Origin of the sequence: Pseudomonas sp. NPDC089392 (assembly GCF_044749595.1) — a bacterium.
Classification (GTDB): domain Bacteria; phylum Pseudomonadota; class Gammaproteobacteria; order Pseudomonadales; family Pseudomonadaceae; genus Aquipseudomonas.
Map to the genome: position 1 here is coordinate 1 of NZ_JBIVIF010000041.1, position 55,937 is coordinate 55,937.

Genomic DNA, 55,937 nt, shown 5'->3' on the forward strand with positions numbered 1-55,937 from the left:
ATCGAGCGCCGCCCGCGCGGCGCTTCGCGGCACAAGGCCGCTCCCACATCTGTTTCGGGCCAGTTACTCCTGCCACCTGCGCACTCGCTCCCTGGTGCATGGCTGGAGATTGATGAAGAGCAGCGGCGCAGCCGATATCGAAGGGAACAAACAAGGCGGACAGCGGTGACCTCACAGAAGTGACTGGCCCGAAACAAACAGTGGGAGCGGCCTTGTGCCGCGAAGCGCCGCGCGGGCGGCGCTCGATCTCACAGGCAACCAAAATCCAAAGGCAAGCACCCGTCAGCCCCTACCGCATAACTGACTGGCATTAGGGCCTGCGGGCCAGTATCCCTGGCCGTTCACCGTTGCCGCCACCACCGCATTCGCGGGTGAACCCGCTCCTACATTGATCGATGACGCATACACGTCGGTGGTCTGATACAGGCCGGTGTGCACACACATCGGTGGTTCGGCACAGGCCGTTGTAGGAGCGGGTTTACCCGCGAAGGGGCCGGGCCTGCGGGCCAATATCCCAGGCCATTCACCGTCGCAGCCACCACCGTATTCGCGGGTGAACCCGCTCCTACATTGATCGGGGGTGCATACACATCGGTGGTCCGATACAGGCCGGTGGTGCACACACATCGGTGGTTCGGCACAGGCCGTTGTAGGAGCGGGTTCACCCGCGAAAGGGCCGGGCCTGCGGGCCAGTATCCCTGGCCGTTCACCGTTGCCGCCACCACCGCATTCGCGGGTGAACCCGCTCCTACATTGATCGGGGGTGCACACACATCAGTGGTCCGATGCAGGCCGGGGGTGCACACATCGGTGGTTCGGCACAGCCCGTTGTAGGAGCGGGTTTACCCGCGAAGAGGCCGGGCCTGCCGTAATGCCGGTCAGTCAAGAAATGGCAAGATGTTCTCCATGCCTTTAGCAGCGCCTATTCGATCGAGCGCCGCCCGCGCGGCGCTTCGCGGCACAAGGCCGCTCCCACATCTGTTTCGGGCCAGTTACTCCTGCCTCCTGCGCACTCGCACCCTGGGTGCATGGCTGGAGATTGAGAACAGCAGCGGCGCAGCCGATAACGAGGGGAACAAACAAGGCGGACAGCGGTGACCTCACAGAAGTGACTGGCCCGAAACAAACAGTGGGAGCGGCCTTGTGCCGCGAAGCGCCGCGCGGGCGGCGCTCGATCTCACAGGCAACCAAAATCCAAAGGCAAGCCCCCGTCAGCCCCTACCGCTTAACTGACTCAGGCCGCTCAATGCTCCAGACGCCGCTGCTGGTAGATCCAGTCGACAATCTCCCCCTCCGGCGCATACCCGATAACCGTTTCGCGCAACAACTGACGCACCCGCACGAAGTCATCGGCTGCAGCCGCGCTCAGCAATTGGCTCAATGCGTCTTTCAATGCATCCCAAGCCAGGAAATCTTCATCCGCACTCATGATCATCGGATGGCGCGTGGCGATCACATTGTCCCCGATCAGCAGCTCCTCATAGAGTTTCTCGCCCGGACGCAAGCCGGTGAACTCGATGGCGATATCCCCCTTGGGGTTACGCTCCGAACGCACACTGAACCCCGACAGATGGATCATCTTTTCTGCCAACTCGACAATCCGTACCGGCTCCCCCATGTCGAGCACGAACACATCACCGCCCTTCCCCATGGACCCCGCCTGGATAACCAACTGCGCAGCTTCCGGAATGGTCATGAAGTAACGGGTGATCTTGGGGTGCGTCACCGTCAGCGGGCCACCGGCCTTGATCTGCTTATGGAACAGCGGAATCACCGACCCCGAGGAGCCCAGCACATTGCCAAAGCGCACCATGGTGAACCGGGTCTTGTTAACCCGCGAAACATTACCGGCATCACCAAACATCACGGGGGCCAATTCGCGGCTCAAGGCTTGCAAGGTCATTTCGGCCAGGCGCTTGGTACTGCCCATGACATTGGTCGGGCGCACCGCCTTGTCGGTGGAAATCAGCACAAAGTTGGCAACACCGGCCTGCAATGCAGCCTGGGCGGTGTGCAAGGTACCGATAACGTTGTTGCTCAGGCCTTCGGCAATGTTGTGCTCGACCATGGGCACATGCTTGTAGGCCGCAGCGTGATATACGGTATCAACCCGCCAGGTCTTCATGATGTCGAGCATCTGCGGCTGGTTGCGTACCGAGCCAAGAATCGGGATCAGGCTGGTCGATAACGACTCACGGGCAATACGCTGCTCCAGCTCCGAGAGGATGCTGTAGAGGTTGAACTCGCTATGATCGAACAACAGCAAGGTCCTGGGGGATTGCCCGAGGATCTGACGGCAAAGTTCGGAACCGATCGAACCACCTGCGCCGGTAACCAGTACCGCCTGGTCGACAATGCAACGCTCCAGCAGATCACTTTGCGCAGGCACCGCATCACGGCCCAGCAAATCGGCAATGTCGACTTCCTGGATGTCATCCACCTTGACCTTGCCGCTGGCCAGGTCCATGAAGCCGGGCACACTGCGCACGTGCAGCGGGAAGCCTTCGAGGAAAGTCAGAATCTCCCGTCTGCGGGTGCGGCTGGCCGACGGAATCGCCAGCAGGATCTCCTGGGCACCGGTCACGTCGATCAGCTGTTGCAACTGGTCAGGGTGGTACACCTGCAGGCCGGCAATTACCCGGTCCGTGATACTGGCATCGTCATCGATGAAGGCCACGGGGCGCATGGCCTTGTCCATGCGCAGGGCGGCAACCAGTTGGTTGCCTGCGGCACCTGCGCCGTAGATGGCTACTTTCGGCAGGCCGTTTTCACGGCTGGCAAAGGGTACATGCTGGACCGCAGCAGAGAACCAGTCCCCCAGAAAATACTGACGCATGGCCAAGCGCAGCCCGCCAACCATGATCAGGCTCAGCCACCAGTAGTTGAACGTGATCGAGCGGGGCACGACAGCCTGGCGGTCGCCCATCCAATAGATGATGACACCCAGAATCAACGCCGAGAGGGTAACCGCCTTGATGATTGCGATCAGGGCGTCATTGCCGAAGTACCTCATTACGGCCCGATAAAGCCCAAAACGTATGAACAACGGGATGGCCACAATCGGTGCACACAAGAACAGCCACGCATGCTCGAGCAACGGGTTGATCAGGTCATCTATCCCTAGCCTTACCACGAATGCCAACCACAAAGCGCACCAAACCAGGCCAATATCAGCTATCACCTGCAACAAGCGCTTATGCCCGCGCGGCAGCTTCTGCAACCGTTCTCGAATGCCGTTGTCGACCCAGTTTCCCATAGCGCCCCCATATACCACTTTATAGTTATAACTTTAGACGCGGTATTCAGCGCTGATTTACCGGATCGTCTACGCGCGTAAAGCGCTGCGTCCGTTTTACCTCATGCAGCAGCCATTGCAGTGGTATGTCAGGGCTCCAGACGACGTTGAATATGCATGAAATCGACAATTTCGCCCTGAGGGGTATAGCCAGCCACGGTTTCGCGCAAGATCTGCCGGAGCGTCACGTAGTCATCCTTTTCAATCGCTGCGAGTAACGCCGTCAGCTTTTGCTTCATGATGTCCCAAGGCAAACAATCTTCTTGCGCGCTCATGATCATCGGGTGCCGGGTGGCGATCACGTTGTCACCAATCAGCAACTCCTCATACAGTTTCTCACCCGGCCGCAAGCCGCTGAACTCGATGGTGATATCGCCATGCGGGTTACGTTCGGAACGCACACTCAAGCCCGATAGATGAATCATCTTCTCGGCAAGTTCGACAATTTTGACCGGCTCGCCCATGTCCAGTACGAATACGTCGCCGCCCTGCCCCATCGAGCCGGCCTGGATCACCAGCTGAGCGGCCTCGGGAATGGTCATGAAGTAGCGCGTGATCTTCGGGTGCGTGACCGTAACCGGGCCACCGGCCTGGATCTGCTTGTGGAACAGCGGGATTACGGAACCTGAAGAGCCCAACACGTTGCCGAACCGCACCATGGTAAAGCGTGTGCGGTTGACCTGAGACACATTGCCCTCTTCGCCAAAAAGCACAGGCGCCGCTTCGAGGCTCAACGCCTGCAACGCGAGTTCGGCCAGGCGCTTGGTGCTGCCCATTACGTTTGTCGGGCGTACGGCCTTGTCTGTCGAGATAAGCACAAAATTGGCAACGCCTGCCTGCAATGCAGCCTGCGCCGTATTGAGGGTGCCGATGGCGTTGTTCAGCACACCCTCGGCGACATTGTGCTCGACCATCGGTACATGCTTGTAAGCTGCAGCGTGGTAAACCGTATCAACCTTCCAGCTGTGCAGCACATCCAACAGTAACCTGGGATTACGCACCGAACCGAGTATTGGCAATAACCGCGTGGCCAAGCCCTCGCGAGTTATGCGCTGCTCAAGCTCCGACTGGATGCTGTACAGGTTGAACTCACTGTGCTCGAACATCAGCAAGGTCGTTGGCGCCAGGCTCAGGATCTGCCTGCACAGCTCGGACCCTATCGAACCGCCTGCTCCGGTGACCAGCACCGTCTGCCCTGTGATGCAGCGTTCCAGCAAATCTTCCTGCGCGGGCACAGCATCTCGACCCAGCAGATCGGCAATATCAACCTCCTGGATGTCATCCACCTTGACCCGGCCACTGGCCAAGTCCATGAACCCCGGGATACTGCGCACATGCAGCGGAAACTGCTCAAGTCGGGTCAGAATTTCCCGACGACGGACCCTGCTGGCAGAAGGGATGGCCAGCAGAATCTCCTGCGCCCCGGTCATATCCAGCATTTTCTCGATATGCTCAGGCTTGTAGACCTGCAAGCCCGAAATCACCCTGTCGGCAATGCTGTCGTCATCGTCAATGAATGCCACTGGGCGCATCGCCTTGCCAATCCGCAGCGCCGCAACGAGCTGGTTGCCGGCGGCACCGGCGCCGTAGATTGCAACCCGGGGCAGGCCATCGTGCCGGCTGGCGAATGGTACATGTTGCGCCGCAGTGAACCAGTCACCGAGAAAGTATTGGCGCATCGCCAGGCGTAGCCCGCCCACCATGATCAGGCTGAGCCACCAGTAGTTGAAAATGACCGACCTGGGCACCAGGTGCTCATGGTTGCTGTACCAATACACCACAAGGCCCAGGATCAACGCAGACAGGCTGACCGCTTTGATGATAGCGATCAGCGCTTCATTGCCAAAGTAACGCATGACCGCTCGGTACATGCCAAAACGAACGAACATCGGGATGGAAACGGCGGGCGCCGCGATAAACAGCCATGCATGTTCCAGAACCGGGTTGGCCAGTTCATCGATACCCAGCCGGACCAGGAAGGCCAGCCACAGGGCTGCCCACACCAGCAGAATGTCTGTTACTACCTGGACAAGGCGCTTGTGGCGCCTTGGCAAGGCCAGCAACCAGCCGCGCAGTCTGTTAATCATGCTTGCACTTCCATGCCATTCTCCACAAAAGCTCCGTACAGTTGCGGAGTGTCACGCCGCTGCCAACGCCATCACATCTTTCAGTGCCTGGCAGGTTTTTTCGATTTCCGCAGCGCTCAAGGTCGGGTGCACCAGGAACATCAGGCTGGTTTCCCCCAGCTCCCTGGCAATGCTCAGATGCGGCTCAGGGCGCCAGTTGGTGCCATCAAATGCTTTTTCCAGGTACACCTCCGAGCAGGAGCCGGAGAAACAGGGCACACCGCGCTCGGTGATCGCCCCCAGAATACGGTCACGCGTCCATTCGGGGCGTAGCGCATCAGGCTCGACGAAAACGTAACACTTGTAGGCTGCGTGGCCGATGTCCTGCCCTGGAACAGGTACGCGCAGGCCCTTGAGCCCCTTCGCACAGTCCCAGATGGTGGTGGCATTGGCCATGCGTGCCTTGTTCCACTCTGGCATGCGGCGCAGCTGAATACGGCCGATTACCCCTTGCATCTCCATCATGCGCCAGTTGGTGCCAAAGCTCTCGTGCAACCAACGGAATCCGGGGGCATGCTCGCGCTGATAAACCGCTTCCCAGCTTTTGCCATGGTCCTTGAACGCCCACATCTTTGCCCAAAGCTCGCGGTCGTTGGTAGTGACCATGCCGCCTTCCCCGCCGGTAGTCATGATCTTGTCCTGACAGAACGACCAGGCTCCGACGTGACCAATGGAACCAACAGGACGCCCCTTGTAGCTTGCACCGTGCGCCTGCGCACAATCCTCGATCACCTTCAGGTCATGCTGGGCTGCCAATGCCATGATAGGGTCCATATCGCATGGCCAACCGGCAAGGTGCACACAGATCACGGCCCGGGTACGCGGCGTCAATACAGCGCGGATGGTTTCGGCAGTGATATTTTGCGTATCCCTGTCGACTTCAGCGAAAACCGGCACCGCCCCGGCGTTGACGATACTGGACACCGAGGCGAGGAACGTGCGCGGCGTGACGACCACTTCATCACCCTTGCCAATACCCAGCGCATTCAACGCCAGGTCCAACGCGACGGTACCGTTGGCCAGCGCTACCGCATGAGCGGTACCGGCCCAGGCAGCGAACTCCTGCTCGAACTGGCGGCATTCCTGGCCTGTCCAGTAATTGACCTTGTTGGACAGCACAACATCGCGAACTGCATTGGCCTCTTCATCGGTGAATGATGGCCAGGGGGCAAAAGAAGTATTCAACACAGTGATCTACTCGCTATCCAGAATTTTCGTCGATACTGGCGACACGTTGCGCCAGCCATAAATGCTTGGTTCTATAACGTTGACCGCGATCATTTGCCGACTGCTCGTGCTGGAACCCCAACAACAGTCAGGTCATCAGCAACTGCCGAAACTACCACCGCCCCAGCGCCGACGGTGACATGCGCGCCGATGCTGGTCAGCTGACGCACGCAGGCACCAATGCCGACCCAGCTTTCGTCACCTACCTGCACCTGGCCTGCCAGACGCGCACCAGGGCTGACATGAACAAACGCCCCAAGGCTGCAATCGTGATCGACACTGCAGCCGGTGTTGAGGATGGCACCGTCACCGATATCGCAAAACGGGTTAACCACAGCGGTGGCAAACACTACGCTGCCAGCGCCCAGATGCGAGTGCTTACTGACTACGGCGGCAGGATGGATGATGGTTGCCATCGCAGCGCCCGCCTGCACGAGCAGCTGCTGTTTGGCGCGGCGGATGGCGTTGTTGCCAATCGCCACGACCACGCCTTCATAAGTATCAACTGCAGCAAGCAGCTGCGCACTGCCCCCGACAATCGACCACACGCCACACACTGTGCGCTCAGGCCAGGCATCGTCAAAAAAGTCGATGTGTTCCCAGCCGCACAACGCTGCGGCATCGGCCACTACCTTGCCGTGGCCGCTGGCCCCCAGAATCGCCAGCCGGTTCATTTTCGCGAACCGGTAAATTTGGACATGGTGACCTCACCCTGCGCACTGATACCGTCACGTACGATGACTTTTTTTACCGTGAGGAAGATGACTTTGAGGTCCAGCCAGAACGAGCGGTTGTCCACATACCAGACGTCCAGCTTGAACTTCTCTTCCCAGCTCAATGCGTTACGACCGTTGATCTGCGCCCAGCCGGTGACACCAGGGCGCACAGCATGACGACGCCGCTGCTCGGCGTCGTACAACGGCAGGTATTCCATCAACAACGGCCGCGGTCCGACCAGGCTCATATCGCCTTTTACGACATTCCACAGCTCGGGCAACTCATCGAGGCTGCTCGAACGCAAGAAGCTACCGAACCGGGTCATGCGCTGGTCGTCGGGTAGCGGGTTGCCCCGGCTATCGACCGCATCACGCATCGTCCGGAACTTGACCATCTCGAAAGGCTTGCCATGCATACCGGGGCGTACCTGACGGAACAATACCGGTGAGCCTAGCTTGCGCCGGATCATCATCGCCACGATGACGATGACTGGCGACAGCACTATCAGGCCTGCCGTTGCTGCAACCACATCGAACAATCGTTTCAACATCTCAATACCCAACCAAATTCAACGGCCCGACCATGCTTTGCACCATTACTTGCCCAAGCGCCTGAAATGTTCGCCAAAGCGCTGTACACCTACTTTCAAAGAAAGCTTCTGACGATAGAACTCCGCGCCTTTCTGGCCCATCTGAGCCCGCTGCTGTTCAGTCAGCAAGCTGAGCTCGATGCAGGCATCCGCCAGCGCTTGAGGGTTCTGCGGCTCGGCTATCACTCCGCAGCCGGCATCCTGCACCAACTGCGCCGCATCGCCTTCCACCGCCATGATCAACGGCTTCCCGGCTGCCATGTAAGCTTGAGTCTTCGACGGTATGGTAATGGTGAATAGCGGGTCTTTCTTCAGGTGTACCAGCAACGCATCAGCACTCGCCAGGTACGCTCCAACCTCTGCCATGGGCACGCCAGGCAAGAAAACCACATTGTCGAGCAGCCGTTCCTGCACAACAGCCTGCAGGCGCGAAACCTCAACGCCGCCGCCCAGAAAGACCAGCGATACATTGGCTGCCCTTTGCTTGAGAATCACTGCCGCGTCAATCACCGCATCAAGCGCTTGCGCTTTGCCCATGTTGCCGGCGAACAACACCCGGAAGGTGGCGCTATTCGGGAAATTGCCGGGCTTGTCTGCCTCCGCGGCACACACCATGTCCTCGGCGCACCAGTTGTAAATCACATCGATCTTTGTCGCCGGGACACCACGTTCGATGAGCAACCGCCTGAACCCAGGCGATAGCACCACGATCTGGTCAACACGCCGGTACACCCAGTCGCATACACGGCCGACCAGGCGTAATGCCTTCTCGTTGGAGAACATGCCAGTAGCCTTCAAGGTATCCGGCCACATGTCCTGAATGTCATACACCACAGGAACCCTACGAAACATCCGTATGAGCGCTGCCGACATGCCGACTGTCAGCGGCGGGTGATAGGCATAGATCACATGCGGTTTACGCGCACCGAACAACCCATAGAACAGGCTGGTCGCAGCAAAACTTGCATAGTTGAGTACACGCCCGATACCGCTCTGCCCATGGCTGGGGTAGAGCGGAACGCGCGTCACGTTAACGCCATCGATCACTTCACGCTGTATGAGCTTGACCTTGTACCCCGAGTACAACTTACCGCCAGGGTAATTGGGAAAGCCGGTAATAACTTCCACTTCAAAACCCTGAGCTACCAGTTCTCGGGCAAACACCAGCCCTTTGAAAGTCGGCTCGGGGTCAAACCATTGAGTAAGCAGTAGAATGCGCGTGGCCATGACAGATCAGTACCTTCTCCAGACGGTACGCATCACATAGTCACGGTAGCTGTGGATAATCCGCACCACCTTTTCCGACACATTTGGCATGCTGTAGTCTTCCACCAGGCGCAGGCCACGGTTCTCGCCACGTGGCTGGGTTTCCAGCAGCGCCAGCCCCTGCAACACGCGCGTCACCTCCAGCCCGGTCATCATGACCGCAGCCTCCTCCATACCCTCGGGGCGCTCATGTGCCTCGCGCAAGTTCAGTGCCGGGAAATTAAGGATCGACGACTCTTCGTTGATGGTGCCGCTGTCTGACAAGACAGCCTTGGAGGCCAACTGCAGCTTGTTGTAGTCGGTGAAGCCCAGGGGTTTGAGCAGGCGTACGTTAGCGTGAAACTTCACACCCAGCGCATCGACACGCTTCTGCGTGCGCGGGTGGGTAGAAACAATCACCGGCAAGTTGAACTCGGCGGCCACGGTATTGAGCACGTCCACCAGCTTGAGGAAGTTCGTGTCGGCCTCGATGTTCTCTTCGCGGTGTGCGCTGACGACAAAAAACTGCCCCGCTTCCAGCCCCAGGCGCTCCAATACATCAGAAGCCTCGATCGACGGGCGATAATGGTTGAGCACCTCGAACATCGGGCTACCGGTCTTGATCACCATGTCTGGCGGCAGACCCTCGCGCAGCAGGTAGTCACGTGCAATGGTGCTGTAGGTGAGGTTGATGTCAGCCGTGTGATCGACGATGCGTCGGTTGATTTCTTCAGGGACACGCATGTCGAAGCAACGATTGCCTGCTTCCATGTGGAAGGTCGGGATCTTGCGACGCTTGGCTGGAATCACCGCCATGCAGCTGTTGGTATCCCCCAGCACCAGCAGCGCCTCAGGCTGCACCTCGGCCAGCACGCGGTCCACCGCAATGATTACATTGCCAATGGTCTCTGCGCCGGAGGCTCCGGCCGCATTGAGGAAATGGTCGGGTTTGCGGATGCCCAGGTCCTGAAAGAAGATTTCGTTCAGCTCATAGTCATAGTTCTGGCCGGTATGCACCAGTACCTGATCACAATGCTGATCAAGTGCACTCATGACCCGCGACAGGCGAATGATTTCCGGACGGGTTCCAACAACAGTGACAATTTTCAGCTTTTTCATACTGTCCTCATTTCATGCATCAACCGGGTCAAGGGCAAACCGGCAACGCATAAGTGTCCGGGTGTTCGCGATCGAAAATCTCATTGGCCCACAGCATGACGATCATTTCGTCATCACCGATATTGGTGATGTCATGGGTCCAACCCGGCACTGTCTCGACAATGGTCGGGGACTCGCCGCTGGTCTGAAGTTCATAGAACTCCTCTGTGACAACATGGCGGAAACGGAAGTTTGCCGTGCCTTTGATCACCAGGAATTTTTCGGTCTTGGAATGGTGATAGTGCCCACCACGCGTGATCCCAGGGTGCGCCGTGAAGTACGAGAACTGACCGGCATCAGGGGTTTTCAGCATTTCGACGAAAACGCCGCGCGGGTCGCCGTACTTGGGCACCTCATAAGTGAACGCTGCCGGTGGCAGGTAGCTGAGGTAGGTGGAATACAGCGCACGCACAAGGCCGACACCTACATTCTCGGTGATCAAGGTCGAGCGGCTTTCGCGGAAACTGCGCAACTGCTCAGCCAATGCACCCACCGTGGTGCTGTAGACTGGCTCTACTTCGACCCTGCCGCTGCCCACGTTCTCGCCATCCATGATGGCCAGGAACTTGCTGACCACGTCATCGACATAGACCAGGCTCAGTGCCGCAGAGGCATCATGAATCTGGATAGGCAGGTCATGCGCAATGTTGTGGCAGAAGGTCGCTACCGCCGAGTTGTAATTGGGGCGCGCCCATTTACCAAACACGTTAGGCAAACGGAAGATATAAACGTCATTGCCATGCGCTTGGGCAAGCGCAGTCAATGCCTGTTCGGCTGCCAGTTTGCTGAGCCCGTAAGGGTTGTCGCGCTCCGCCTGGATCGACGAGGTATAGAGTACCGGGATGTTTCGCCCGGAAGCGTTCACAGCCTCGCACAACTGCTGGGTCAACTCGCTGTTGCCGCTGCCAAATTCCGCCGGATCCTGAGGGCGATTGACGCCCGCCAGGTGGAAGACGAAGTCGGCTTGCGCGACCTTGGCTTGCAGCGCTTGCAGCTCGTCGCCACGCGCGTAAAGGCTGACTTCGACGTCCTTGCGTTCGCGCAAATGAACCAGCAGGTTGCGGGCGATGAAGCCATTGCTTCCAGTGACCAGAACTTTCATGGGTCACTCCTCCGGTGTGGCGTGCTCGCCACGCTGGATGGCCTTGATGAAGTCGAGCTTCAATAGCAAAGCCTGCATTTCAGCCACGTCGAGTCGGTGAGTGTTATGCGAGTTGTAATCTTCCGTATGGGAGATTTTTTCTTCGCCCTGCTCGACGAACTTGCTGTAGTTCAGATCACGCAGGTCTGGCGGCACACGGTAGTAATCGCCCATGTCTTCGGCACACGCCATCTCTTCTCGGCTAAGCAGCGCTTCGTAGAGCTTTTCACCGTGACGGGTACCGATGACTTGAATGGGGTGCTCTGGCTGGCCAAGCAGCGCAGTCAATGCCGTTGCCAGGGTTTGCACCGTGGCCGCTGGCGCCTTCTGCACGAACAGGTCGCCGTTGTTGCCGTGTTCGAAGGCATACAGCACCAGGTCAACCGCATCTGCCAGGGTCATCATGAAGCGGGTCATGTTCGGGTCGGTGATGGACAACGGTTTGCCGGCACGAACCTGATCGATGAACAACGGGATCACCGAACCACGCGATGCCATCACGTTACCGTAGCGGGTGCCGCATATCACCGTCTTGGCTTCATCCAGGTTGCGCGACTTGGCAACCATGACCTTTTCCATCATGGCCTTGGAAATACCCATGGCGTTGATCGGGTAAACCGCCTTGTCGGTGCTCAGGCACACAACGCGCCGCACTTCGTTCTGAATGGCCGCTTCAAGTACGTTCTCGGTACCGATGACGTTGGTCTTGACGGCTTCCATCGGGTGAAACTCGCAGGACGGCACCTGTTTCAACGCGGCGGCATGGTAGATGAAGTCAACACCACGGGTAGCGTTGAGCACGCTCTGGTAGTCCCGAACATCGCCAATGTAGAACTTGAGCTTGGCGCTGTCGTAGCGCTTGCGCATGTCGTCCTGCTTTTTCTCGTCGCGGCTGAAAATGCGCACTTCCGCAATGTCGCTATCGAGAAACCGCTTGAGGACCGCGTTGCCGAAGGATCCGGTGCCGCCGGTGATAAGAAGCTTTTTACCCTTGAACATATGATCTGACCCTTGCGACGCGCTGGAGGTTAACGAGCGCGTAGAGCTGAATAAATGATGTCGTCTTTCTGTTGGGCACTTGGATAACTGATCAGCACCGCTCGATAGGTACCCTTGAACACGAAGAAGCTGCCCGCCGCCACGCCAACCACACCGCATGCCTTGACCACACTGGCCATATCCTCGAGCGAGCCACCGCCGCCCAGGATGGTGATCGGGATGTGCACCGCGGCGCGAAGCTTGGTCGCCAGGTCCAGGTCGTAGCCCTTCATCTTTCCATCATTTTCGATCGAGTTGAGGACGATCTCCCCTGCACCGAGCTTTTCCAGTTCCTGGGCCACTTCCAGCACGTTGCGCTTGGTGTTGCGCGTGCCATTGTGTGTCCAGACTTCCTGATGCTTGCTCAGCAAACGCGACTTGTGGTCCAGCACCACGACCACGCTCTGGCTGCCAATTTCTTCAGCGATTTGCGTGACGAGCTGGGGGTTTTCCAGGGCAGCCGAGCTGATGGCGACCTTTTCCACCCCCAGCTGGATGATCTTCTTTGCTTGCGCCGCAGTGCGTATGCCACCGCCATAGCACAGCGGCATACGGCATTCGGCGGCGAGTTTGGCAATCTGCGTATAGTTGGGCTCGACACCATGCGCCGTGGCATCAATGTCGATCACGATCAGCTCGTCGGCTTCCTTTTCGTTGAAGATCTTCACCGCATTGATGGGATCTCCGACGTATTTCGGATCCTTGAATTTGACCGTCTTGACCAGCCCACCATCTTGAATGAGCAGGCATGGAATGATCCGGGGTCTCAGCATTGTCAGTTTCCGCTCACAGTTCCGCGAAGTTTTTCAGCAGCCCGACACCAAAATGGTGGCTCTTCTCAGGGTGGAACTGAACGCCATAGACGTTCCCAGCCTGAACAGCGCAACTGAACTCAAGCCCGTAGGAAGACATCGCCGCACGGTGCTGTTCCTGCTCGCAGTCAAAGAAGAACGAGTGCAAGAAGTAGAACCGCGCCTCTTCTTCGAAACCTTTGAACAAGGGGTTGTCGTTGAGGGCTGCCACGTCATTCCAGCCCATGTGAGGCAACGGCAGGTCTGTAAGGTTGGGGACGGACTTGAAGGAGCGAACGCACCCTGGCACCCAGCCCAGGCCTGCCAGACGCCCTTCTTCACTGCTGCTGGCGAGAATTTGCATGCCCACGCAGATACCGAGCACGGGTACCTTGTGCTGCTGCACCAGCTCTTCGAGGGTAGGACGCATGCCCGACGCATCCAGCCGCTCGATCGCATGGTCGAAGGCGCCGACGCCGGGAAGGATCAGTTTGGTTGCGCCATCCAGTTGCGCTGCGGTTTGCGCAACTGCCACCGGAATGTGCAAGCGTCGATAGACGTTAACGAAGGCCTGGATGTTGCCCAAGCCATAATCAATGATGGTGATCATCTGAACAGCCTTCTTTCCAATCCGATTGCACTGAGCACTCTTGCGCCAATGCCGATCACGAAACGTTTGTTTTTGTAGTCACGGAAGGTCTTGTTCTTGCCTTCGAAAATGCCTTGAAGCTCAGGCACAGTCAAGTCCAGCTTGTGCGCAACGTATTCGAACTCGGATTTCAGGAAATTTTCGTCCATCTCCGGTCGGGCAATGCGCTCAAGCGCCGCCTCGCGCGTCAACTGGCCGGTCATGATCAGGCTGGAGAAATGCGCGCGGCGCTTTTCGTAGCCAAACTTGCGCGGCATCCAGTAGTCTTCGTAAAAACGCGTGAAGCGCGACTCGTGGTGTTTATGCTTGAACCGCTTCCAGCCGAACAGGCGCTCCAGCGTGGCCTCGGCGTCCGCCTTGACGTAGGGCACGAGGTTCAGCGGTTTGACAATCTGCATGCCGAGGATGCGCTGGTAATAAACCTTGTAGGTCAGAATATCGACGAGCGGGAAGCTCTTCAGAGACCGCTTGCCAAATTGGCCATGAATGTCATTGAACAAGGTTTTGTCAATCCCAGGGTAGCCGCCCCACTCTTCGGGCTCACGGCAGCACTCCGTCGAGTAATTGGCGCCGGTCAAGACATATTTGATCTTGTGCTTGTGTGCAAATTTATAGAGCGAAGAGAAGAAGGCCGCATCCTGTGGTAAATCCTGGTCGGAAATTTGCGAACGCAAGAAGGCCACTTGAAGGTCCTTCATTTCTTCCCAGTTGATAACATCGGTGTACAGGTCCAGGCCGAGCCCGTCGACCAGGCGCTCGATGTTGCCAACCGCCTGGTCAGTGTTCCAGCCCGCGTCCACGTGGAACAGCAACGGCCTCAGGCCCATGACGTTCTTGGCTACGTAGGCAGCGTACGAGCTATCCAGGCCGCCACTCAAACCGATAATGCAGTCAAAATCCTTGCCTTTACCGTGTTGCTTGATTTTTTCTGCCAGCGCCATCAGTTCGGATTCGCCTTGCGCGCCAGTGTGCCAATTGGGCTTGATCTCACTGTCGAAGTTGGCGCAGTACTCGCAAACGCCATGCTGGTCAAAGCGAATGTTCGGGTCGCTGGTGTCCATGATGCAACGCGTACAAATTTTGTAGTTTTTCATATTAGCTTCCAGCAATTAGGTCAACAGGCGCTTTGCCATGCGGCGATAGTCCAAAAGACTCGAAGCGATTTCGTAAGACCGCCTCGAGTAAGTATCCAGTATTCCAGGGTCTGCCTCAATCTTGGCAAAGGCGCGAAGCAATTCGTTTTCATCGCGAACGGCCCATCCATTCCCCTGCACAAACGGAACATGGCTGCGCACGTCGGCAACGATAACAGGCCGGCGGGCGCACAGGCTCATCTGCATTGTCGCTGACTGGCTGCCTGGTTGGACATACACATCAGCCGCACACAACAAGCCATATAATTCGTCGGCAGATTTCCAGCCCAGGAAAGTGATGCGCGAATCCTTGGCAATCAGCGCACGCGCCTCCTCAGCAATAGCGTCATGCAACTGCCCAACAATCAAGAAGCGGAAATGTTCAGACTTTAATTGCGAGAACGCCCGAAGGCTTTGCACCAGCTTCTTTTTCGCATCGAATTTTCCGGACTGAATAAACACTGTTTGACCAGAGTCAAGCCCCAGCAACGCGCGTGTTTCAGCGCGAATTTTTGTGTAGCTTGTATCATCGGCGATCTTTCCGCCCAGCGGGAAAAACTCCATCGCCGCATCATCGATGCCGTATCGTTCGCGGCAAAAATCGAGCGTTTCCTGAGAAATGCAAAGCACTTTATCTATAGCGGGTAGCGCCGCCCTGATGATGGGACGGTAGTAAAAATTGTGCAGCAGTTTTGACAACGTGCTCACTGCGCTATTATTTGCATCCTCATGGCTATCGACATAAAGCTTAACTTCCGGGTGCTTACGCTTGTAGCGTGCGGCGGTGCGCAATTCCCAGCCACACAACCCATGAAACATGATCACATCGGGAGCAAACGTCTCAAGAATTCGCTCCAGGCCCTTATGCATCCGAAGTTTCTTTTTCAAAAAGAACGGGCCGACCCCACCGTAAGGTAACCGTATAACCCGCGCGCCATCCGTGCCCATGTAGTCCCCTGGCGTGGTATAGCCAAGGGTCAAGTTATCCAAATAGGTTTCCGTGGACGCCACCACCAATACATCGTGACCAGTATCTACGTGCTCGCGCACCAACTCATTTTCCTGATACCGATAACCATCGATATAGAAACATGACACACACAGATGAATAATCTTCATAGCAAATTCTGACTTTTCAAAAAAGCTTCTGGGTCGGTGAAATGCGCAGCAGCCGCACTCAATTGCTCGTCCGATAGTTCCCACCAACGGCTTTTCAGAAGCCCCTCGATGATGGGTTCGCTAAATCTGTAACGTATCAAGCGCGCGGGGTTGCCGCCATAGATAGCATACGGAGGGACGTCCTTGGTGACCACGCTGCCCATGCCTATCACGGCCCCGGTTCCGATCGTAACCCCGCCCTTGATCAAAACGCCCTCGCCGATCCAGACATCGTGCCCTATGGTCGTGGTGGGCTCCCAGCGGTAGTCATGCCGGGAGAACTTTTTCTTGATACTCTCTTTATGCGCCAGAAATACCGGGCTGGTCGAGACATACTCGATGGGGTGCCGCGCGCCCCCTACCACAACATTATTGGCAACTGAGCAAAATGAGCCCACAGTCGTTCTTATGAACGTGCAATCGTAGCCGCAGAAGCTGTGCTCGCCAAAACGCGTAGAAAACAACGTACTGCCCGACTCCACTTTCGAACTACGAGGAATATGCGAGTCGATCAGCGCAGAGCCTCGTGATTTTTTAAGTACTCGCGAGATAATATATCCAATCACAGCCGATGCCCCCATAGCTTTATTCTGAATTTGTCAAACCATAGCATGGCAATCCACAGCCCCCCGCCAAAGGACGCCAACATGGTTGAAAAAGGACCATTGGTGCTGATGAATGCGAGAGGGAAAAGCGCCGTCAGCAGCAGCACCTTGTTCCACCCTTGGGACACCCAATCCAGTGCAATCAACCAGGCTGTGTAAAGCATGAAGATGACCAGCACACCGGGGCCGCCAGCAGCGGCGACGCCATCGGTGGCCACAAAACTGGCATTAGACTGACTTTGCACGCCGAGCACCCGCTCAGCCAGAATTTTACCCAGGGCCGGCCATTTCTCATCAGTTGCAAACGCTGCGGGGACATCCGCCAGCCGACCGATACCAGACACATGAGCCCAGTACGTAAAACCTTGCGTACCGAAGAGATCATAATACTGGGTAACGAACAAGCCAGGGCAGGCAATTAAACGCGTATAAAAATAGAAGCCCAACTCCCTGAAAATACCCACCTGATCGTACAGCTCTGCAATCAGGAATATCATCACCCCACCGCCCGCAAACAAATACGCTGGGCTATCAGGATTGCTGCCACGCCCTTTGAAAATTAACGCGATCATGAACATTGCGAAAGGCATCAGCAGCACGGTTCGCTCAGCCGTGATCATGAACACAAAAATAAAGCCTGCAAAACCAAGCAGCGCAATCAGGACGCGCTTTGACATCAAGCCGGTAGCAAAAAGCACCGGTGAGAAAAAGTAAGCCAAGTAAACCTGGCAGTAGCCTATGAACAAAGAGGTTGCCGCCCCCTTTTCCCGTTGCGCGTAAATATCATCCATGCCCGAAAATGAAAGAACATCCCGATACGTCAGGAACAAGACCAGGAAGCACGTTAGCGAGCCCAGCACGCACGTCAGCAACAATGGCCTTGAAAACGACCTGGAATCATCACTCTGCAGAGGAACACAGCGAACAGCCAAGCAACACCCTACAAGACCGATGCAAAAGCAAAAGAACACCCAGAAGTACCGGTCAATGGAATCTTCATGGTTAAGCATTCCGGTGACGACCGCTGGCAGGTAGACGCAAAACACCAAGGCATAGATAAATAGAGAGGACGGCCTTGTCAGATACAATGGCATGACAAAAACAGGAACCACCGCCAATATGAGGATAAGCAGCATATTGCTCAGGTTAAAATGAGGCGCATTGAACCCCCAAAAAGCCTGCACTAGAGAAAGATATTTATCATGGCCATAAACGAGAGCGAAAACATAAAATACCACCGCTACCAAAAGTTTTAGGCGCGCCACATTTACCAGTGCCAGAGAGCTTGGCAACACTGAAGTGCCCTGCTCCGTATAGCGACCCGCAACTTCATTGTCCATTATGATCTATCTCTCTCGGTTAGCCGGCGCATCGGAATTCCACTCGATACCATTTACTTGCCAATCATGCCAAGGGCTCTCGCTGGGTCAATCACCCCATCAAACCCCTTCCATTGCCGTCGCGCCCTTCCTGACCGCATGCCCGATCAAGAAATGAGCGAATAAAAGATCTAGAAGATAGACAGCCGACACCTGCACGACATAAAAAATCAAGAACGTTTTGAAATCCAGGCCGAGATGAGTGGCGAGCGCGAGCAGCACGCCTGTAGCCGTCAACCTGAAAACATGTAATGCGGGCAAATACCAGTTGTAGCGAAGCACCAATGAGACGCGATCCAAGGGCGTGCTGACGAACGCACTGAGCGCGGCCACCATCAGAACTTGCGCATACAGCCCCGCATCATGCCACTGGCCTCCCAAGACAAACGGATAAAGCCAGGGGGACAAAATACCGGCGCACAAATAGATTGGAACTCCGAATAGCACCAGCTTTCGTATAGTCATGCTCCAAAGCCCTCTAAGGACAAGCGGTTCCTCCGCGTGCAACGCTGCACGCTGGTAGAAAACCTGGCCAATGGCTGCGCCAATTAGTCCAGAAGGAAGAAAGATGGTTGCCATGACCATCGAAAACTGGCCAAGTATTTCCGTACCGTACACGGCCGATATGTAGAAAATAGGTGCCGCACTGCTGACGGTGACCAGGATGTGCGACATCACCAGGGCGTTGGCACCGCTGGCATGCTTTTTTAAAGGGCTCACAGCATCAGGCACATGCGCACGCGTGCCAAAGACAAGGTTTTTAGAGTAAGGCAGAAGGGCGCCAATCTTGCCCAACGCACTAAACAACGTGGTAAAAATCAGGCCGCTCGCGGTAACCGCCGCCAACAGCGCACCCGAGGCAACATAGGCTGATTTGCCAAATACCTCCGACAGTGCGGAAACTTTGTAGGCACCTGAGCGCTGGGCATTATGTTGAAAGGCCAACGCCAGGGACACAAGAAATGCGCTAAGCGGTGCAATGACCAACACATGAGCGCCTTGCTCAACCGACAACAAATGCGCAATCTCCGCCGAGAATGCGTACAGTGCAACGGTCAGCACAACACCCGATACAACGCCAAGCTTTATTATCCCAGAGAACAGCCAACGCGCCTGCTGGTCGTCTTTAAGCATCTGGAAAAAATATTCATATCGCCAGGTCATGATTCCCGCAAAAAACATTACAAGCTGCAGAAAAATATTCTGCACGGCGAATTCCTGAGGCGCATACAGCCTCGACAACAGCGGAATACCCAATACCCCGACAACCTGGGCAATCGTATTGCCTGAAGCTTGCAAAAAAATGTCTCGCCAATACGACGAGACATATTTCAAAACTTTCATTTACGCGTACCGCACGCGGTAATCAGAGCGTCCACTACCAATTTGATCTCGGCCTCGCTCAAGTAAGGGTGCATCGGCAAGCTCAAGACTTTAGTCGCCAGCGCGTCCCCGACCGGGAGATAAGCGTCAGAAGCGACTGCGGTTTGCTTGTTAAGAGGGATTGGGTAGTGAACCACGCTTGGCACACCACTCGCCTTCAACTCAGCCTGGACTTTCTCTCGATCCTCGACCTGGACAGTAAATTGGGCATAAACCGAGGCATTACCCTCTGCAATGTGAGGGAGCTTGATTGAGTCCTGCCCACTCAACAGCTCAGCGTAGCGCTTCGCCACTTGCTGACGAAGTACTATTTCACTATCAAAAATATCGAGCTTGGCCAGAAGTACTGCGGCCTGCAGAGTATCGAGCCGGCTGTTGACGCCTACCCTTACGTGGTGATAGCGCTTTTCCTGGCCGTGCCGGGCAATTTGGCGAATAACCAGAGCAAGTGCTGGGTCATTCGTGAAGATCGCGCCACCATCACCATAACCGCCAAGTGGTTTGCTTGGGAAAAAACTGGTGCATGCCACTGTAGTCAACCCACAGGAGCGTTGCCCCTTGTAAGTAGCCCCGAAGCTCTGCGCAGCATCCTCAATAACCGGTATGTTATATTTTTTTGCAACCTGGTTGATCGCATCAAAATCAGCGCACTGCCCATACAGCGACACGGGCACTATCGCTTTCGTACGGGGGGTAATGGCAGCCTCCAGCTTTGCAACATCCAGGTTGCATGTGCGCTCATCAACATCCACGTACACAGGCTTGGCGCCGAGCAATGCAACAGTTTCAGCCGTGGCAATATAGGTGAAACCAGGCGTGATCACCTCGTCACCAGGCCCGATACCGAGTGCCATTTGAACAATTTGCAAGGCGTCAGTACCGTTGGCACAGGTGATGCAGTGAGCCACCCCCACATAAGCCGCCAGCCGCTCCTCCAACTCGGCTACTTCAGGGCCCAGGATGTACTGGCCATGACTCAATACGCGCTGGATACCGGCGTCGATAGTCGCCTTGATGCGTGCTTGTTGCTGTTTCAGGTCAATGAACTCAATCATGGTCAAACATCCAGTTTTTCAAGGAAATTGCCGCGCACTACATACGTTGCCCCGGTGTGTGAGCAAATGGCCTGGCCATCTGCGCCTACATCCAGTTGCTCGCCAAACTCACTCATCCAGCCGATCTGCTTGGCCGGCACGCCGACCATCAACGCATAAGCTGGTACATCCTTGTTGACCACTGCGCCTGCACCTACAAAAGCAAATTCGCCAATGGTGACACCGCAAACAATCGTGCAGTTTGCCCCCAGCGTCGCGCCCTTCTTCACAAGCGTGTCGCGATACTGGTCCTTGCGCTCAATGAGCGAGCGCGGGTTGTAGACGTTGGTAAAGACCATGCTTGGCCCGCAGAACACCCCTTCCTCCAGCGTGACATTGTCGTAGACCGACACGTTGTTCTGAATTTTGCAGCCGTCACCAATCACAACCTTGTTGCCGACAAAGACGTTTTGCCCAAGGGACACGCCTGCGCCAATCCGGGCGCCGCCACATACATGCACGAAATGCCATACGCGCGAGTCTTTGCCAATCTGCGCGCCTTCATCGACGATTGCACTGGGGTGCTGATAATGATTCATTGCTTGAGACTCACGCTGGATGGAGTTGGGTCGAACAGCTGTTGTAGCTGCCCACCGGCAAAATGCCCGTAGCGACGCGCCCCGATCTCATTGAGATGATGGTTATCCTGGTAGATAAGATCACCGTCCTGGTAGGGTGCGTCAGCGAAAAAGCTTGAATCGGAAAAATCCACATAATGCACGCCCGGGATGCCCGCAGTGAGCGCCGCGACCTGCTGGTTCGCTACTATCCATTCGCTGTTGAACATCAGGGTAGCTGGCAACCCGAGCTCCCTGAAGCGCCGAACCCTCTGCACATCCGAACGGAACATTGGCACCTGCCCCAGGACCACAACCTGCTTGTGGGCGGCTGCCGCATCATTCAGAAATGCCTGCAAGGCGTTGACGAATGCCGGGCTCGGCATCTGGTATTGCCACATACCTGCAATGATCACTTTATCCATTGTCAGCAATGCCTGTTTCACTGCGATGATTTGTGACCGGCAAGGCTGCTGGGCGTAATCAGGCAGGCGCTCAACGTCGAAACCAGGGATGGGCACGCAACTGCTGGCAGTGAGCACGCGATACGCTACGCCCTGTTCGCTACCCGCCTGATCCAGAAAGTAATTGAGCTGAGCGGCATGACTGTCGCCAATCACCAGAACCGAGGGTATGGCGCTGGCCAGGCCGCGCTTGCATTCACCTACCTGTTGCCCATGGCAAATCAGCTCTGGCGCCGCATAACGAGCTTGCTCCAGAGGCACCGGCGAAACAATCAGCGGGTTCAACCTGGCACTCAGCAAGACAATCGAGGCAATCCCGGCCGCAGCCAGCGCAAAACTGGGAGCCAAACGTCGAGCACCCGACAACTTGCGAGCCGGTTGCTCGACAAATCGATAGGAAAGCCACGCCAGGGCGAACGAGGCGACCAATGCAACGAACAGCCATCCCACGTTCAACTCGTACCGCCCTACGTAATAGCGAATGAACGCCAAAACCGGCCAGTGCCACAGGTACAGGGAATAGGAAATACCGCCAACCCACACCAGCACAGGAGTGGACAGCAACCTGTTGACCGGGCCGCGTCGCGCAGCGATCACCAGCGCAGCCCCGACGCAGGGCAAGACCGACCAATAACCGGGGAACTGCGCTTTATCAATCAGGACGAAGCTGACAGCAAGCAAGGCTGCGCCAAGCAGGCCGAACATCACCGAAAGCTGTGCAGGTATCTCTCGATGCCGAAGGCCAAGCGCGACCACCCCGCCAAGCAGGAACTCAGGCATACGGGCAAGCAGCGAAAAATACGCGCGAGCGGCTTCACCGCCCGAGACCCTGATGCCGCTCCATATGAACAGACCCGCTGCGAACAGCGACAGGGCCGGTAAACGCCAGGAACGCGGCAGGCACAGCAGCAACAGGGGGAAGAACAGATAGAACTGCATCTCGATCGCGAGCGACCAGGTATGCAGCAGGGGCAGCTCCTCTGCGCGAGGGGCAAAATAACTGCCGAAATCCGCAAAGTACTGGTTACTGGTAAAAAGGGCTGCCGACTTCACGCTCTGGCGAAAAAACTCGAAATCAGCGCTTAGAAACAGGATGGCCGACACCACGCTGACAATCGCCAGCATGATGGCGTACGCCGGAATAATTCGCTTGATGCGGTTTACGTAGAACGACGGCAGATGGATCTTGCGCCCCGGCTCCGTTAGCAAAGCCGTGATGATGAAACCCGAAATGACGAAAAAGACATCTACGCCAACATACCCCGACAGGAGCCATGAGCTATTCATGTGGTATGCAAGCACGGCAAGGACTGCTACCGCTCGCAGCCCTTGAACATCCAGGCGGATATCCTTGCTCGGTGATGGCGAGCTCGATGTCTTCAGCGATATTTCGTTATTGTTAAACACGCTACCCAAGACCTTGAAAACATTTGCCCAGCGAGGAAACGGGCGACCTCACGGCCGCCGGTATCACGAGATTTCAGCGCGCCAGACTTAGCACAAACGGATGCGCCTCGTTGTCTTTGGCCTGAACCATAGGTGCGCTGCGAATAACGTTTACGGTCTCCACGCAGTGGCGTGCGTCTTCGATGCCGTAACCCCGCCCGGCGAGGATTTCTTCATAGCTGGTGGTGTGCAGGTCGGTAAAGCCTTCGGAAAACTCCATTTCTTCGCCATCCACCGTGATTGACCGGTAGGTTGGCTTTTTACCTTTGACGGACTCGGGCAGATCATTCGCATCGACGGAGAGGAACCAACGCACGCGCGCTTTTTCGTATTCGAGGTAACCGGCAGCCTTGTGCTCCGACGAGTAATGCACGACGTTGCGCTGCAGCTTTCCGAAGATGAAATGCAACATGTCGTAGAAGTGCACACCGATGTTGGTTGCCACCCCAAAAGACTTGCGCGGGTCACCTTTCCAGCTCTTCAGGTACCACTTGCCGCGCGAAGTGATGTAGGTGAGGTCGACTTCGTACTTGTGGTCACGGTTCTCGGCCGCCACCTTGTCCTTCAGGTTGATGATCGCCTGGTGATGGCGCAACTGCAGGATGTTGTACAGGCGCTTGCCGGTTTCCTGCTCGATGAGCGAAAGCTGATCGAGCATTTCCGGGGTTGGCACCAGTGGCTTTTCGCAGATGACATCACAACCCAGGCGCAGGCCAGCTGCGATGTGCGGGTAGTGCAAGTAGTTTGGCGAGCAAATGGAAACGTAATCCAGCGCAGTCGCCGCGTCACGCTTCAGGGTATGGGCGTGCTCGAGGAAAAATTCGAACTCGGTGAAAAACTCACTTTGAGGCGAGATGCTGTCGATGATCCCGACCGAGTCATTGATGTCGTAGGCGGAAACCAGGCGGTTGCCGGTGTCCTTGATGGCGCGCATGTGTCGAGGGGCAATGTAACCAGCTGCGCCGATCAGAGCGAAATTCTTCATGGTGCTTCCTTCGAAAACAGTGAAACCGCCCGGCAGCTGGCCGGGCGGAGCGTCAGGGCTCTCCGCGGGCTCAAGCCTTGATGATATGAGCCGCCGGAGTGCGGTACTTGCCACGGCTATCGACGATCAGTTTCGCCCGCGCCTCGATCAATGCGTAGTCGAACCTGTCGTGATCCGTGGCAAGTACCACGGCATCAAAGCTGGCAAGGTTGTCTGCGGTCAGCGGCTCGCTGCTGAGATCGAAATGGTGCTCGCGCATCCGGGGGAAGACAGGTACATGGGGGTCGCTGTAGGCCACGACACCACCCTTCGCCTGGATCAACTCCATGATCTCCACCGAAGGCGATTCGCGCATATCGTCGACGTTCTTCTTGTACGCGATGCCCAGTACAAGGATCCGGCTGCCTTTCAAGGCTTTGCCAGCATTGTTCAACCCGTCCATCAGTTTGCTCAGGACATACTCTGGCATGGCCTGGTTGACTTCACCGGACAGCTCGATGAAACGGGTATTCACGCCGTATTCACGGGCTTTCCAGGTCAGGTAGAACGGATCGATCGGAATGCAGTGCCCGCCAAGGCCCGGGCCTGGGTAATAGGCAGTGAAACCGAAGGGCTTGGTCGCTGCCGCGTCCACCACTTCGAAGATGTCGATGCCCATTCGATCAGCGACAATTTTCATTTCGTTGACCAAGCCGATATTCACCGCACGGTGTATGTTCTCAAGCAGCTTGGTCATTTCGGCCGCTTTGGTCGAACTGACCGGAACGACGTGGTCGATCGCCTGATCGTAGAGGGCAATACCGACCTCCAGGCAGCTTGGTGTATGGCCGCCAATGACCTTTGGGATCGTGCGCGTCTCAAAGTTCACGTTCCCCGGGTCTTCACGCTCTGGCGAATAGACCAGGAAGATATTTTCGCCTACCGTCAAGCCGCCTTCCTGCACACGAGGCAGCAGCTCCTCTTCGGTTGTGCCGGGGTAGGTGGTACTTTCCAGCGAGACGACTTGCCCCGCACGCAGGTACGGTTTGATTGCATCCGTCGTGTTGATGACGAAGCTCATGTCCGGTTCGCGGTACTTGTTAAGCGGTGTGGGTACACAAAGAATGAGCGCATCACACTCGGCCGCGCGACTGAAATCTGTAGTTGCTTCAAACCCGGTCTGGCGGGCGTCGGAAATTTTTTCAGCGGAGATATGTTCGATATAACTTTGACCCGCATTGAGCCGATCAACTTTTACTTCATCAATATCAATACCCAACACCCTGAAGCCAATAGCGTTGTAACGCAGCATCAGGGGCAGGCCAACATAGCCGAGCCCGACAATACCGACCAAGGCCGTTTTGCTCTTGAACTTCTCAACCGCCTGTTTCTTGATATCAGTCATATCGCGCAACTCACCCTTTTATATTACCCGCCTGCGCGCACGGCAGGAGACGGGGTGCTAAAAATGTCCGTGTCACCCAATGGCTGGATAAACTCCAGCCCAGTACAGTACGACGTCCGGCGCTCAACGCGCCGTGTTCCGTCGCAGACAGCTACTAAAACAGGGAGCTCGCAAAACACCCGCGAGCTCATGCCCCGCAACAGTACACCGTCTCGGTAATCTGAGCTACCGGCGCCTGCATCCGCGCAGCGATGGAGGACGCGGGGCAAAAAACAATACTAAGCTTGCTAATTAACGCACCGACGCTCCGCGCCTGCTCCACAAATCCTTGGCGACTGCAACCACGAACCCAGCACCAAGCCCCAAAACCAAACTAAGCAATACAATAAGTGACTTTTTCGGCTTGATCGGCTGATCAGGCACTTCGACTGCACCGTCCTGTTCGAACACCTGAATTACCGACGGGTCAAGCTTGAGTTCACGATAAAAAGTTACTTTTTCTTGCCTTGGACGCAACCCTTCGATAAACGGCTCATCAGATGCGCGGGCTTCGAGCGTAGCAATTTCAGCCTCAAGTGCTTTACTACCGCGCATGTAGGTCAAAGACCCACCCATTGCTGCAGAAACCTGGGCTGACAGCGGCTCCGCAATCAGCGGTGGCTTCTCAAGCCCAACAGACTTTGCAACAGCCAAGGCCTCTTTCAACTGGGTGATACGGTCCTCTCTCTCCTTACGCGCGCTACGTTGAGCACCGTCGATCTGGTTTTGCAGGTTATCTGCCTTGATCAACATGTCACTGCGGTTACTTTCCAGCATCTCGCGCTTTGCGCTTTCTGCAGCAAGCTCGTTAAAAGCCACCACCCACTTCGCCGCCTGCTGAGGGTCGGATACCGCTACAGTAACTGCATAACGAGTGGATGACCCCTTGCCTGCCGGGGCTACCGTAAGCACTTTGTTAAAGTCGCTGTACAAACCATTGCGCGAACCATTACGGCGCTCTTCGCTCACGCTCGGAAAATACACATCACGGAAAAATTTGTTACGTACAGATTCCGACTGCAAAGCCTGCAGGTGTGTCTCGTAAACCTCTTTCACAGTAATAGGCGCTAGGCCGGAGTCTCCCCCACGACCGAAATTCAGCTGCGCGATGTCGTTTTGTGTCGGCGGCTCGACAAATAATTTCGCCTCATAGACCGGCGTAGCCAGCAACGCGTATGCAACACCCGCCGCCACAATGGGAGCAGCGACAAGTCCAACCCATAGCTTCTGGCGCCAGACACCTTGGATCAAGTCAAAAAGTTCAATTTCATCGTTACGCTGAGGGCGTTGAGGTTCACTAAGCATTTATTCTGATTATCCTGAGATCCGTCTAACATCATTGAAGCTTTGACTGCCACACGCGCCGTACCGACTCCCTGAAGCGTTGCGTCATTCTGCTATCTGTACACGATTGCTCTCGCGCAGGCAAACGTGGCTGATTCGAAAAACGTAGGAGGGGTTAGAACGATAATGATGCCAGATGTTCCTCAGTTTCATCTCAAGCCCAATATGAGGCGCTGAACGGTCAGGAAGGCATGAGTACTGAGGGGACTCTACCTTGGCGCGCAAACGCTTGCTCAAGGACGTTTCTCAGCATTTTCTTCGCTTTTGCCTCACCGTGAACAAGGATCACCTTGGCAGGTTTGCTTGCTGTAGCGAAGGCAACCAGCCCCTCCTGATCCGCATGTGCCGAGTACCCACCCAGGCTCATCACTTTGGCATGGATACCATACATCTGCCCATCCAGGTCGACCTGCACAAAACCCTGCACACCTTCACAGGCCTGGATAACCGCCCCTGGCGTGCCCTTGGCCTGATACCCCACGAACAGCACCTCATGGCGCGAATCACCGAGCATGGCCTTGAGGTAATTGACGATGCGCCCACCCGAACACATGCCATTGCCAGCGATGACGATTGCCGGGCGCCCGGTGCTCTTGAGGTAATTGACCACTTGCTGGTGCTTGGCATGGCTATCAACGCAGATCAGCTGGTTGAACCCGAGCGGGTCACGCCCTTCAGCAAGCCGCGCCCTCGCCTCTTCGTTCCAGAACGCATGCAATTCCCGGTATACGCCAGTGATACGCTGGGCCAATGGCGAGTCCAGAATAATGGGCAATTGGGACCATTCGAAGGGATCACCTCCGGTCGATTGGGCTGAATCACCCAACAATGCCTTGCGATGCAGAATATCTTCCAGCTCGTACAGCAGTTCCTGCGTACGCCCCAGGCTGAATGCCGGGATGAGAATGGCGCCCTTGTCTGCCAGGGCACGATCGATTGCGGCCTCCAACTGTTGCTGACGATCGCCAGCCACTGGGTGCAAGCGGTCACCGTAGGTGCTTTCCAGCACGAGCACATCGGCCCGCTCCGGGGGCTGGAGCGGACGCAGCAAAGGGTTGACGGAACGGCCCAGGTCACCTGAAAACACGTAGCGGGTGTTTGCCTGCCCAAGCAGCAGGTCGCACTCGACATAAGCCGAACCCAGCAGGTGCCCTGCACGCTGAAGGCGAATACGGCATTCCAGACCCGGCTCAAGGACAACGTCATGCCACTGCTCGAACGGCAAGGGCACAATCAACCCTTCAACAAACTCAAGATACCGCGCCACATGAGCAGGCTCCGGACTGATGCTTAGCTTGTAGGCGTCTTCCAGCACCAGCGGAAGCAGCCTGGCAGAAGGCTCGCTGCAGAATATCGGGCCCCGGTAGCCCGCCGCCAGCAAAGCGGGTATGCGGCCGACGTGGTCGAGGTGCACATGGGTAATGATCAGCGCCCGGGTGCCCTGGATATCAAAACCAAGAGCGGCGGACTCTGAACCGGGCAGCGCATCGGCGCCCTGTTCCACACCGCAGTCGACCAGCAAGCTGGTGGACGGGTCCAGGTGCAACTGGTGACAGGACCCGGTGACGCCCCGGGTACCGCCGTGATGGGAAAGACAGGGATATTCCATGCTACGCACACTCACCAGGGCTGAAAATGAAGTGGGCTATTACTCCACGACAGTCAGCCGGCGTATAGGCGAGCCTTTCCTAGAGAGACGTAGGAATTTTCTTTAGTTACCGCTCAGTGCCGCCTGGCGGGCAGAAGCCTTGATCTTGCGCTTGCTGCGCTGCACACCGTAGGCACCCAGCAACGGCCCGACTGCCAGGCCAATGACCAGGGCGGCCAGCACCACTACGGCAACCGGCATGGCCGGTGCTGCCCAGCCGAACAGGACCAACGACACGGTTTGCTGGTTCTCCAGCACGAAGAACAGCACCACAGCCGCCAACAGCAGCACGAATACCGCCGCCAGGGCGCGCTTGAGGTTACGCATCAGATTGCTCCTTGTGGAATCAGGTGTGGGCCTCTTCATGCTCGTCTTCATTGACCCGGTCGCGCAACTCTTTGCCGGGCTTGAAGTGCGGCACGAACTTGCCTTCAAGGCTGACCGACTGGCCAGTCTTCGGGTTACGGCCCACACGCGGTGCGCGATAGTGCAGCGAGAAGCTGCCAAAACCGCGGATCTCGATGCGATCGCCGGTGGCAAGGCATTGTGACATCTGCTCAAGCATGGTCTTGATGGCCAGCTCCACGTCCTTGGACGAGAGCAGCCCCTGATGGGTGACAATACGTTCGATCAGCTCCGACTTCGTCATATTTTTCCCTTCGTTATCAAGCAGCTAGATCATTGCTTAACCAGTTTGTAGCACGCTGGGAGGGATTTGAACAGAGTGGTTCTTGACTTAATAAAAAAATTCAAGATTGAAGTTTTACAAGAATGGTCTAGCCGGCGGGCGTTGGCAGGGCCGGCGAACACCGGCGCAGCCGGTGCCATGCACCGCGCTGGATTCTTCGCGGCTAAAGCCGCTCCCACAGGTACAGCGTCAACTTGAAGCCAGCGCAATCCCTGTGGGAGCGGGCGTGCCCGCGAAGCAGGCGACACGGTGGATGGCACCGCTTTGCCGGTGTTCGCGGCTGAAGCCGCTCCTACGCCGGCACAGCGTAAGCCTGAAACCTGCGCAGTATCTGTGGGAGCGGGTTCACCCGCGAAGCAGGCGATGTGGTGGGTGGCACCGGCTTTGCCGGTGTTCGCGGCTGAAGCCGCTCCTACGCCGGCACAGCGTAAGCCTGAAACCTGCTGTGGGAGCGGGTTCACCCGCGAAACAGGCGACACGGTGGGTGGCACCGGCTTTGCCGGTGTTCGCGGCTGAAGCCGCTCCTACAAGGACAGCGCATGGCTTGAATTGGCGACTAAGCCAATTGCCGCCGAGAGCTCGCCGGGGAAAAGCGCTTTTTCATGGCCAGGGCAGGTTTCTCGACCAGCTCCCACGACACATACCCGGCAAAACATGACGCCGGCACGGCAGCCAGCATCAACCAGTAAGGCCCGGCCGAGGGCATCGCCATTGCCAACACCTGCTGAATCGGGAATGCATACAGGTAGATACCGTACGAGTAATCCTGCACAAACGCAGGCAGCTTCAACGGCGGGCAATACGCAACGTACAACGTGCCGTACAACGTCAGCAGGGCAAACGCAAACACCTCAAAGCGCCCACCCTTGGCCACCAAGAACAACGCAACACAGGCAAACAACAGCCACCGGCTATACGGGATCACCGCTCGCCACGCATAGAACGTCGCCCCCGCCAGGAAACACACCACCAGCTTGAACGGGTACTCCGCAAAGGCTGGATGCAAGGTGTACAACCCCAGCGCAATCGCCAGCGCCGCAAGCGTGAGCCCCGCCAGCGGCCAGCGGCAAACCTTGGCCACCAGCACCAGCACCCACAGCACCACGTACATGCGCATTTCCAACGGAATGGTCCACAAGCTGCCATTCACCGAGGCCCCATAGAAGCGCGGGGTAAAGCCCACACCAGGCAACAGGAACTGGGCATCCTTGAAAACCAGCAGCGGACTGTAGACGTACCTGTAAACCTGGCGCTGGGAAAAATACTCAGAAAGCGGCAGCGAGGTAACGATAGGCCCCAGCACAAAGGCCATGAGCAACAGGCAGACCAGCAAGCCTGGCAAGATCCGTAATGCACGGGCCAGGTAGAAGTCTTTGGCGCTGTTCTTTTCGCCACTGGCAGCGATCAAAAACCCGCTGACCATGAAGAACACCTCCACGCCCAGGCTATGAACGGGCACCGGCATCCCCAGCTGCAGGCCCGGGTCGGTGCAACTCAGGCACTCCAGGTAGGAGAGCGCAAAGGAATGCCCCACCACCACGGCGATTGCCGCTAGCAGCCTGATAATCAGGAAATTGTTATCGCGCCCCCGACCTTCCATGACATCGCCGAAAATCAGCATCACACGATCCCTCGACATGGCCTTCTTTCAGCATAAAAAAAAAGCGACCCGAGGGTCGCTTTTTTTTTACCGATCAAACAGAACTTAGTTCTGCTTGGCCATTGCTTCGCGCAGCAGCGCAGCCATGGTGGTGTCGGCAGCCGCTTCCGGAGCGTTTTTCAGGCTCTGGATGGCTTCACGCTCTTCAGCGTCGTCTTTCGATTTGATCGACAGGCTGATAACGCGGGATTTGCGGTCAACGCTGATGATCTTGGCTTCGATCTCTTCGCCTTCCTTCAGAACGTTACGCGCGTCTTCAACGCGGTCACGGCTGATTTCGGAAGCTTTCAGAGTAGCTTCGATGTCGTCGGCCAGGGTGACGATGGCGCCTTTGGCGTCAACTTCTTTCACGATGCCCTTGACGATAGCGCCCTTGTCATTGACAGCAACGAAGTTGGAGAACGGATCGTCTTCCAGCTGCTTGATGCCCAGGGAGATGCGCTCGCGCTCTGGGTCGACCGACAGGATGACGGTTTCCAGCTCGTCGCCCTTCTTGAAACGACGTACGGCTTCTTCGCCGGTTTCGTTCCAGGAGATGTCGGACAGGTGAACCAGGCCGTCGATGCCGCCGTCCAGACCAATGAAGATACCGAAGTCGGTGATCGACTTGATGGTACCGGTGATCTTGTCACCCTTGTTGAACTGGCCGGAGAAGTCTTCCCATGGGTTGGACTTGCACTGCTTGATGCCCAGGGAGATACGACGACGCTCTTCGTCGATGTCCAGAACCATGACTTCCACTTCGTCGCCAACCTGAACGACTTTCGACGGGTGGATGTTCTTGTTGGTCCAGTCCATTTCGGAAACGTGTACCAGACCTTCAACGCCTTCTTCCAGCTCAGCGAAGCAGCCGTAGTCGGTCAGGTTGGTAACGCGAGCTTGTACGCGAGTACCTTCTGGGTAACGGGCAGTGATAGCTACCCACGGATCTTCGCCCATCTGCTTCAGACCCAGCGAAACGCGGTTGCGCTCACGGTCGAACTTCAGAACGCGTACGTCGACTTCGTCGCCAACGTTAACGATTTCCGATGGGTGCTTGATGCGCTTCCAAGCCATGTCGGTGATGTGCAGCAGGCCGTCGATACCGCCCAGGTCCACGAATGCGCCGTAGTCGGTGAGGTTCTTGACGATACCTTTGACTTGCTGGCCTTCCTGCAGGGTTTCCAGCAGGGCTTCGCGCTCGGCGGAGTTCTCGGCTTCCAGCACGCTGCGACGGGAAACGACAACGTTGTTGCGCTTCTGGTCCAGCTTGATGACCTTGAATTCCAGCTCTTTGCCTTCCAGGTGGGTGGTGTCGCGCACTGGGCGGACATCAACCAGGGAGCCCGGCAGGAACGCACGGATGCCGTTAACGTCGACAGTGAAGCCGCCTTTAACCTTACCGTTGATAACGCCCTTGACCACTTCTTCGGCGGCGAAAGCTGCTTCCAGAACAATCCAGCACTCGGCGCGCTTGGCTTTTTCACGGGACAGTTTGGTTTCGCCAAAGCCGTCTTCGACCGCGTCCAGCGCAACGTGAACTTCGTCACCGACCTTGATGGTCAGTTCGCCAGCTTCGTTGTAGAACTGCTCGAGCGGGATGACACCCTCGGACTTCAGGCCAGCGTGTACGGTAACCCAGTCGCCGTCGATGTCGACAACGATACCGGTGATGATCGCACCCGGCTGAAGATTGAGGGTTTTCAGGCTTTCTTCAAAGAGTTCTGCAAAGCTTTCGCTCATTTTAATTCCTGTAGATTCGGGCGAAACAAACGCCCCTCGCCACATTCCAGACAATGTGGGTCTGTTTTAAGTAAAGGAAAGCCGGCAAGACGTTGACTGGTGAACCTGCCTGCTCTCCTGGCTATCAGAGAAGGTCGCGCTGGGCGATCTCGCTCCTGATACGTTCCAACACCTGCTCGATGGACAACTCGGTAGAGTCCAACTGAATGGCATCGGCCGCTGGTTTCAGCGGGGCCACTGCACGCTGGGTGTCGCGCTCATCACGCGCACGAATCTCATCCAGCAGACTCGACAGACTAACATCTTCGCCCTTGCCCTTCAACTGCAGGTAGCGGCGACGTGCCCGCTCCTCTGCGCTGGCAGTGAGGAAAACCTTCAACGGCGCGTCCGGGAACACCACGGTACCCATGTCGCGACCGTCAGCAATCAGGCCCGGTGCCTCGCGGAACTCGCGCTGACGCACCAGCAGCGCATCACGCACGGCTGGCAGCGAGGCAACCATCGACGCACCGGCGCCGACGGTTTCGGTGCGGATGACGTTACTGACGTCCTCACCCTCAAGGATGATCTGTTGCAGCTTACCGGGCTCGGCAGCGATGAACTGCACATCCAGATGGGCGGCAAGCTTGGTCAGCAGCTCTTCGTTGGTCAGGTCGACGCCGTGGTTGCTGGCGTTGAACGCCAGCAAGCGGTACAGCGCGCCGGAGTCCAGCAGCTTCCAACCCAGCTCGCGGGCCAGCAAGCCGGCGACTGTACCCTTGCCCGAGCCGCTTGGCCCGTCGATAGTGATAACCGGTGCCAGCGAACTCACGACTTGCCCTCTTCTGCCACGCGGATGCCGACTTCGGCGCACAGCGCCAGGAAGTTGGGGAACGAGGTGGCGACGTTGGCGCAGTCATGGATGCGGATCGGCGCGCTGGCGCGCAGCGAGGCGACGCTGAAGGCCATGGCAATGCGGTGGTCACCGTGACCATGCACTTCACCACCACCCAGCTGGCCGCCGTCGATGATGATGCCGTCCGGGGTCGGCTCGCACTTGATACCCAGGGTGATCAGGCCGTCGGCCATGACCTGGATACGGTCGGACTCCTTCACCCGCAGCTCTTCGGCGCCACGCAGCACGGTACGCCCTTCGGCGCAGGCGGCGGCAACGAACAGTACCGGGAACTCGTCGATGGCCAGCGGCACCAGCGCTTCAGGGATGTCGATACCTTTCAGCTTGGCACCGCGCACGCGCAGGTCAGCCACCGGCTCGCCGCCGACTTCACGCTGGTTTTCCAGGGTGATGTCACCGCCCATCAGGCGCAGGATGTCGATTACACCGGTACGGGTCGGGTTGATGCCGACATGTTCCAGCACCAGCTCTGAGCCTTCGGCGATGGACGCAGCCACCAGGAAGAACGCTGCCGAGGAAATGTCGGCCGGCACTTCGATACGGGTGGCGGTCAGCTTGCCACCGGACTGCAACGAAGCCACCGGGCCATTGCTTTCGACCGAGTAGCCAAAGCCGCGCAGCATGCGTTCGGTGTGGTCACGGGTAGGTGCAGGCTCGGTGACGGTGGTCTTGCCTTCGGCGTACAGGCCAGCCAGCAGCAGGCAGGATTTGACCTGGGCGCTGGCCATTGGCAGCGTGTAGGTCAGCCCCTTGAGCTTGTGGCCACCGCGGATGGTCAGCGGCGGGCGGCCTTCCGGGCCGGTCTCGACCACGGCACCCATTTCACGCAGCGGGTTGGCCACACGGTTCATCGGGCGCTTGGACAGCGAGGCGTCGCCGGTCATGGTCACGTCGAACGACTGGCCGGCCAACAGGCCCGACAGCAGGCGCATCGAGGTACCGGAGTTACCCACGTACAGCGGCCCGGGTGGCGGCTTGAGGCCGTGCAGGCCAACGCCGTGAATGGTCACGCGACCGTGGTTGGGGCCTTCGATGACCACACCCATGTCACGGAATGCCTGCAGGGTCGCCAGCGCGTCTTCACCTTCGAGGAAGCCTTCGACCTCGGTGGTGCCCTCGGCCAGCGAGCCGAGCATGATCGAGCGGTGGGAAATCGACTTGTCGCCCGGTACACGGATCCGCCCGTTCAGGCGGCCACCCGGTTGGGCCAGGAAAATCAGATCGTTGGCGTTCATAGCGTCCACATAGGCCCGGCGGGCCAGGATTTTACTGAAATGCTCGCGGGCCACCCGAGCGCGGGTGAATACACCCAGCAGCTGGTGCCCGTCCCCTTCAGCGATCGCGTCGCGCAAGGCGTCGAGATCACTGCGATATGTATCAAGTGTGCGCAGGACAGCATCGCGGTTGGCGAGGAAGATGTCGTGCCACATGGTCGGGTCGCTGCCGGCGATTCTTGTAAAATCGCGGAAGCCACCCGCAGCGTACCGGAAGATCTCAAGGTTTTCATTGCGCTTGGCCAGCGAATCGACCAGGCCAAAGGCCAGCAAGTGCGGCAGGTGGCTGGTGGCGGCCAGCACTTCGTCATGGCGCTCGACCGGCATGTGCTCGACATCGGCATCCAAAGCGCGCCACAGGCGGTCGACCAGGGCCAGCGCGGCCGGGTCGGTTTCTGCCAGCGGCGTAAGGATGACCTTGTGCCGGCGGAACAGGGTGGCGTTGGAGGCCTCTACCCCGCTCTGCTCGGAACCGGCGATGGGGTGGCCGGGAACGAAGCGCGGCAGGCGCTCACCGAAGACGGCTCGCGCCTCACGCACGACGTTGCCCTTGGCGCTGCCGACGTCGGTGATGATTGCATCGCCCAGGTCGAGTTGGGCCAGGCGTGCCAGGACTTTTTCCATGGCCAGGATCGGCACGGCCAGCTGGATGACATCAGCGCCGACGCAGGCTGCGGCGAGGTCTTCTTCGCAGCGGTCGACCACGCCCAGGGCCACGGCCTGCTTGCGCGAGGGGGCGTCCAGATCGACACCGACCACTTCGCGGCACAGGCCGCTTTCACGCAGGCCCTTGGCGAACGAGCCACCGATCAGGCCGAGGCCGACCACGACCAGGCGGTTGATGATTGGTGCGGGTTTGGTTTTTGCTGCTTTTACCACTGGTGCGAACCCTGTTCAGAAATCTAGACAGCCTGTGAGGGCCATTGGGGCTGCTTTGCAGCCCATCGCGACACAAGGCCGCTCCTACAGGGACCGTGCGAACCTGTAGATTGCCCTTGCGCAGGTACCACACAATGGCAACGCTTGCGCGGTATCTGTAGGAGCGGCCTTGTGTCGCGATGGGGCGCGAAGCGACCCCAACCCTCTCAAATCAAAGCACCGCCTTTGGATAAGAGCCCAGCACCTTCAGCGCCACAGCTTCCTGGCTGATCTGCTCAAGCACCGCTTTGATCAGCGGGTCGCGGTGGTGGCCAACGAAGTCGATGAAGAACACGTAGGTCCACTTGCCGCTGCGCGACGGGCGGGTCTCGATGCGGGTCAGGTCGATGCCGTTCTCATGGAACGGTACCAGCAGCTCATGCAGCGCACCCGGCTTGTTGCTCATCGAAACGATGATGGAAGTCTTGTCGTCGCCAGTCGGCGGCACTTCCTGGTTACCGATCATCAGGAAGCGCGTGGAGTTGTCCGGGCGGTCTTCGATCTTTTCGGCCAGGCGGGTCAACCCGTACAGGTTGGCTGCCATATCGCCGGCGATCGCCGCCGAATTCCACTCACCCTTGACCCGTTTGGCCGCCTCGGCATTGCTCGAAACCGCCACGCGCTCCACGTTCGGGTAGTGCGCGTCCAGCCACTTGCGGCACTGGGCCAGGGACTGGGCGTGGGAGTAGATGCGGGTGATGCTGTCGGTCTTGGTGCTCTCGCCCACCAGCAGGTGGTGGTGGATACGCAGCTCGACTTCGCCGCAAATCACCATGTCGTGCTCAAGGAAGCTGTCCAGCGTGTGGCTGACCGCACCTTCGGTGGAGTTTTCCACCGGCACCACACCGAAGTTGACGGCACCGGCCGCCACTTCACGGAACACTTCGTCGATGGCCGCCATCGGCCGGCTGATTACCGCATGGCCGAAGTGCTTCATGGCCGCAGCCTGGGTGAAGGTACCTTCTGGGCCGAGGTAGGCGATTTTCAGCGGCTCTTCCAGGGCCAGGCACGACGACATGATTTCGCGGAACAGCCGCGCCATTTCTTCGTTGCCCAATGGACCCTTGTTGCGCTCCATCACGCGCTTGAGCACGGCTGCTTCACGCTCGGGGCGGTAGAACACCGGCTTCTCGCCTTCTTTCAGCGAGGCGGTCTTGACCCGGGCAACTTCTTCGGCGCAACGGGCGCGGTCGCTGATCAGCTCGAGGATTTTCTCGTCGAGGCTGTCGATGCGTACGCGCAGCGCCTTGAGCTCCTGTTCGGACATCAGCCGTGCTCCTTCTCGAATTCAGCCATGTAGCCCACCAGCGCTTCTACCGCCTCCAGGCCCAGGGCGTTGTAGATGGAAGCGCGCATGCCGCCTACCGAGCGATGGCCCTTGAGGTTGAGCAGGCCGCGCGCGTCGGCACCGGCGAGGAAGGCCTTGTCCAGGCGCTCGTCAGCCAGGCGGAATGGCACGTTCATCCACGAACGGGCGTTGACGCTGATCGGGTTGGTGTAGAACTCGCTGTTGTCGATGAAGCCGTACAGGCGGTCTTTCTTGGCGCGGTTGCGCTGCTCCATGGCGTCGACGCCACCCTGCTCTTTCAGCCACTCGAACACCAGGCCCGAGAGGTACCAGGAGTAGGTGGCCGGGGTGTTGTACATCGAGCCGTTGTCGGCCGAGACCTTGTAGTCGAGCATGGTCGGGCAGCTGCTGCGGGCGTGGCCCAGCAGGTCTTCACGCACGATCACCACCACCAGGCCGCTTGGGCCGATGTTCTTCTGCGCACCGGCGTAGATCAGGCCGTACTGCGACACGTCGATCGGGCGCGAGAGGATGTCAGACGACATGTCGACCACCAGCGGCACGTCACCGGTCTCGGGCACCCAGTCAAACTGCAAGCCACCGATGGTCTCGTTGGACGCATAGTGCACGTAGGCAGCGTTCTTGGTCAGCTTCCACTCGTTCTGACCCGGAATGGCCAGGTAGTCGTAGGGCTTGGCACTGGCGGCGACGTTGATGTTGCCGAAGCGACGCGCTTCCTCGATGGCCTTTTTCGACCAGATACCGGTCTCGACGTAGTCGGCGGTGCCGCTCTCCGGCAGCAGGTTCAGCGGGATTTCGGCGAACTGCTGGCTGGCGCCGCCCTGCAGGAACAGCACCTTGTAGTTGGAGGGGACGGACAGCAGGTCACGCAGGTCCTGCTCGGCCTTTTCGGCGATGGCCACGTAGTCGTCGCTGCGATGGCTCATTTCCATCACCGACAAGCCCTTGCCACGCCAGTCCAGCATTTCGGCCTGGGCGCGCTGCAAGACAGCGTCAGGAAGCGCGGCAGGGCCTGCGCAGAAGTTAAAGGCTCGTTTGCTCACATCCACTCTCGCTCTGCCAAATGGTACAAATTCGTTGTTGCATGCCACGCACTGCTCTTTGTAGGAGCAGCCTTGTGCTGCGAATGGGCCGCACAGCGGCCCCGGCAAATCCACGCATTGACGCTGAAATCCTGGGGCCGCTTCGCGCCCCATTCGCAGCACAAGGCTGCTCCTACAAAGAGCAGCCCGCCTCTTCCGGGCCAGGCGTTGCCTGCAGTTATCAGTCAAACGGGGCGACCTTGGTCGCCCCGTTCGGGTTTTACGCTTGCTTACTCCTGCGGGGCCTCTTCGGCGCCTGCAGCTTCATCGTTGTCTGGCACTTCGGCCTCGACGCCCTCCTCGTCCGCCTCGATCACATCATCGAGTTCGTCCTCGGACGGCTCCTGGATCCGCTCCAGGCCCACCAATGTTTCGTCAGCGGCCAGCTTGATCAGGGTAACGCCCTGGGTGTTACGGCTCAGACTGGACACTTCGCCAACCCGGGTGCGCACCAGCGTGCCCTGGTCGGAGATCAGCATGATCTCTTCGCCTTCCTGCACCTGGATAGCGCCGATCAGCAAGCCATTACGCCCTTTGGTGCCCATGGCGATCACGCCCTGGCCACCACGGCCGCGACGTGGGAACTTGGACAGCGGGGTGCGCTTGCCAAAGCCACGCTCGGAAGCGGTGAGGATCTGCGAGCCGGATTCCGGGATCAGCATCGAAATGATCTGCTGGCCCTTGCCCAGCTTCATGCCGCGCACGCCACGGGCGGTACGGCCCATTTCACGCACTACGCTCTCGGCAAAGCGAATGACCTTGCCGGCGTCGGAGAACATCATGACTTCCTTGGCGCCGTCGGTGATGGCCGCTGCAATCAGCGTGTCGCCTTCTTTCAGCTTCAGGGCGATCAGGCCGTTGGAGCGTGGACGGGCGAACTGCACCAACGGGGTCTTCTTGACGGTACCCGAGGCAGTGGCCATGAAGATATACGCGCCAGTCGGCTCTGCCACCCACTCCGGGGTGTCGCCGTCTTCTTCGTCGACTTCTTCAGCCTCTACCAGCTCACCTTCGAGCACGGTGTCATCCGCGTCTTCCAGCTCTTCGTCGAGGTCGGCGTTCTGCTGCAGCGCTTCGAGGTCGATCTGCAGCATGGCGGTGATGCGCTCACCCTCCTCCAGCGGCAGCAGGTTGACCAGCGGGCGACCACGGGCAGCGCGGGACGCTTCAGGGATTTCGTAGGTCTTCTTCCAGTACACCTTGCCCTTGCTGGAGAACAACAGCAGCGTGGCGTGGCTGTTGGCGACCAACAGGTGCTCGATGTAGTCCTCGTCCTTCACGCCGGTCGCCGACTTGCCTTTGCCGCCACGGCGCTGGGCCTGGTAAGCGGACAATGGCTGGGTCTTGGCATAACCACCGTGGGAGATGGTTACCACGCGCTCTTCTTCCGGGATCATGTCGCCGTAGTTGAGGTCGTGGCTGGCATTGAGGATTTCGGTGCGACGGGCATCGCCGTACTCGGCGCGGATGGCTTCCAGCTCTTCGCGGATCACTTCCATCAGGCGCTCGGCGCTGCTGAGGATGCGGATCAGCTCGCCGATCTGCTCGAGGATTTCCTGGTACTCGGCCAGCAGCTTCTCGTGCTCCAGGCCGGTCAGGCGGTGCAGGCGCAGGTCGAGAATGGCCTGGGCCTGCTCCGGCGACAGGAAGTACTTGCCGTCGTGCAGGCCGTACTGCTCCGGCAGGTCTTCAGGGCGGCAGGAGTCGGCGCCTGCGCGCTCGACCATGACCTGCACGGCACTGGATTCCCACGGTGTGGACACCAGGGCTTCCTTGGCTTCGGACGGGGTCGGCGAGGCCTTGATCAGGGCGATGACCGGGTCGATGTTGGACAGCGCAACCGCCTGGCCTTCAAGGATGTGGCCGCGCTCGCGGGCCTTGCGCAGCTCGAATACGGTACGGCGGGTCACCACTTCACGGCGGTGACGGACGAACGCTTCGAGCAGGTCCTTGAGGTTGAGCAGGCGCGGGCGACCGTCGACCAGGGCAACCACGTTGATACCGAACACGCTCTGCAGCTGGGTTTGCTGGTAGAGGTTGTTGAGCACCACCTCGGGCACCTCGCCGCGACGCAGCTCGATGACGATGCGCATGCCGTCCTTGTCGGACTCGTCACGCAGCTCGGTGATGCCTTCGATTTTCTTCTCTTTGACCAGCTCGGCGATCTTCTCGATCAAGCGCGCCTTGTTCAGCTGGTACGGCAGCTCGGTGACGACGATCTGCTGGCGGCCGCCAACCTTGTCGATGTCTTCGATTTCGGAGCGGGCACGCATGTAGATGCGGCCACGGCCGGTGCGATAGGCCTCGATGATGCCCTGGCGGCCGTTGATGATGCCGGCAGTCGGGAAGTCTGGCCCCGGGATGAACTGCATCAGCTCATCGATGGTGACTTCCGGGTTGTCGATCAGCGCCAGGCAGCCGTCGATGACTTCACCGAGGTTGTGTGGCGGAATGTTGGTGGCCATGCCCACGGCGATACCGCTGGAGCCGTTGACCAGCAGGTTCGGGATACGGGTCGGCATGACCGCCGGAATCTGCTCGGTGCCGTCGTAGTTGGGCACCCAGTCGACGGTTTCCTTGTGCAGGTCGGCCAGCAGCTCGTGGGCCAGCTTGGTCATGCGCACTTCGGTGTATCGCATGGCTGCGGCGTTGTCGCCGTCCACCGAGCCGAAGTTGCCCTGGCCGTCGACCAGCAGGTAGCGCAGCGAGAACGGCTGGGCCATACGCACGATGGTGTCGTAGACCGCAGTGTCGCCGTGCGGGTGGTACTTACCGATCACGCCACCGACCACACGGGCGGATTTCTTGTACGGTTTGTTCCAGTCGTTGCCCAGTTCGCTCATCGCATAGAGAACGCGACGATGCACGGGCTTCAAGCCGTCACGCGCATCGGGCAGCGCTCGCCCGACAATCACGCTCATCGCGTAGTCGAGGTAAGACTGTCTCAGTTCGTCTTCGATATTGACCGGGAGGATTTCTTTGGCCAGTTCGCCCATGAGAAGCCTGATTCCTTTTTCTGGTGAAACTTCGCAGCTCCATCAAGGGCCGAACGAAGCTCGCCGCCGCAGCGCATAAGGGTGCGACGACTTACGACAAATCAATGAGTTGTGCCATGGATCTGCGCAATGAAGGCCGCCGTGATGGGCGGTCTTGGAAACTGCCGGATGTTATCACAAAGGCGGGGGCGGTGGGGAGATGTGGCGGGTGGCCTGAAGTGGGTTTGAATCTTGAATTTTTGTTGCCTGTGCCGGCCTCTTCGCGGGTGAACCCGCTCCTACAGGGATATCACATGCCCTGAAGGCAGTGATGCCCCTGTAGGAGCGGGTTCACCCGCGAAGAAGCCGGCACAGACGCTACAAATATCAGTGCAGGCGCTTACGGCACATCAACTGCGCCAATTTGGCGGTATCCGGCCGCTCGACAATGCCACGTTCGGTCACAATCACGTCGATCAGGTCAGCCGGGGTCACATCGAACACCGGGTTGAACACTTCGACATCCGGTGCCACCCGGGTACCGCCGATGTCCAGCAGCTCATCGGCAGCGCGTTCTTCCAGCGGGATGTCCTCGCCGGTGGCCAGGTTCAGGTCGATACTGGTGCTGGGCGCCACCACCATGAAGCGCACGCCATGGTGCATGGCACTGACTGCCAGTTGGTAGGTGCCGATCTTGCTGGCCATGTCGCCGTTCGCGGCGATGCAGTCCGCGCCCACCACCACCCAGGTAATGCCCTTGGTCTTCATCAGGTGGGCCAGCGCCGAGTCGGCGCACAGGGTCACCGGGATGCCTTCGTTGGCCAGCTCCCAGGCCGTCACCCGCGAGCCATGCAGCCAAGGCCGGGTTTCGCCGGCATACACCCGCTCGACCATGCCGTCCAGGTAGCCCGCGCGGATCACCCCCAGCGCGGTGCCGAAGCCACCACTGGCCAAGGCACCGGCACTGCCGTAGGTGAGCAGGGCCTGGGCGTTGCCCTGGTGGCGGCGGATCAGCTCGATGCCGTACTCGGCCATGGTCAGGTTGGCTTCACGGTCGCTTTCGTGGATGGCCACCGCTTCGGCCGCCAACGCCGCCAGCACGTCTTCGTCTGCGCGCAGGCGCTGCAGGCGCTCGCGCATGCGGTTCAGCGCCCAGAACAGATTGGCGGCAGTAGGGCGCGCTTCGGCCAGGCTGAGGAAGTCTTCTTCCAGGTCTATTTCCCAGTCGCCACCTTCGGCCAACCGCTCTTCCAGGGCCAGCACCAGGCCGTAGGCTGCGGCAATGCCGATGGCCGAGGCGCCGCGCACGGCCATGTCGCGGATCGCCGCTGCCACCTGCGCGACATTGTCGCAGGCCAGCCAGCGCTCCTCAGACGGCAGCAGGCGCTGGTCGAGCAGGTGCAAGATGCCGCCGTGCCAGCGGATCCCGGTCACCTTCTCCGCCGCCAAAAGTCGCTCGCGCATCGCCTCTCCCCGTCGTTCGGATATCAAAAGCCGGCGATTATAGCGACCCTCGGGGCCAAGCGCTCGGGTATACTCCGGCGCAATTTTGCGAAGTTTCAGAGGACTGTTCAATGAGCAACGTCGACCGCGCCGAAATCGCCAAGTTCGAAGCGCTGGCCCACCGCTGGTGGGACCGCGAAAGCGAGTTCAAGCCGCTGCACGAAATCAACCCGCTGCGCGTCAACTGGATCGACGAGCGCGCCAGCCTGGCCGGCAAGAAGGTGCTGGACGTGGGTTGCGGTGGCGGCATCCTCAGCGAAGCCATGGCCCTGCGCGGCGCCACGGTTACCGGTATCGACATGGGCGAGGCGCCATTGGCCGTTGCCCAGCTGCACCAGCTGGAGTCGGGCGTACAGGTAGAGTACCGGCAGATCACTGCCGAGGCCCTGGCCGAGGAAATGCCCGAACAGTTCGACGTGGTCACCTGCCTGGAAATGCTTGAGCACGTGCCCGACCCATCCTCGGTCATCCGCGCCTGCTACCGCATGGTCAAGCCGGGCGGCCAGGTGTTCTTCTCCACCATCAACCGCAACCCCAAGGCCTACATGCTGGCCATCGTCGGCGCCGAGTACATCCTGAAGATGCTGCCGCGCGGTACCCACGACTTCAAGAAGTTCATCCGCCCGTCCGAGCTGGGTGCCTGGAGCCGCGACGCTGGCCTGCAAGTGAAAGACATCATCGGCCTGACCTACAACCCGCTGACCAAGCACTACAAGCTCAACAGCGACGTCGACGTCAACTACATGATCCAGACCCTGCGCGAGGAATAAGCATGCGTTTGCGAGCAGTACTCTTCGACATGGACGGCACCTTGCTCGACACGGCGCCGGACTTCATCGCCATCTGCCAGGCCATGCTCGCCGAGCGCGGCCTGCCGGCCGTTGACGACAACCTGATCCGCGGCGTGATCTCTGGCGGTGCCCGGGCGATGGTCGCCACCACGTTCGCCATGGACCCGGAAGCCGAAGGCTTCGAAGCCTTGCGCCTGGAGTTCCTTGAGCGCTACCAGCGCGACTGCGCGGTGCACAGCAAGCTGTTCGACGGCATGGGCGAGCTGCTGGCCGACATCGAGAAAGGCAACCTGCTGTGGGGCGTGGTCACCAACAAACCGGTGCGCTTCGCCGAACCGATCATGCAGCAGCTGGGCCTGGCCGAGCGCTCGGCGCTGCTGATCTGCCCGGACCATGTAAAAAACAGCAAACCCGACCCCGAGCCGCTGATCCTGGCCTGCAAGACCCTGGACCTGGACCCGGCCACGGTACTGTTCGTCGGCGACGACCTGCGCGACATCGAGTCTGGCCGCGACGCCGGCACTCGCACGGCGGCCGTGCGCTACGGCTATATTCATCCAGAGGACAACCCCAACAACTGGGGTGCCGACGTGGTGGTGGACCACCCACTGGAACTGCGCAAGGTTATCGACAGCGCGCTGTGCGGCTGCTGAACCCAGACTGATGCCCGGGCACCGTCCTTTGTAGGAGCGGGTTCACCCGCGAATGCGTACGATCAGGCACCCGCGTTGTCTGGGCTGGCGCATTCGCGGGTAAACCCGCTCCTACAAGGGACGGGGTCGCCCTTACGAACTCGAAGGACAGAACCATGTTCGACTACACTGCCCGCCCCGGCCTGCTGCAAGGCCGGGTCATCCTGGTTACCGGTGCCGGCCGCGGCATCGGCGCCGCTGCCGCCAAGGCCTATGCCGCGCTGGGTGCCACCGTGCTGCTGCTGGGCAAGACCGAGGCCAACCTGAACGAGGTCTACGACCAGATCGAAGCTGCCGGGCACCCGCAACCGGTGGTCATCCCGTTCAACCTGGAAACCGCCCTGCCCCACCAGTACGACGAACTGGCGGTCATGATCGAGGACCAGTTCGGCCGCCTCGACGGCCTGCTGAACAATGCCTCGATCATTGGCCCGCGCACGCCACTGGAGCAGCTGTCGGGCGACAACTTCATGCGCGTGATGCACATCAACGTCGATGCCACCTTCATGCTCACCAGCACCCTGCTGCCGCTGCTGAAGCTGTCGGAGGATGCCTCGGTGGTGTTCACCAGCAGCAGCGTCGGACGCAAGGGCCGGGCCTACTGGGGGGCCTATGGGGTATCGAAGTTCGCCACCGAGGGGCTGATGCAAACCCTGGCCGATGAGCTGGAAGGCGTGGCGCCGGTGCGCTCCAACAGCATCAACCCGGGCGCCACGCGCACGGCGATGCGGGCGCAGGCGTACCCTAGCGAGAACCCGCAGAACAACCCGCTGCCCGAGGACATCATGCCGGTGTACCTGTACCTGATGGGGCCGGACAGCAAGGAAGTGAATGGGCAGGCGCTTAACGCCCAGTAGGGTTTTTGCCTGTGCCGGCCTCTTCGCGGGTAAACCCGCTCCTACAGGGGGTTGCGTACCCTTGCAGGAGCGGGTTTACCCGCGAAGAGGCCAGCACAGGCGAATAATCAGCCCGCTGCCAACGCCGGGCGCATGCGCCCCTGCTGGCGCCCTTCCAGTTGCATGCAGCGCTCCAGGAACAGGAACATGCAGTCGTAACTCTTGCAAATCGCCTTGCGCAGCTCGTTGCGCAGCCCCAGGCTCGGGTTCTCACCAGCCAGGGTACAAATGATCTCCAGCGCCTCCCACGGGTGGGCATCGTCATACTGGGCATGCATCTTCAACCACTTCATCGCCCGCTTGCGCCCTTCTTCAGGGAAACCCTGCGCATAGGTATCGGTCGAACACACCACCGCCGACCATTCCCCGGTCGCACCTTCAATGGCGTAGTTGGTCGCCGCCATGGAAATGGCCAGGTTCTCGGTGGCGCACACGCGCCAGCACCAGTCGTTCAGGCCATTAAGCTCGGGCGGCACTTCCTGGGCCTGCAACTCATGCAGGTGCACGCCGTGCGCCTGGCACCAGTTCACCCAGTAGTCGGCATGGTTGAGCTCTACGCGAATATTGCGCATCAGCCAGCGCCGCGCCATGTCTTCGCCCTGGTGCCGGCCATAGCGGGTCTTGGTCAGGTTGTGGGCCATGTACAGCGAAAATTGCTCCACCACCGGCCAGCCACCAACCAGGTACTGGCGAATGGTCGATTGCTTCAGCTGGCCATCGCGCAGGCGTGCATAGAACTCGTGCTCGACTACCCGGCGCTTGCTCTCGCGGCAGTCTTCAATCAGTTGCTGGGCCCATTTGGGGTAGCTGGCGGGGTCCATCAAAGGTCCGATACGTACGAATGCATCAATCACTTTCAGCTCCTTGATCCTTGTGATTTCTAGCTAGCGAAACGTGCCAGGCGCCCGCTGCAACAGAGGCCGGGCGGCGATCCGTTGGCGCTGCAGACTGTCACAGGTGAACACCTGGGGGCGTTCAATCAGGTAGCCCTGGGCGTAATCCACGCCAATTTCCTGCAAGGCCTGCTCGATCAAGGGGGTTTCGACGAACTCGGCAATAGTGCGCTTACCCATCACGTGGCCGATGTGGTTGATGACCTCGACCATGGCCCGGTTGACCGGATCGTCGAGCATGTCCTTGACGAAACTCCCGTCGATCTTCAGGTAGTCCACGGGCAAGTGCTTGAGGTAGGCGAACGACGACATGCCTGCGCAGAAGTCGTCGAGCGAGAATCGGCAGCCCAGCCCCTTCAACTCGTTGATGAAGCGGATGGCGCTGCCCAGGTTGGCAATGGCGCTGGTTTCGGTGATTTCGAAACAGATCATCCGCGGCGGGATGGCGTATTCGACAAATAGCCACTGCAGGTACTCAAGGAACTTGTCGTCGCCGATACTCGACCCGGACAAGTTGATTGCGCAGATCGACAGCGGCCCCTCACGCCCTTCGTCCAGGCATTGGCGGATGACCAGGAACACATTGCGTACCACCCAGCGATCCAGTGCTGTCATCAGGCCGTAGCGCTCGGCCGCCGGGATGAAGCTGCTGGGCAGGATGGTGCGGCCGCTTTCGTCATGCAGGCGCAGCAGGATCTCGATATGGCCCGGGCCTTCGAAGGTTTTCAGCGGGGCGATTTCCTGGGCGTACAGGCAGAAGCGGTTTTCTTCAAGCGCCACGTGCAAGCGCTGGATCCAGGCCATTTCGCCAAAGCGCATGGACAGTTCACTGTCGTCGGCGTGGTACACCTGCACGCGGTTGCGGCCCTTCTCTTTGGCCATGTAGCAGGCCATGTCGGCAGCGCGCAGCGAGGTCTCCAGGGTGCCGGGGGCCTGGGCCATGTGCACCAGGCCAACGCTGACGGTGGTGACGAACGGCCGCCCCTTCCACACAAAGTGCAGGCTCTGGACCATCTGGCGCAGTTGCTCGGCAATGCGCTCGGCCTGGTCGGGCGGGCAGCTTTCCAGCAGCACGCCGAATTCGTCGCCGCCCAGCCGGGCCAGGGTGTCGCCTTCGCGCAGGCCGGACTGCAGCACGGCACAGATGTGCCGCAGCAACTCATCGCCAGCGGCATGGCCACAGGTGTCGTTGACCAACTTGAACTGGTCGAGGTCGAGGAACATCAGCGAATGCCGCCCGGCCTGGCGGGCCAGGCCGTTGAGCGCCTGCTCCAGGCGATATTCGAACTCGCGGCGGTTGGCCAGGCCGGTCAGGGCGTCGTGGGTTGCCTGCCAGGACAGGTTGGCGATGTACTGGCGCTCCTGGGTCATGTCATGCAGCACCAGTACGATGCCGTTGACCACGCCGTCATTGACGATGGGCGAGCCCACCAGGTTGATCGAAACGGTGCTGCCGTCCAGGCGCTGGATCAGCCGGGCATGTTCGGCGCCGCCCTTGAGGCTGCCGCTGAGCACCTGTTCGACCAGGCTGCGGCCGTCTTCCTCGGCCTGCTCGTCGACCAGGCTGAACAGCGCCGACAGCGGCAAGCCCTGGGCGTGGCCAGCCTGCCAGTGGGTCAGTTGTTCGGCGGCCGGGTTCATGTAGCCGATATTGCCCTCGACATCGGTGGTGATCACCGCGTCGCCAATGGCCTGCAGGGTAATCTGCGCCCGCTCCTTTTCTTCCTGCAGGGCGCTGGCAAAGGCCTGGCGCTGGGCCAGAAGCTTGCTGGAGCGGCGCCAGGCGATGGCAATCAGAAACATCGCAGTCAACAGGTTGGTGATCAGCAGCACCTGCAACAACATGCGCGAGCCTTCGCCCAACGCATCGCTGAACGCCTTGGCCGCCGGCGTTACCCCTTCGTTGATGGTGGCGATGCGCACCTTCCAGTCGCTGACCTTATGGGCGTCGACCTGGCCAGACGTGAAGCCTTGATGCATTTCAACGGCCACGACATCCAGTTTGGCCAGGTAATCGTCGCCGATATCCCAGTAGTCGACGGCTGTCTGCATGTAGCTGACATTGCGGAAGTTGCGGTAGAACCAGATGATCTGCTCGACATCATCGGGGTGGTTGCCGCCCTGCAAGACGGCCTCGCGCGCGGCATCCAGATCGGGGCGCGGCTGGTCGAGCACTTCGCGCAACTGGTGGTCGCCCTGGGGCACGGTGATGGCCCGGCGATAGCGCTGGTAGGTACTGTCGTCGCGGGTTTCGGCGTACAGGTTGAGGTAATAGATGGCGTCTTTCTGCGCCTTGGACCACAGGCTTTCACCGGCGACATAGGCGCGCACGGCCGAGAGCGTATACAAACTGAGGCTGCCCAGCGCCACCTGGAAGACCACAACGGCGATGAAAGGCCAGGTGATACCGAGCAACTTTGGCGCTTCTAGAGTGCGATGTCCCTTCATGGATTCCCTGTCACAGAGCAGATAAGGCGCAAATCAACCCAGACAAGCACAGCGTAGGCCATTTGCCATCGCTATGGAGGGGATTTTTATGACAAGGAATCGGGGGATTTGTATAGGCTGTGCTGGCCTCTTCGCGGGTAAACCCGCTCCTACAACGATATCGCAGGTCTGTAGGAGCGGGTTGACCCGCGAAGAGGCCAGCACAGGCAGCCAAAGATTCAGCTTTGCTGCAGATGCCCATAAAGCTTGGCATACAGCCCACCCTCGGCAATCAGCTGCTGGTGGTCACCGTCCTCGGCCACATGCCCGCCATCGAACACCAGCACCCGGTCGGCCTGCTTCACCGCCGACAGGCGGTGGGCAATGATCAGCGTGGTACGGCCGCTGAGGAAGCGCGCCAGCGCCTGGTGCAGGTTGTACTCGGTGGCGGCATCGAGGGCCGAGGTGGCTTCGTCGAGGATGACCACCTTGGGCTCGGCCAGCACCATGCGGGCAATGGCCAGGCGTTGGCGCTGGCCACCGGACAAGCGCACACCGGAGCGCCCCACCACACTGTCCAGGCCCTGCGGCAAGGCGGCGATGGTGGCATCCAGCTGGGCGATGCGCAGCGCCTGCCAGCAGGCCTCGTCGCTGCAGTCGCGGCCCATGGTCAGGTTGGCGCGCACGCTGTCGTTGAACAGCGATGGGTGCTGCAACACTACCGCGACGTTTTCGCGCAGGGTTTCCAGGCCGATTTCCTGCAGGCTGGCACCGCCAAAGCGGATGGTACCGGCCTGGGCGCTATACAGGCCCAACAGCAACTGCACCAGGGTACTTTTGCCGCCGCCGCTGGCGCCGACAATCGCCACCTTCTCGCCTGGCGCAATGGACAGGTCCAGGTGTTCGAGCACCGGCTCGTCGGCATAGGCAAAGCGCAGGTCGCGCACTTCGATACCTACCGTCTCGCGGCCGGCGAACGGGTCGCTGGCGGCCGGGTACTGCGGCTCGTCGGCACGCGCCAGCAGTTCGTTGAGGCGGCTCAGCGCACCACCGGCGGCGTAGTAGGCGTATTGCAGGTTGAGCAGCTGCTCCACCGGGCCGATCATGAACCACAGGTAGCTGAACACCGCCAGCATCTGGCCGATCGACAGATCGGAGAACAGCACGGTGAGCATGGCCGCCGCGCGGAAGATGTCGATGCCGAACTGGAACAGCAGGCCACTGGCACGGCCACTGGCATCACTCTTCCATTGCGAGTCCACGGCATAGTCGCGCACTTCGCGGGCACGCAGGCCCAAACGACCGAGGAAGTAGCCCTGGCGGTTGCTGGCGCGGATTTCCTGGATGGCATCGAGGGTTTCCGCCAGCGCCTGGGTAAAGCGCGCGGTACTGTCGTTTTCGAGCTTTTTCAGGTGTTTGACGCGCTTGCCCAGTTGCACGGTGAAATAGATCACCAGCGGGTTGAACAGCAGGATCAGCAACGCTAGCTGCCAATGCATCCAGATCAGGATTGCCGCCGTGCCGGTCAGGGTCAGCATGGCCACCAGGAAACGGCTGAGGGTTTCGCCGACGAATTTGTCCAGCGTGTCCAGGTCGGTGACCAGGTGGGTGGTTACCGTGCCGCTGCCCAGGCTTTCGTATTCTTTCAGCGATATACGCTTGAGCCGCTCGATCAGGCGAATGCGCAAGCGGTAGACGATGTCCTTGGCCAAGCCAGCGAACAACTTGGCCTGGACCACGTTGAACGCCAGGGCGGCCAGGCGCAGGCACAGGGTGAGCGCCAGCATCAGCCCGATGTAGCCGGCTGCCACCTGCCAACTGGAAGGCAGCAGGTGGTTCATCCACTTCAGCGCAGCATCGCCATGGCCAAGCAGCACTTCGTCCACCAGCAGCGGCAGCAGCAGCGGGATAGGCACGCTGCAGCAGGCCGCCAGCACGGCGATAAAGTTGGCGGACCAGAGGTTTTTCTTGTGATGCAGGGCCAGGCGGCGGATTTCCGCCCAGCTCAGTCGATCGGCCGCAGTGTATGGCTTGCCCGGCACCGGGTCGGGTGACCCAGGCACATCAAGCACAGACGGCCTGCTGCAGCCAGCGGCCGAGCAAGGGTTGCAGGCGCTCCAGCGGCTGGAAGCCGTTGGTCAGCAAGGCCAGTTGGCCATTGCGTTCGGCCAGCAGGGTCGGGAAGCCGGCAATCCCCAGGTCCTGGGCCCAGCTGAAATCGGCTGCGGTGGCGGCGCGGGTGTCGGCACGGGTAAAGGTTTCGGCAAACACGGAACGCTCGAAGCCTGCCTGTTCGGCCAGGTCGACCAGCTGCGGCGCAGTGGTCACATCCATACCCTGCTCGTAGAACGAGCGCTGGATCAGCGCCAACAGCGGCCAGACGCGCTCGGCGTGCAGCTCGCGGGCGGTGACCAGGGCGCGGCAGGCCGGCTCGGTGTCGTAGACGAAGCCGTCGGGCATGGCGCCCTCGAAACGGAACGGCTGGCCGGTGGCTTCAGCCACGGCCTGCCAATGCTCGAGGATGTACTTGCGGGTGGAGCCGTCCAGGGCGCTGCCGCCGGTGCGCAGCCCGCCCGTCACCAGGCGGGTGGGCACGCCTGCCTCACGCGCCTGGGCAATCAGGGCCGCGGCCACTGGCGCGAAACCCCAGCACCAGGAGCACATCGGGTCCATCACATAGATCAGGCGTGCAGACATGCATCAAGCCTCGGCTTTGTAGTTGAAACCGATCGGGTGCGGCAGGTTGCGGGCCTTGGCCAGCTCGATCTGCTTCTGCCGGTCGATGGCACTGCGCCGGGTCTTTTCGCTCAGGGTGTCCCAGCAATGCGGGCAGCTGACACCTGGCGAGTAGTGCTCGGACGCGCGCTCCTCTGCATTGATCGGGTGGCGGCAGGCGTGGCACTGGTCGTACTCGCCTTCGCTCAGGTCATGGCGCACCGTGACGCGGTTGTCGAAGACGAAGCAGTCGCCGTCCCACAGGCTTTGTTCCTGAGGCACTTCCTCGAAGTACTTCAGGATGCCGCCCTTAAGATGATAGACCGCCTCAAAGCCTTCACCGAGCATGTAGCTGGAAGCTTTTTCGCAACGGATGCCACCGGTGCAGAACATGGCAACTTTCTTGTGCTTGCTGGGGTCGAAGTTGGCCTTGATGTACTCCGGGAACTCGCGGAAGGTTTCGGTCTTCGGGTCGATGGCGCCCTTGAAGGTACCGATGGCCACTTCGTAGTCGTTGCGGGTATCGATCAGCAGCACTTCAGGGTCGCTGATCAGGGCGTTCCAGTCCTTGGGCTCGACATAGGTGCCGACCGCCTGGTTGGGGTCTACGCCCGGCACGCCGAGGGTGACGATCTCTTTCTTGAGCTTGACCTTGGTGCGGTAGAACGGTTGTTCGTCGCAGTACGACTCTTTATGGTCGACATCGACCAGGCGCGGGTCGTTGCGCAGCCAGGCCAGCAGGCCATCGATGCCTTCGCGGGTGGCCGACACAGTGCCGTTGATGCCCTCGTGGGCCAGCAGCAGGGTGCCTTTGACATCATTGTCGAGCATGGCCTTGAGCAGTGGCTCACGCAACTCGATGTAGTCTTCCAGGGTGACGAACTTGTACAGCGCCGCGACGACGATGGCTTGGGACATGTAACAGAATCTCCAGGTGGTTGCCCTCGTAAGGGGCGGACCGGGTTTGACAGTGTGGCAAAAAAACAGGGGGCGCTTTGCGCCCCATTCGCGGCACAAGGCCGCTCCTACAGGGGAATGCGTTAGCCGACGGCCTGCGCTATCCCTGTAGGAGCGGCCTTGTGCCGCGAATGGGCCGCAAGGCGGCCCCCCAGGATGAAGCGGATTCTACCAGAACAACAGCAAGGTTTCAGTGCCCGCCGCCCGCACACACCGGCGAGGCCGGTGCAACGCCGACCTTGGCCCACTCTTCGGCGGTGTAGGTATGGATGGCCAGGGCATGGATTTCACCCATCAGCTCGCCCATGGTGGCGTACACCTTCTGGTGGCGCTTGACGCTGTTCAACCCGGCAAACTGCTCGCAGACGATCACTGCCTTGTAGTGGGTCTCCTGACCACGACTGTGCATGTGGCTTTCGTTGAGCACTTGCAGGTGTTGCGGCGCCAAGGCGGCCAACTGCTGTTCGATACGCTGTTGCATGGTCATTGCGGCGTACTCACTTCTTCGCTGGGGCGGCGGCCTTGCCAGCGTTCGGGTCCAGTTCCTTGGTCATGTCTTCCAGCAGCTTGTTCACCACCGGTACCGCTGGCTCCAGGCTCTGCTGGGTCAGCTGCGCCGACTGCTGGGTGACCTTGGGCATTTCACGCAGCACTTTCTTGCCCAGCGGCGACTCGTAGAACTTGACCAGGTCCTTGAGCTCTTGCTCGGTGAAGGTCTGGGTGTACAGGTCGACCATCTTCGGCTTCAGCTTGTTCCAGCCGATGGCGTTGTCCAGCGCGGCGTTGGCCTTGGCCTGGTAGCTTTCCAGCACTGGCTGCTTGGCAGCCGGGGCCTTGGTCTGGGCGAAACGCTGGGCGAACATCTGCTGCACCTGCATGTACACCGGGGTGCCCAGCTTTTCGGCGTTGGCCAGGGTCAGGAATTTCTCGGCAGCAGCGTTGTGGCTGGCAGTGGCAGCGAGTACCTGGCCGCTGGCGCAAGCCAGGGCAACGGCGGCACAAAGGACACGGAGACGGGTCATTGCATTTCCTTCAAGGAGAGGGAGGCGGGTACCTCAGAGTAGAGCATTCTGCGCCGTGGTGGCGATGTGCTCAAGTGGCACGACGAGCGACGGAACCGCTCGGTCGAATCAGGGCCTAAACTGCGAATTCGAACCACACAGGAGTGCGTACAGAATGAGCCGTATCGAGACAGACAGCCTGGGCCCGGTCGAAGTTCCGGAGGACGCCTACTGGGGTGCGCAGACCCAACGTTCGCTGATCAACTTCGCCATTGGCAAGGAACGCATGCCCCTCGCGGTCCTGCACGCCCTGGCACTGATCAAGAAGGCCGCAGCGCGCGTCAACGACCGCAACGGCGACCTGCCGGCCGACATCGCCCGGCTGATCGAACAAGCCGCCGATGAAGTGCTGGCTGGCCAGCACGATGACCAGTTTCCGCTCGTCGTCTGGCAGACCGGCAGTGGCACCCAGAGCAACATGAACGTCAACGAAGTGATCGCCGGGCGCGCCAACGAACTGGCCGGCAAGGGCCGTGGCGGCAAGGCGCCCGTGCACCCCAACGACCACGTCAACCGCTCGCAGAGCTCCAACGACTGCTTCCCCACCGCCATGCACATTGCCGCGGCCAAGGCGGTGCAGGAAAAACTGCTGCCGGCGATCACCGAACTGTCTTCCGGGCTGGCCGAGCTGTCGGCTCGCCATCACAAGCTGGTGAAGACTGGCCGCACGCACATGATGGACGCCACGCCGATCACCTTCGGCCAGGAGGTGTCCGCCTTCGTCGCCCAGCTTGACTACGCCCAGCGCGCCATCCGCGCCACCCTGCCCGCAGTGTGCGAGCTGGCCCAGGGCGGCACCGCCGTGGGCACCGGGCTCAATGCCCCGCATGGCTTTGCCGAAGCCATCGCCGCCGAGCTGGCGGCAGAATCCGGCTTGCCGTTCGTAACCGCGCCGAACAAGTTCGCCGCCCTCGCCGGCCACGAACCGCTGACCAGCCTGGCCGGCGCCCTGAAGACCCTGGCCGTGGCCCTGATGAAAATCGCCAACGACCTGCGCCTGCTGGGTTCTGGCCCACGCGCCGGGCTGGCCGAGGTGCGCTTGCCCGCCAACGAGCCGGGCAGCTCGATCATGCCGGGCAAGGTCAACCCTACCCAGTGCGAGGCGCTGTCGATGCTGGCCTGCCAGGTGCTGGGCAACGATGCGGCCATCGGCTTTGCCGCCAGCCAGGGGCATTTGCAGTTGAACGTGTTCAAGCCGGTGATCATCCACAACCTGTTGCAGTCGATTGAACTGCTGGCCGATGGCTGCCGTAATTTCCAGCAGCATTGCGTGGCGGGCATCGAGCCGGATGCCGAGCAGATGGCGGCGCACCTGGAGCGCGGGTTGATGCTGGTGACGGCGCTGAACCCGCATATTGGCTATGACAAGGCGGCGGAAATTGCCAAGAAGGCCTACGGCGAGGGCAAGACCTTGCGCGAGGCGGCATTGGAGTTGAAGTATTTGACCAATGAGCAGTTCGACCAGTGGGTGCGGCCGGAGAACATGCTGGCGCCGGGGGGTAAAGGCTGAGTGATCTGTAGCCTGTGCCGGCCCTTTCGCGGGTAAACCCGCTCCTACATGGACCCCACAAGGCTGAATATTGTGGGGTCCATGTAGGAGCGGGTTCACCCGCGAAAGGGCCGGCACAGGCGATCAGTGAACCTGGGCCAACCGCGCCCGGCGGGCCCGCCAGCTGGCCACCAGCGATGGCCCCAGCGCCACCAGCGCCGAGCCGAACACCACCGTCACCGCCCCCACATAGCCCAGGGCATTGATGTCCTCGGCATGCACATACTCAGGCCACACCACCGCCGCCACAGCCACCGCAACAAAGGTCACCAGCGGGGTCAGCGCCAGCGTGGCACTCACCCGCGACGCCTCCCAGTGCGCCAGCGCCTCGGCAAACGCACCATAGGCCACCAGGGTGTTCAGGCAGCAGGCCAGCAACAGCCAGCCCTGCACCGGGGTCAGTTGCAACGCCTCCAGCGGGTGTACCCAGGGCGTTAGCAGCGCCGCACAGCTCAGGTAGATCACCATCATCACCTGCTGCGATTGCCACACCGTCAGCAGCTGCTTCTGGCTCAGGGCGTAGAACACCCAGATGCTGGTGGCCAGCAAGATGGTCAGCACGCCGGTGGTGTAGGTACCCAGCGAGGTCAGCAGCTCTTCCAGGCGCTGGTTGAAGAACAGGCCAAAACCGCCCAGCAGAATCAACAGGCCCACGCCCTGCCCCACGCTGAAACGCTCGCGGAACACGAACACGCTGGCCACCAGCAACAGCACCGGGCCAATCTGCACCACCAGCTGCGCGGTGCCCGGGCTAAGCAGGTTGAGGCCGATCAGGTACAGCACGTAGTTGCCCATCAAGCCGAGCACGGCCACCACGACCAGGCCCTTGCCCTTGGGCGCCAGCTTGCTGAAGGACGGCAAGCTGCGCTTGGCCGCCAGCCAGGCGAACAGCAGGCCACCGGAGACCAGCAGGCGGTACCAGGTGACGGTGATCGGATCGACCACTTGCAACACCTGCTTGAGCTTGATCGGCAAGATACCCCAGAGCAGTGCCGTCAGAAGTGCCAGGAACAGGCCATAGCCCCAGCGGCCGGAAGTGGTGTGCATAAAGTCCTCGATCAAGCCCGTGGTGGGGGTTGTTGAATTCTACGGGCTTGGAGGGTGGGGGCGGTGGAGAGTGCCGAGAAAAGAATTCATCAGGTCATTCTTTTGGGGCATGGCTGGTGCTTGCCTTGAGATGTTGGGTGCCTGTGAGATCGAGCGCCGCCAGGTGTTCACCGAAACATTTTCAGCGCCTGCAAGATCGAGCGCCGCCCGCGCGGCGCTTCGCGGCTAAAGCCGCTCCTACGTTTGTTTCGGGCCAATTATGCCTGTGGGATTTGCGCGCGAACGCCT

General features: G+C 59.5%; 45 protein-coding genes. 4 read left to right on the top strand and 41 right to left on the bottom strand.

Features of this window, described 5'->3' with window-relative positions; all coding sequences use genetic code 11:
* Positions 1 to 1,243 precede the first annotated feature (1,243 nt).
* The 33 genes from ACIP1G_RS25590 to mtnA form a co-directional block, all read right to left on the bottom strand.
* The gene (locus ACIP1G_RS25590; protein WP_400741987.1) at positions 1,244 to 3,256 is read right to left on the bottom strand and encodes a polysaccharide biosynthesis protein; all 2,013 of its coding nucleotides are present in this window, start codon (positions 3,254 to 3,256) and stop codon (positions 1,244 to 1,246) included.
* 128 nt (positions 3,257 to 3,384) lie between these two features.
* Positions 3,385 to 5,382: a polysaccharide biosynthesis protein gene (locus ACIP1G_RS25595; RefSeq protein ID WP_400741989.1), complete on the bottom strand. Its 1,998-nt coding sequence runs from the start codon at positions 5,380 to 5,382 to the stop codon at positions 3,385 to 3,387.
* A 51-nt stretch (positions 5,383 to 5,433) separates the two neighbouring features.
* Entirely contained in the window at positions 5,434 to 6,609 is a 1,176-nt protein-coding gene (locus tag ACIP1G_RS25600; RefSeq protein WP_400741992.1) for a DegT/DnrJ/EryC1/StrS family aminotransferase, read from the bottom strand.
* An 89-nt stretch (positions 6,610 to 6,698) separates the two neighbouring features.
* On the bottom strand, positions 6,699 to 7,322 hold the full coding sequence (locus tag ACIP1G_RS25605) for an acetyltransferase (protein WP_400741995.1): 624 nt from the start codon (positions 7,320 to 7,322) through the stop codon (positions 6,699 to 6,701).
* A complete protein-coding gene (locus ACIP1G_RS25610) occupies positions 7,319 to 7,915 on the bottom strand; it encodes a sugar transferase (protein WP_400741996.1) in 597 nt (198 codons plus the stop codon). The genes ACIP1G_RS25605 and ACIP1G_RS25610 overlap by 4 nt, the downstream gene beginning before the upstream one ends.
* 45 nt (positions 7,916 to 7,960) lie before the next feature.
* Entirely contained in the window at positions 7,961 to 9,181 is a 1,221-nt protein-coding gene (locus ACIP1G_RS25615; RefSeq protein ID WP_400741999.1) for a glycosyltransferase family 4 protein, read from the bottom strand.
* Positions 9,182 to 9,187: 6 nt separating this feature from the next.
* Positions 9,188 to 10,318 (bottom strand): non-hydrolyzing UDP-N-acetylglucosamine 2-epimerase, encoded by a 1,131-nt coding sequence (gene wecB, locus ACIP1G_RS25620; RefSeq protein ID WP_400742000.1) that lies wholly within the window; start codon positions 10,316 to 10,318, stop codon positions 9,188 to 9,190.
* A 28-nt stretch (positions 10,319 to 10,346) separates the two neighbouring features.
* Positions 10,347 to 11,459, bottom strand: coding sequence for a capsular polysaccharide biosynthesis protein CapF (locus tag ACIP1G_RS25625; RefSeq protein WP_400742003.1), 1,113 nt, complete (start codon positions 11,457 to 11,459; stop codon positions 10,347 to 10,349).
* 3 nt (positions 11,460 to 11,462) lie between these two features.
* Entirely contained in the window at positions 11,463 to 12,497 is a 1,035-nt protein-coding gene (locus tag ACIP1G_RS25630; RefSeq protein ID WP_400742005.1) for a polysaccharide biosynthesis protein, read from the bottom strand.
* A 29-nt stretch (positions 12,498 to 12,526) separates the two neighbouring features.
* A complete protein-coding gene (locus tag ACIP1G_RS25635) occupies positions 12,527 to 13,309 on the bottom strand; it encodes an AglZ/HisF2 family acetamidino modification protein (protein ID WP_400742007.1) in 783 nt (260 codons plus the stop codon).
* Positions 13,310 to 13,322: 13 nt separating this feature from the next.
* Entirely contained in the window at positions 13,323 to 13,937 is a 615-nt protein-coding gene (hisH, locus tag ACIP1G_RS25640; protein WP_400742010.1) for an imidazole glycerol phosphate synthase subunit HisH, read from the bottom strand.
* The gene (locus tag ACIP1G_RS25645; protein ID WP_400742012.1) at positions 13,934 to 15,070 is read right to left on the bottom strand and encodes an N-acetyl sugar amidotransferase; all 1,137 of its coding nucleotides are present in this window, start codon (positions 15,068 to 15,070) and stop codon (positions 13,934 to 13,936) included. The genes hisH and ACIP1G_RS25645 overlap by 4 nt, the downstream gene beginning before the upstream one ends.
* Before the next feature lie 15 nt (positions 15,071 to 15,085).
* The gene (locus ACIP1G_RS25650; RefSeq protein ID WP_400742015.1) at positions 15,086 to 16,228 is read right to left on the bottom strand and encodes a glycosyltransferase family 4 protein; all 1,143 of its coding nucleotides are present in this window, start codon (positions 16,226 to 16,228) and stop codon (positions 15,086 to 15,088) included.
* Positions 16,225 to 16,848, bottom strand: a complete 624-nt coding sequence (locus ACIP1G_RS25655) for a CatB-related O-acetyltransferase (protein WP_400742018.1) — start codon at positions 16,846 to 16,848, stop codon at positions 16,225 to 16,227. Before ACIP1G_RS25655 ends, ACIP1G_RS25650 begins: the two co-directional genes overlap by 4 nt.
* The gene (locus tag ACIP1G_RS25660; protein WP_400742021.1) at positions 16,830 to 18,212 is read right to left on the bottom strand and encodes a hypothetical protein; all 1,383 of its coding nucleotides are present in this window, start codon (positions 18,210 to 18,212) and stop codon (positions 16,830 to 16,832) included. The genes ACIP1G_RS25655 and ACIP1G_RS25660 overlap by 19 nt, the downstream gene beginning before the upstream one ends.
* A 99-nt stretch (positions 18,213 to 18,311) precedes the next feature.
* Entirely contained in the window at positions 18,312 to 19,595 is a 1,284-nt protein-coding gene (locus ACIP1G_RS25665; protein WP_400742024.1) for an oligosaccharide flippase family protein, read from the bottom strand.
* On the bottom strand, positions 19,592 to 20,689 hold the full coding sequence (locus ACIP1G_RS25670; RefSeq protein WP_400742026.1) for a DegT/DnrJ/EryC1/StrS family aminotransferase: 1,098 nt from the start codon (positions 20,687 to 20,689) through the stop codon (positions 19,592 to 19,594). Before ACIP1G_RS25670 ends, ACIP1G_RS25665 begins: the two co-directional genes overlap by 4 nt.
* 2 nt (positions 20,690 to 20,691) lie before the next feature.
* Complete coding sequence (gene wbpD / locus ACIP1G_RS25675) at positions 20,692 to 21,267, bottom strand: UDP-2-acetamido-3-amino-2,3-dideoxy-D-glucuronate N-acetyltransferase (RefSeq protein ID WP_400742029.1); 576 nt, start codon at positions 21,265 to 21,267, stop codon at positions 20,692 to 20,694.
* Positions 21,264 to 23,096, bottom strand: coding sequence for an acyltransferase family protein (locus ACIP1G_RS25680; RefSeq protein ID WP_400742083.1), 1,833 nt, complete (start codon positions 23,094 to 23,096; stop codon positions 21,264 to 21,266). Before ACIP1G_RS25680 ends, wbpD begins: the two co-directional genes overlap by 4 nt.
* A gap of 133 nt (positions 23,097 to 23,229) precedes the next feature.
* Positions 23,230 to 24,180, bottom strand: coding sequence for a UDP-N-acetyl-2-amino-2-deoxy-D-glucuronate oxidase (gene wbpB / locus ACIP1G_RS25685; protein WP_400742030.1), 951 nt, complete (start codon positions 24,178 to 24,180; stop codon positions 23,230 to 23,232).
* A 70-nt stretch (positions 24,181 to 24,250) separates the two neighbouring features.
* Positions 24,251 to 25,564: a UDP-N-acetyl-D-glucosamine 6-dehydrogenase gene (gene wbpA, locus ACIP1G_RS25690; protein WP_400742033.1), complete on the bottom strand. Its 1,314-nt coding sequence runs from the start codon at positions 25,562 to 25,564 to the stop codon at positions 24,251 to 24,253.
* A gap of 291 nt (positions 25,565 to 25,855) precedes the next feature.
* A complete protein-coding gene (locus tag ACIP1G_RS25695) occupies positions 25,856 to 26,908 on the bottom strand; it encodes an LPS O-antigen chain length determinant protein WzzB (protein WP_400742035.1) in 1,053 nt (350 codons plus the stop codon).
* A 220-nt stretch (positions 26,909 to 27,128) separates the two neighbouring features.
* Entirely contained in the window at positions 27,129 to 28,556 is a 1,428-nt protein-coding gene (locus tag ACIP1G_RS25700; RefSeq protein ID WP_400742037.1) for an MBL fold metallo-hydrolase RNA specificity domain-containing protein, read from the bottom strand.
* 102 nt (positions 28,557 to 28,658) lie between these two features.
* Positions 28,659 to 28,922, bottom strand: a complete 264-nt coding sequence (locus tag ACIP1G_RS25705) for a lipopolysaccharide assembly protein LapA domain-containing protein (protein ID WP_133978595.1) — start codon at positions 28,920 to 28,922, stop codon at positions 28,659 to 28,661.
* A 19-nt stretch (positions 28,923 to 28,941) separates the two neighbouring features.
* Positions 28,942 to 29,244, bottom strand: coding sequence for an integration host factor subunit beta (gene ihfB / locus ACIP1G_RS25710; RefSeq protein WP_010952810.1), 303 nt, complete (start codon positions 29,242 to 29,244; stop codon positions 28,942 to 28,944).
* A gap of 595 nt (positions 29,245 to 29,839) precedes the next feature.
* Positions 29,840 to 30,904 (bottom strand): acyltransferase family protein, encoded by a 1,065-nt coding sequence (locus ACIP1G_RS25715; RefSeq protein WP_400742041.1) that lies wholly within the window; start codon positions 30,902 to 30,904, stop codon positions 29,840 to 29,842.
* Positions 30,905 to 30,988: 84 nt separating this feature from the next.
* Entirely contained in the window at positions 30,989 to 32,665 is a 1,677-nt protein-coding gene (gene rpsA, locus ACIP1G_RS25720) for a 30S ribosomal protein S1 (protein WP_003252673.1), read from the bottom strand.
* A gap of 124 nt (positions 32,666 to 32,789) precedes the next feature.
* The gene (cmk, locus tag ACIP1G_RS25725; RefSeq protein ID WP_400742043.1) at positions 32,790 to 33,476 is read right to left on the bottom strand and encodes a (d)CMP kinase; all 687 of its coding nucleotides are present in this window, start codon (positions 33,474 to 33,476) and stop codon (positions 32,790 to 32,792) included.
* Positions 33,473 to 35,680, bottom strand: a complete 2,208-nt coding sequence (locus ACIP1G_RS25730; protein WP_400742086.1) for a bifunctional prephenate dehydrogenase/3-phosphoshikimate 1-carboxyvinyltransferase — start codon at positions 35,678 to 35,680, stop codon at positions 33,473 to 33,475. The genes cmk and ACIP1G_RS25730 overlap by 4 nt, the downstream gene beginning before the upstream one ends.
* A gap of 244 nt (positions 35,681 to 35,924) precedes the next feature.
* Entirely contained in the window at positions 35,925 to 37,019 is a 1,095-nt protein-coding gene (pheA, locus tag ACIP1G_RS25735) for a prephenate dehydratase (RefSeq protein ID WP_400742046.1), read from the bottom strand.
* On the bottom strand, positions 37,019 to 38,104 hold the full coding sequence (serC, locus tag ACIP1G_RS25740; RefSeq protein ID WP_400742047.1) for a 3-phosphoserine/phosphohydroxythreonine transaminase: 1,086 nt from the start codon (positions 38,102 to 38,104) through the stop codon (positions 37,019 to 37,021). The genes pheA and serC overlap by 1 nt, the downstream gene beginning before the upstream one ends.
* A 269-nt stretch (positions 38,105 to 38,373) precedes the next feature.
* On the bottom strand, positions 38,374 to 41,139 hold the full coding sequence (gyrA, locus tag ACIP1G_RS25745; RefSeq protein ID WP_400742050.1) for a DNA gyrase subunit A: 2,766 nt from the start codon (positions 41,137 to 41,139) through the stop codon (positions 38,374 to 38,376).
* A gap of 366 nt (positions 41,140 to 41,505) precedes the next feature.
* Positions 41,506 to 42,582: an S-methyl-5-thioribose-1-phosphate isomerase gene (gene mtnA, locus ACIP1G_RS25750; RefSeq protein ID WP_400742052.1), complete on the bottom strand. Its 1,077-nt coding sequence runs from the start codon at positions 42,580 to 42,582 to the stop codon at positions 41,506 to 41,508.
* A gap of 110 nt (positions 42,583 to 42,692) precedes the next feature.
* Here mtnA and ubiG point away from each other — a divergent pair, with 110 nt between their 5' ends.
* The 3 genes from ubiG (at position 42,693) to ACIP1G_RS25765 (ending at position 44,961) form a co-directional block, all read left to right on the top strand.
* Positions 42,693 to 43,391, top strand: coding sequence for a bifunctional 2-polyprenyl-6-hydroxyphenol methylase/3-demethylubiquinol 3-O-methyltransferase UbiG (ubiG, locus tag ACIP1G_RS25755; RefSeq protein ID WP_201206748.1), 699 nt, complete (start codon positions 42,693 to 42,695; stop codon positions 43,389 to 43,391).
* A 2-nt stretch (positions 43,392 to 43,393) separates the two neighbouring features.
* Complete coding sequence (mupP, locus tag ACIP1G_RS25760; RefSeq protein WP_400742055.1) at positions 43,394 to 44,065, top strand: N-acetylmuramic acid 6-phosphate phosphatase MupP; 672 nt, start codon at positions 43,394 to 43,396, stop codon at positions 44,063 to 44,065.
* Between the two features lie 155 nt (positions 44,066 to 44,220).
* On the top strand, positions 44,221 to 44,961 hold the full coding sequence (locus ACIP1G_RS25765) for a YciK family oxidoreductase (protein WP_400742057.1): 741 nt from the start codon (positions 44,221 to 44,223) through the stop codon (positions 44,959 to 44,961).
* Between the two features lie 107 nt (positions 44,962 to 45,068).
* On the opposite strand, the gene ACIP1G_RS25770 is transcribed toward ACIP1G_RS25765, so the two are convergent.
* From ACIP1G_RS25770 to ACIP1G_RS25800, 7 genes are all read right to left on the bottom strand, one after another.
* Positions 45,069 to 45,854 carry a TenA family transcriptional regulator gene (locus tag ACIP1G_RS25770; RefSeq protein WP_400742060.1) on the bottom strand — a complete coding sequence of 262 codons (786 nt, stop codon included), beginning with the start codon at positions 45,852 to 45,854 and terminating at the stop codon, positions 45,069 to 45,071.
* Between the two features lie 30 nt (positions 45,855 to 45,884).
* Positions 45,885 to 48,341 carry an EAL domain-containing protein gene (locus ACIP1G_RS25775; RefSeq protein WP_400742062.1) on the bottom strand — a complete coding sequence of 819 codons (2,457 nt, stop codon included), beginning with the start codon at positions 48,339 to 48,341 and terminating at the stop codon, positions 45,885 to 45,887.
* 218 nt (positions 48,342 to 48,559) lie between these two features.
* A complete protein-coding gene (locus ACIP1G_RS25780; protein WP_400742064.1) occupies positions 48,560 to 50,392 on the bottom strand; it encodes an ABC transporter ATP-binding protein in 1,833 nt (610 codons plus the stop codon).
* On the bottom strand, positions 50,385 to 51,017 hold the full coding sequence (locus ACIP1G_RS25785) for a DsbA family protein (RefSeq protein ID WP_400742067.1): 633 nt from the start codon (positions 51,015 to 51,017) through the stop codon (positions 50,385 to 50,387). Before ACIP1G_RS25785 ends, ACIP1G_RS25780 begins: the two co-directional genes overlap by 8 nt.
* Positions 51,018 to 51,020: 3 nt before the next feature.
* Positions 51,021 to 51,953, bottom strand: coding sequence for a rhodanese-related sulfurtransferase (locus ACIP1G_RS25790; protein WP_400742070.1), 933 nt, complete (start codon positions 51,951 to 51,953; stop codon positions 51,021 to 51,023).
* Positions 51,954 to 52,182: 229 nt separating this feature from the next.
* Positions 52,183 to 52,479, bottom strand: a complete 297-nt coding sequence (locus ACIP1G_RS25795) for a BolA family protein (RefSeq protein WP_400742072.1) — start codon at positions 52,477 to 52,479, stop codon at positions 52,183 to 52,185.
* Between the two features lie 10 nt (positions 52,480 to 52,489).
* A complete protein-coding gene (locus ACIP1G_RS25800) occupies positions 52,490 to 53,014 on the bottom strand; it encodes a DUF2059 domain-containing protein (protein WP_400742075.1) in 525 nt (174 codons plus the stop codon).
* Positions 53,015 to 53,168: 154 nt separating this feature from the next.
* Between ACIP1G_RS25800 and ACIP1G_RS25805 the strand changes: the two genes are divergently transcribed.
* Positions 53,169 to 54,563: a class II fumarate hydratase gene (locus tag ACIP1G_RS25805; protein WP_400742077.1), complete on the top strand. Its 1,395-nt coding sequence runs from the start codon at positions 53,169 to 53,171 to the stop codon at positions 54,561 to 54,563.
* 123 nt (positions 54,564 to 54,686) lie between these two features.
* Here the strand turns inward: ACIP1G_RS25805 and ACIP1G_RS25810 are convergent, their stop codons facing one another.
* The gene (locus ACIP1G_RS25810) at positions 54,687 to 55,649 is read right to left on the bottom strand and encodes a DMT family transporter (RefSeq protein ID WP_400742080.1); all 963 of its coding nucleotides are present in this window, start codon (positions 55,647 to 55,649) and stop codon (positions 54,687 to 54,689) included.
* Positions 55,650 to 55,937 lie beyond the last annotated feature (288 nt).

Bases quoted from the DNA above. Each gene is read 5' to 3' on its own strand.
- ACIP1G_RS25785 (WP_400742067.1), bottom strand. From the start codon at position 51,017: ATGTCTGCACGCCTGATCTATGTGATGGACCCGATGTGCTCCTGGTGC.
- ACIP1G_RS25765 (WP_400742057.1), top strand. From the start codon at position 44,221: ATGTTCGACTACACTGCCCGCCCCGGCCTGCTGCAAGGCCGGGTCATC.
- mupP (WP_400742055.1), top strand. From the start codon at position 43,394: ATGCGTTTGCGAGCAGTACTCTTCGACATGGACGGCACCTTGCTCGAC.
- wecB (WP_400742000.1), bottom strand. From the start codon at position 10,318: ATGAAAAAGCTGAAAATTGTCACTGTTGTTGGAACCCGTCCGGAAATC.
- ACIP1G_RS25605 (WP_400741995.1), bottom strand. From the start codon at position 7,322: ATGAACCGGCTGGCGATTCTGGGGGCCAGCGGCCACGGCAAGGTAGTG.
- ACIP1G_RS25610 (WP_400741996.1), bottom strand. From the start codon at position 7,915: ATGTTGAAACGATTGTTCGATGTGGTTGCAGCAACGGCAGGCCTGATA.
- ACIP1G_RS25775 (WP_400742062.1), bottom strand. From the start codon at position 48,341: ATGAAGGGACATCGCACTCTAGAAGCGCCAAAGTTGCTCGGTATCACC.
- ACIP1G_RS25715 (WP_400742041.1), bottom strand. From the start codon at position 30,904: ATGCTGATTTTCGGCGATGTCATGGAAGGTCGGGGGCGCGATAACAAT.
- wbpB (WP_400742030.1), bottom strand. From the start codon at position 24,180: ATGAAGAATTTCGCTCTGATCGGCGCAGCTGGTTACATTGCCCCTCGA.
- ACIP1G_RS25615 (WP_400741999.1), bottom strand. From the start codon at position 9,181: ATGGCCACGCGCATTCTACTGCTTACTCAATGGTTTGACCCCGAGCCG.
- ACIP1G_RS25705 (WP_133978595.1), bottom strand. From the start codon at position 28,922: ATGCGTAACCTCAAGCGCGCCCTGGCGGCGGTATTCGTGCTGCTGTTG.
- rpsA (WP_003252673.1), bottom strand. From the start codon at position 32,665: ATGAGCGAAAGCTTTGCAGAACTCTTTGAAGAAAGCCTGAAAACCCTC.
- ihfB (WP_010952810.1), bottom strand. From the start codon at position 29,244: ATGACGAAGTCGGAGCTGATCGAACGTATTGTCACCCATCAGGGGCTG.
- ACIP1G_RS25810 (WP_400742080.1), bottom strand. From the start codon at position 55,649: ATGCACACCACTTCCGGCCGCTGGGGCTATGGCCTGTTCCTGGCACTT.
- pheA (WP_400742046.1), bottom strand. From the start codon at position 37,019: ATGTCCGAACAGGAGCTCAAGGCGCTGCGCGTACGCATCGACAGCCTC.
- ACIP1G_RS25790 (WP_400742070.1), bottom strand. From the start codon at position 51,953: ATGTCCCAAGCCATCGTCGTCGCGGCGCTGTACAAGTTCGTCACCCTG.
- wbpA (WP_400742033.1), bottom strand. From the start codon at position 25,564: ATGACTGATATCAAGAAACAGGCGGTTGAGAAGTTCAAGAGCAAAACG.
- hisH (WP_400742010.1), bottom strand. From the start codon at position 13,937: ATGATCACCATCATTGATTATGGCTTGGGCAACATCCAGGCCTTCGTT.
- ACIP1G_RS25635 (WP_400742007.1), bottom strand. From the start codon at position 13,309: ATGCTGAGACCCCGGATCATTCCATGCCTGCTCATTCAAGATGGTGGG.
- gyrA (WP_400742050.1), bottom strand. From the start codon at position 41,139: ATGGGCGAACTGGCCAAAGAAATCCTCCCGGTCAATATCGAAGACGAA.
- mtnA (WP_400742052.1), bottom strand. From the start codon at position 42,582: ATGCGCGAGCGACTTTTGGCGGCGGAGAAGGTGACCGGGATCCGCTGG.
- ACIP1G_RS25625 (WP_400742003.1), bottom strand. From the start codon at position 11,459: ATGAAAGTTCTGGTCACTGGAAGCAATGGCTTCATCGCCCGCAACCTG.
- ACIP1G_RS25805 (WP_400742077.1), top strand. From the start codon at position 53,169: ATGAGCCGTATCGAGACAGACAGCCTGGGCCCGGTCGAAGTTCCGGAG.
- ACIP1G_RS25595 (WP_400741989.1), bottom strand. From the start codon at position 5,382: ATGATTAACAGACTGCGCGGCTGGTTGCTGGCCTTGCCAAGGCGCCAC.
- ACIP1G_RS25700 (WP_400742037.1), bottom strand. From the start codon at position 28,556: ATGGAATATCCCTGTCTTTCCCATCACGGCGGTACCCGGGGCGTCACC.
- ACIP1G_RS25800 (WP_400742075.1), bottom strand. From the start codon at position 53,014: ATGACCCGTCTCCGTGTCCTTTGTGCCGCCGTTGCCCTGGCTTGCGCC.
- ACIP1G_RS25660 (WP_400742021.1), bottom strand. From the start codon at position 18,212: ATGGACAATGAAGTTGCGGGTCGCTATACGGAGCAGGGCACTTCAGTG.
- ACIP1G_RS25645 (WP_400742012.1), bottom strand. From the start codon at position 15,070: ATGAAAAACTACAAAATTTGTACGCGTTGCATCATGGACACCAGCGAC.
- ACIP1G_RS25665 (WP_400742024.1), bottom strand. From the start codon at position 19,595: ATGAAAGTTTTGAAATATGTCTCGTCGTATTGGCGAGACATTTTTTTG.
- ACIP1G_RS25795 (WP_400742072.1), bottom strand. From the start codon at position 52,479: ATGACCATGCAACAGCGTATCGAACAGCAGTTGGCCGCCTTGGCGCCG.
- ACIP1G_RS25650 (WP_400742015.1), bottom strand. From the start codon at position 16,228: ATGAAGATTATTCATCTGTGTGTGTCATGTTTCTATATCGATGGTTAT.
- wbpD (WP_400742029.1), bottom strand. From the start codon at position 21,267: ATGAATCATTATCAGCACCCCAGTGCAATCGTCGATGAAGGCGCGCAG.
- ACIP1G_RS25630 (WP_400742005.1), bottom strand. From the start codon at position 12,497: ATGTTCAAGGGTAAAAAGCTTCTTATCACCGGCGGCACCGGATCCTTC.
- ACIP1G_RS25590 (WP_400741987.1), bottom strand. From the start codon at position 3,256: ATGGGAAACTGGGTCGACAACGGCATTCGAGAACGGTTGCAGAAGCTG.
- ACIP1G_RS25695 (WP_400742035.1), bottom strand. From the start codon at position 26,908: ATGCTTAGTGAACCTCAACGCCCTCAGCGTAACGATGAAATTGAACTT.
- ubiG (WP_201206748.1), top strand. From the start codon at position 42,693: ATGAGCAACGTCGACCGCGCCGAAATCGCCAAGTTCGAAGCGCTGGCC.
- ACIP1G_RS25670 (WP_400742026.1), bottom strand. From the start codon at position 20,689: ATGATTGAGTTCATTGACCTGAAACAGCAACAAGCACGCATCAAGGCG.
- ACIP1G_RS25655 (WP_400742018.1), bottom strand. From the start codon at position 16,848: ATGGGGGCATCGGCTGTGATTGGATATATTATCTCGCGAGTACTTAAA.